Origin of the sequence: Paracidovorax sp. MALMAid1276 (genome assembly GCF_049198005.1) — a bacterium.
GTDB lineage: Bacteria > Pseudomonadota > Gammaproteobacteria > Burkholderiales > Burkholderiaceae_C > Acidovorax.
The window spans coordinates 1-44,891 of record NZ_JBMIRS010000180.1 but is presented as its reverse complement, the minus strand read 5'-3'; the positions used below and the strand labels follow the sequence as shown (position 1 = coordinate 44,891).

At 66.6% G+C, this 44,891-nt stretch carries 35 protein-coding genes and 2 tRNA genes; 19 read left to right on the top strand and 18 right to left on the bottom strand.

The window, feature by feature from the left end; all coding sequences use genetic code 11:
* Positions 1-72: 72 nt before the first annotated feature.
* The 6 genes from ACOQFS_RS12760 to ACOQFS_RS12735 all read right to left on the bottom strand — a co-directional run bounded on the left by ACOQFS_RS12760 (position 73) and on the right by ACOQFS_RS12735 (position 3,747).
* The gene (locus ACOQFS_RS12760) at positions 73-666 is read right to left on the bottom strand and encodes a TIGR00730 family Rossman fold protein (protein WP_421563235.1); all 594 of its coding nucleotides are present in this window, start codon (positions 664-666) and stop codon (positions 73-75) included.
* Positions 659-1,069: a diacylglycerol kinase gene (locus ACOQFS_RS12755; RefSeq protein WP_421563234.1), complete on the bottom strand. Its 411-nt coding sequence runs from the start codon at positions 1,067-1,069 to the stop codon at positions 659-661. The genes ACOQFS_RS12760 and ACOQFS_RS12755 overlap by 8 nt, the downstream gene beginning before the upstream one ends.
* Before the next feature lie 83 nt (positions 1,070-1,152).
* Positions 1,153-1,713: an RDD family protein gene (locus tag ACOQFS_RS12750; RefSeq protein WP_421563233.1), complete on the bottom strand. Its 561-nt coding sequence runs from the start codon at positions 1,711-1,713 to the stop codon at positions 1,153-1,155.
* 52 nt (positions 1,714-1,765) lie between these two features.
* Positions 1,766-2,668 carry a DUF3106 domain-containing protein gene (locus ACOQFS_RS12745; protein ID WP_421563232.1) on the bottom strand — a complete coding sequence of 301 codons (903 nt, stop codon included), beginning with the start codon at positions 2,666-2,668 and terminating at the stop codon, positions 1,766-1,768.
* Positions 2,669-2,728: 60 nt separating this feature from the next.
* The gene (locus tag ACOQFS_RS12740) at positions 2,729-3,181 is read right to left on the bottom strand and encodes a DUF3619 family protein (protein ID WP_421563231.1); all 453 of its coding nucleotides are present in this window, start codon (positions 3,179-3,181) and stop codon (positions 2,729-2,731) included.
* Complete coding sequence (locus ACOQFS_RS12735) at positions 3,178-3,747, bottom strand: RNA polymerase sigma factor (RefSeq protein WP_421563230.1); 570 nt, start codon at positions 3,745-3,747, stop codon at positions 3,178-3,180. Before ACOQFS_RS12735 ends, ACOQFS_RS12740 begins: the two co-directional genes overlap by 4 nt.
* Positions 3,748-4,037: 290 nt before the next feature.
* Here ACOQFS_RS12735 and ACOQFS_RS12730 point away from each other — a divergent pair, with 290 nt between their 5' ends.
* The 6 genes from ACOQFS_RS12730 (at position 4,038) to pbpG (ending at position 11,520) form a co-directional block, all read left to right on the top strand.
* The gene (locus tag ACOQFS_RS12730) at positions 4,038-5,834 is read left to right on the top strand and encodes an acetolactate synthase 3 catalytic subunit (RefSeq protein ID WP_421563229.1); all 1,797 of its coding nucleotides are present in this window, start codon (positions 4,038-4,040) and stop codon (positions 5,832-5,834) included.
* Between the two features lie 144 nt (positions 5,835-5,978).
* On the top strand, positions 5,979-6,470 hold the full coding sequence (ilvN, locus tag ACOQFS_RS12725) for an acetolactate synthase small subunit (protein ID WP_421563228.1): 492 nt from the start codon (positions 5,979-5,981) through the stop codon (positions 6,468-6,470).
* 63 nt (positions 6,471-6,533) lie between these two features.
* Positions 6,534-7,550, top strand: coding sequence for a ketol-acid reductoisomerase (gene ilvC, locus ACOQFS_RS12720; RefSeq protein ID WP_421563227.1), 1,017 nt, complete (start codon positions 6,534-6,536; stop codon positions 7,548-7,550).
* 192 nt (positions 7,551-7,742) lie between these two features.
* Entirely contained in the window at positions 7,743-8,576 is an 834-nt protein-coding gene (gene pssA / locus ACOQFS_RS12715; RefSeq protein WP_421563226.1) for a CDP-diacylglycerol--serine O-phosphatidyltransferase, read from the top strand.
* Positions 8,577-8,788: 212 nt separating this feature from the next.
* Positions 8,789-10,327 carry a 2-isopropylmalate synthase gene (locus ACOQFS_RS12710; protein WP_421563225.1) on the top strand — a complete coding sequence of 513 codons (1,539 nt, stop codon included), beginning with the start codon at positions 8,789-8,791 and terminating at the stop codon, positions 10,325-10,327.
* 116 nt (positions 10,328-10,443) lie between these two features.
* Positions 10,444-11,520: a D-alanyl-D-alanine endopeptidase gene (pbpG, locus tag ACOQFS_RS12705; RefSeq protein WP_421563224.1), complete on the top strand. Its 1,077-nt coding sequence runs from the start codon at positions 10,444-10,446 to the stop codon at positions 11,518-11,520.
* A gap of 126 nt (positions 11,521-11,646) precedes the next feature.
* Here the strand turns inward: pbpG and ACOQFS_RS12700 are convergent, their stop codons facing one another.
* From ACOQFS_RS12700 to ACOQFS_RS12680, 5 genes are all read right to left on the bottom strand, one after another.
* Positions 11,647-12,480 carry an IclR family transcriptional regulator gene (locus ACOQFS_RS12700; RefSeq protein WP_421563223.1) on the bottom strand — a complete coding sequence of 278 codons (834 nt, stop codon included), beginning with the start codon at positions 12,478-12,480 and terminating at the stop codon, positions 11,647-11,649.
* A gap of 56 nt (positions 12,481-12,536) precedes the next feature.
* A complete protein-coding gene (locus ACOQFS_RS12695; protein WP_421563222.1) occupies positions 12,537-13,304 on the bottom strand; it encodes an arginyltransferase in 768 nt (255 codons plus the stop codon).
* Between the two features lie 10 nt (positions 13,305-13,314).
* Positions 13,315-14,055, bottom strand: a complete 741-nt coding sequence (gene aat / locus ACOQFS_RS12690; RefSeq protein ID WP_421563221.1) for a leucyl/phenylalanyl-tRNA--protein transferase — start codon at positions 14,053-14,055, stop codon at positions 13,315-13,317.
* Between the two features lie 99 nt (positions 14,056-14,154).
* Positions 14,155-14,230, bottom strand: a tRNA-Asn gene (locus tag ACOQFS_RS12685).
* A 74-nt stretch (positions 14,231-14,304) separates the two neighbouring features.
* A tRNA-Asn gene (locus ACOQFS_RS12680) sits at positions 14,305-14,380 on the bottom strand.
* 176 nt (positions 14,381-14,556) lie between these two features.
* On the opposite strand from ACOQFS_RS12680, the gene def reads away from it, so the two are divergent.
* A complete protein-coding gene (def, locus tag ACOQFS_RS12675; RefSeq protein ID WP_421563220.1) occupies positions 14,557-15,096 on the top strand; it encodes a peptide deformylase in 540 nt (179 codons plus the stop codon).
* A gap of 134 nt (positions 15,097-15,230) precedes the next feature.
* Here def and ACOQFS_RS12670 read toward each other — a convergent pair whose 3' ends face one another.
* Both ACOQFS_RS12670 and map read right to left on the bottom strand, forming a co-directional pair.
* Entirely contained in the window at positions 15,231-17,822 is a 2,592-nt protein-coding gene (locus tag ACOQFS_RS12670; RefSeq protein ID WP_421563219.1) for a [protein-PII] uridylyltransferase, read from the bottom strand.
* An 82-nt stretch (positions 17,823-17,904) separates the two neighbouring features.
* On the bottom strand, positions 17,905-18,720 hold the full coding sequence (gene map / locus ACOQFS_RS12665) for a type I methionyl aminopeptidase (RefSeq protein WP_421563218.1): 816 nt from the start codon (positions 18,718-18,720) through the stop codon (positions 17,905-17,907).
* Positions 18,721-18,864: 144 nt separating this feature from the next.
* Between map and purL the strand changes: the two genes are divergently transcribed.
* Together purL and ACOQFS_RS12655 are read left to right on the top strand one after the other, a co-directional pair.
* Positions 18,865-22,872 (top strand): phosphoribosylformylglycinamidine synthase, encoded by a 4,008-nt coding sequence (gene purL / locus ACOQFS_RS12660; protein ID WP_421563217.1) that lies wholly within the window; start codon positions 18,865-18,867, stop codon positions 22,870-22,872.
* 313 nt (positions 22,873-23,185) lie between these two features.
* Positions 23,186-24,175, top strand: coding sequence for a DUF808 domain-containing protein (locus ACOQFS_RS12655; RefSeq protein WP_421563216.1), 990 nt, complete (start codon positions 23,186-23,188; stop codon positions 24,173-24,175).
* Positions 24,176-24,255: 80 nt separating this feature from the next.
* On the opposite strand, the gene ACOQFS_RS12650 is transcribed toward ACOQFS_RS12655, so the two are convergent.
* Together ACOQFS_RS12650 and ACOQFS_RS12645 are read right to left on the bottom strand one after the other, a co-directional pair.
* Positions 24,256-25,260, bottom strand: a complete 1,005-nt coding sequence (locus ACOQFS_RS12650; protein WP_421563215.1) for a metal-dependent hydrolase — start codon at positions 25,258-25,260, stop codon at positions 24,256-24,258.
* A 75-nt stretch (positions 25,261-25,335) separates the two neighbouring features.
* The gene (locus ACOQFS_RS12645; protein WP_421563214.1) at positions 25,336-26,019 is read right to left on the bottom strand and encodes an intradiol ring-cleavage dioxygenase; all 684 of its coding nucleotides are present in this window, start codon (positions 26,017-26,019) and stop codon (positions 25,336-25,338) included.
* A 273-nt stretch (positions 26,020-26,292) separates the two neighbouring features.
* Here ACOQFS_RS12645 and egtD point away from each other — a divergent pair, with 273 nt between their 5' ends.
* On the top strand, positions 26,293-27,213 hold the full coding sequence (egtD, locus tag ACOQFS_RS12640) for an L-histidine N(alpha)-methyltransferase (RefSeq protein WP_421563213.1): 921 nt from the start codon (positions 26,293-26,295) through the stop codon (positions 27,211-27,213).
* A 37-nt stretch (positions 27,214-27,250) separates the two neighbouring features.
* On the top strand, positions 27,251-28,486 hold the full coding sequence (egtB, locus tag ACOQFS_RS12635) for an ergothioneine biosynthesis protein EgtB (protein WP_421563212.1): 1,236 nt from the start codon (positions 27,251-27,253) through the stop codon (positions 28,484-28,486).
* Positions 28,487-28,538: 52 nt separating this feature from the next.
* Here the strand turns inward: egtB and ACOQFS_RS12630 are convergent, their stop codons facing one another.
* On the bottom strand, positions 28,539-30,566 hold the full coding sequence (locus ACOQFS_RS12630; protein WP_421563211.1) for a peptidase U32 family protein: 2,028 nt from the start codon (positions 30,564-30,566) through the stop codon (positions 28,539-28,541).
* A gap of 395 nt (positions 30,567-30,961) precedes the next feature.
* Here ACOQFS_RS12630 and ACOQFS_RS12625 point away from each other — a divergent pair, with 395 nt between their 5' ends.
* The 4 genes from ACOQFS_RS12625 to ACOQFS_RS12610 all read left to right on the top strand — a co-directional run bounded on the left by ACOQFS_RS12625 (position 30,962) and on the right by ACOQFS_RS12610 (position 34,989).
* On the top strand, positions 30,962-32,095 hold the full coding sequence (locus tag ACOQFS_RS12625) for a branched-chain amino acid ABC transporter substrate-binding protein (RefSeq protein ID WP_421563236.1): 1,134 nt from the start codon (positions 30,962-30,964) through the stop codon (positions 32,093-32,095).
* Between the two features lie 120 nt (positions 32,096-32,215).
* Positions 32,216-32,464: a hypothetical protein gene (locus tag ACOQFS_RS12620; RefSeq protein ID WP_421563210.1), complete on the top strand. Its 249-nt coding sequence runs from the start codon at positions 32,216-32,218 to the stop codon at positions 32,462-32,464.
* A 60-nt stretch (positions 32,465-32,524) separates the two neighbouring features.
* Positions 32,525-33,946 (top strand): tRNA adenosine(34) deaminase TadA, encoded by a 1,422-nt coding sequence (tadA, locus tag ACOQFS_RS12615; protein WP_421563209.1) that lies wholly within the window; start codon positions 32,525-32,527, stop codon positions 33,944-33,946.
* Between the two features lie 56 nt (positions 33,947-34,002).
* Positions 34,003-34,989, top strand: a complete 987-nt coding sequence (locus ACOQFS_RS12610) for an LD-carboxypeptidase (RefSeq protein WP_421563208.1) — start codon at positions 34,003-34,005, stop codon at positions 34,987-34,989.
* Between the two features lie 57 nt (positions 34,990-35,046).
* Here the strand turns inward: ACOQFS_RS12610 and ACOQFS_RS12605 are convergent, their stop codons facing one another.
* A complete protein-coding gene (locus ACOQFS_RS12605; RefSeq protein WP_421563207.1) occupies positions 35,047-35,397 on the bottom strand; it encodes a hypothetical protein in 351 nt (116 codons plus the stop codon).
* 279 nt (positions 35,398-35,676) lie between these two features.
* Here ACOQFS_RS12605 and ACOQFS_RS12600 point away from each other — a divergent pair, with 279 nt between their 5' ends.
* The 3 genes from ACOQFS_RS12600 (at position 35,677) to ACOQFS_RS12590 (ending at position 40,379) form a co-directional block, all read left to right on the top strand.
* The gene (locus ACOQFS_RS12600; protein WP_421563206.1) at positions 35,677-36,606 is read left to right on the top strand and encodes an FHA domain-containing protein; all 930 of its coding nucleotides are present in this window, start codon (positions 35,677-35,679) and stop codon (positions 36,604-36,606) included.
* Between the two features lie 169 nt (positions 36,607-36,775).
* Complete coding sequence (locus ACOQFS_RS12595; RefSeq protein WP_421563205.1) at positions 36,776-39,310, top strand: penicillin acylase family protein; 2,535 nt, start codon at positions 36,776-36,778, stop codon at positions 39,308-39,310.
* Between the two features lie 55 nt (positions 39,311-39,365).
* A complete protein-coding gene (locus ACOQFS_RS12590; RefSeq protein ID WP_421563204.1) occupies positions 39,366-40,379 on the top strand; it encodes an asparaginase in 1,014 nt (337 codons plus the stop codon).
* A 9-nt stretch (positions 40,380-40,388) separates the two neighbouring features.
* Here ACOQFS_RS12590 and putA read toward each other — a convergent pair whose 3' ends face one another.
* Positions 40,389-44,159, bottom strand: coding sequence for a trifunctional transcriptional regulator/proline dehydrogenase/L-glutamate gamma-semialdehyde dehydrogenase (putA, locus tag ACOQFS_RS12585; RefSeq protein ID WP_421563203.1), 3,771 nt, complete (start codon positions 44,157-44,159; stop codon positions 40,389-40,391).
* 125 nt (positions 44,160-44,284) lie between these two features.
* On the opposite strand from putA, the gene ACOQFS_RS12580 reads away from it, so the two are divergent.
* Positions 44,285-44,758 (top strand): Lrp/AsnC ligand binding domain-containing protein, encoded by a 474-nt coding sequence (locus ACOQFS_RS12580; protein ID WP_421563202.1) that lies wholly within the window; start codon positions 44,285-44,287, stop codon positions 44,756-44,758.
* Positions 44,759-44,891: the final 133 nt, after the last annotated feature.

Sequence of the window (44,891 nt, the reverse complement as noted above, 5' to 3'; positions counted from 1 at the left end):
ACACCGCCAGCGCGGCGGGGCGGCCCTTGCGCGGCGGTTCTGGTTCCGGGCCGCGCCAGTTGTTGAGGCAGGCTAGATCACCGACCGCAGCGGGACAGGGGCTTGGCCCGGCCCGGCGTTCTGCACCAGCGTGCGCAGCAGCGCATCGGCCTCGTTGGAGGCGTGCAGCAATCCCATCTGCCATTCGCCCATGAAGCCGCTGGCGACGCTGTGGTTCAAAAAACCCATCAGCGCATCGTAGTAGCCGGCCACGTTGAGCAGGCCCAGGGGCTTGTCGTGGTAGCCCAGCTGGCGCCAGGTCCACACTTCAAAGAGTTCTTCGAACGTGCCGATGCCGCCGGGCAGAGCGATAAAGGCGTCGCTGCGCTCGGCCATCATGGCCTTGCGTTCGTGCATGGTCTGCACGATGTGCAGTTCGTCGCACAGGCGGTTCGCCAGTTCCTTGTCCACCAGCGCCTGGGGTATCACGCCCACAACCCGGCCGCCGGCCTGGCGCGTAGCCTCTGCCACCGTGCCCATCAGGCCGCTGCGCCCGCCGCCGTAGACCAGTTGGCCGCCATGGCTCCCTATCCAGGTGCCCACCGCCCGCGCTGCGTCGGCAAAGGCCGCGTCGGTGCCGGGGCGCGATCCGCAGTAGACACACAGGGAAAAAGTGGGTTCAGCCATGGGCAATCCTTTGAAAAAGAGCGGCCGCCCAGATACCAGCACACAGCAGCAGGGCCAGCAGCACCGCCGCGCTGCCCATGTCCTTGGCGCGCTTGGACAGGTCGTGCCATTCGGGGCCGATGCGGTCGATGGCGGTCTCGATGCCGGTGTTGAGCAGCTCCACGATCATCACGATCAGCACCGACCCGGCCAGCAGCGCGGTTTCCACCCAGCTGCGCCCCAGCCAGAGGGAGGCGGGCAGCAGCAGCATCGCGGCGATGGCCTCCTGGCGAAAGGCTTTCTCGTGCCAGCCCGCGCGCAGGCCCTCCATCGAATATCCCGCCGCGTGCCAGACGCGATTGAGGCCGGTGCGGGCCTTCTGAGGGTTGGCGGGTGTGGAGGGCTCGGGGCGTAGGGCGGACATGGCAGTGATTGTGTCGCAGCCGCATGACAGGTGCGCGCGTCAGTGCGCTGCGCGCCTGCGCGGGGCGGCGACCATGGGGCGGGCTATTTTTTGGGAAGCTCGTGGTGCACCAGGCGCGTGCCGGCCCAGGCGTCGTGCCAGAACTGGCGGGTGGGGTGAAACCGGCTCAGGATGGCCCAGATGGCCACCCAGCCAAAGGTCAGCACCAGCACGTCCACAGCCGCCACACCGAATGAATACGCCGCCAGCGGCGGCAAGAACCACACCCAGCTCAGCACATACCGCAGCAGCGCACGCGCCTGGCTGATGGGCTGGCCGGCCCGGTCCACCACGCGGATCAGCCAGGTCTTCTGGGCCAGGGTCTGCCCCTTGGCCCAGAACCAGGTGAAGTAGATGCCGAAGATGACGAAGAGAAACGCCTGCAAGGCATGACGGTTGTCCATGGCGTTGCGGGTCTGGCTCAGGGTGCCGAACAGGTAGCCTGCGATGAACACCACACCGAACATCAGCATGCCTTCGTACAGCCAGCAGGCCATGCGCCGCCACAGGTTGGGCGTGGTGCCATTGGGCGAGGAGGAGGAAGAAGGGGGGGCGCCGCCGGGCAGGTCGGTCGAGGGAGCGCGGGCAGGGCTTGGGGTGGACATTCCGGTCGGACAAGGATAGCGGCGGCGCAACGCGGCGGCGCCAGGCTGAAAACTACTGAGGATACAGGCCCGAGGTGTCCGGCGTGACCGGCGCAGGGGTGGTGGGGGCCGGGGAGTTGGCGGCGGAGGCATCGCCCAGCGGGGGGAGTGCCGCCGGAGTCGCCACCGGGACCGACACCGGCGCGGTTTCCACCACCGGGGCATCCGGGCTGGACGTGGGGGGCGCACCCAGTGGCGCTGTGGGTGTGACCGGCGCTGCCACGCGCGGCGAATGGTCGATGACCGGTGGAATCTTGGGCGGATTGGGGCGCTGGGGGTTGGCCTGGCTGGCCGCAGGCACCTGGGCCAGCTTCTGGGGCGGAACCGGCCGCAACGCGGTGGCGGCGCCCTTGGGTTTGGGAACAGCGATGGCAGCGAGCGCGGCCCTTTCTTCGTCCGGCAGCGCGAGATAGGCCTCCCATTGAGCGCGCTTGTCGTCGCGGGCAAGATGGTTGGCCACCGCAAAGTTCAGGCGCGCCTGGCTGCGCTGCTGCACGCTCAGGCTGGCCCAGTCGGTCATGCGGTCATGGAACTTGGCCTGCTCGTCGGCGGGCAGGCTGGCAAAACTGGCAGCCAGCGACAGCCAGCGTCGTTTTTGCGCTTCGCTCAGCAGCGACCAGCGCTCGGCCAGCGGATGCAGGGCCTCCTTCTGCGCCGTGGTCAGCGCTTTCCAGGGCGGGCCAGTCTCGGTGGCGGTCGACTCGGCCCCCGCAGACCGCGCAGACGGTGGTCCGGGGTCACCGGGGCGCTTGGTCGGGCGGACATTGCTCGGGTCGTCAATGGCCGCTTGTGCCCCAGCCGAGAGCAGGGTGCCCGGCGCGTTGCGTGTCTGCACCCAGGCGTATCCGCCGCCCACGGAAAGCACCCCCAGAAGCGCCAAAGCCAGCACGATGGCTGGCAGGTTGGCGGGGGACATGGGGGTAGCGGGGAAGCGTGGGTCCATTCAGTCCGTTCTGTGGCTGATCGGGCTGGCCGTTCAGTTGGCTCGTGCGGAAGTCTTGAGGAATTGTACGAAGCCAGGGTCGGCATAGGCGGCCGGCGGCAGGTCATCCGTCAGCAGGGCGGCATCCACCTCGGCGAGGTCGTTGGCGCTGTTCTCGTCCTGCGCGCTGTTGATCACCACCAGGCCCACCACCAATGCCATCAGGGGTACGGCAGACACCAGGGCATTCGACCAGCCACTGCCCTGGTCGCCACCGCGGCCGAGTGCGGCAGTGTGACCCACACTGACCACCACGGGCGCCGCAACGCGGGCGGGGGCCGCCGCGCGCTTGCGGCGGGCCAGTGCCTGCATGCGCGAGGCGCGAAGCCGTTCGGAGATGTCATAGGGCAAGTCCTCGGTGCCACGCGACAGTCGAGCCGCGACACGCAGGGCATAGCGCTCTGCGGCGGCTTCTGTCGGGGCGTTGGTTGCTCGTACGGTATTCATGGCTCGATTCCTTTGGCTTTCAGTGCCTTGCTCAGGGTCTGAACGGCACGGAAACAATGTGTTTTGACGCTTCCTTCGGAGCAGCCCATGGCCGCTGCGGTTTCCGCAACGTCCATTTCTTCCCAGTAACGCATCAGGAAGGCCTCCCGTTGACGGGGCGGGAGCTCGGCAATCTCGGCTTCGATCTCCTGGAATATCTGCGCCCGGCGGGTCATGTCCTCGGCGCTTTCAGCCCTTTCGCCGGATTCCGGCCCCGAGTACGCTTCCAGCAGATCAAAATCCATGCCATCTTCGCCGGGCCCTTCAAAGTCGCTCATGCTCGAAAACAGTGCATTGCGGGTTTTCTGGCGCCGGAACCAGTCGAGCGTGCAGTTCGACAGGATGCGCTGGTAGATCATGGGCAGTTCGGCCGCAGGCTTGTCGCCGTAGTGTTCGGCCAGCTTGAGCATGCTGTCCTGCACGATGTCCAGGGCCGCTTCCTCGTTGCGAACGTGATAGACCGAGCGCTTGAATGCGCGCTTTTCTACACTTTTCAGGAAGTCGGAGAGTTCTTGTTCGGTTGCCAAGAGGGGTCAGCCCGGGTGGGGGTGGTGCGCATGGCTGGCAAATGTGGCTATCTGGCACTGCCAAGCCATTGATTATCGCATCGCCCCCTGATTTTTTGAGGAGCGGCAGTTTTTGATTGTGTTGCAGTGCGATAATGCCGGTTGCAATTCAAAAGGCAAACGGGTCACGGTCCGGCAAGCAATCATCTTGCCCATGTCCTTGGCCTCAAGTTCCAAGCTGGCTTCACAAGAGCGCGTGCAAGGAGCACCCAAGGTTTTTCGTCAGAGAAATTCACAAAGGTTGATCGATCATGGAAATCTCCAAGGCTGAGCTCGCCTCGGCGTCCGCTGCGTCGCAGGGTACCTCCCAATCCTCCCTCGCTGGCTCCCAGGACCTCATGGGCGCCGAAATCCTCGTCAAGGCGCTGCAAGCCGAGAACGTGCAGTACATCTGGGGCTACCCCGGCGGTGCGGTTCTCTACATCTACGACGCCCTCTACAAGCAAGACACCATCCAGCACGTGCTGGTGCGGCACGAGCAAGCGGCGGTGCATGCCGCCGACGGCTATGCGCGCGCCACCGGCGAAGTGGGCGTGGCGCTGGTCACCTCCGGCCCCGGCCTGACCAACGCGGTCACCGGCATCGCCACGGCCTACATGGATTCGATCCCCATGGTGATCATCTCCGGCCAGGTGCCCACGCCCGCCATCGGGCTGGATGCCTTCCAGGAATGCGATACCGTCGGCATCACGCGCCCCATCGTCAAGCACAACTTCCTCGTCAAGGATGCGCGCGACCTCGCTGCCACGTTGAAAAAGGCCTTCCACATCGCGCGCACCGGCCGCCCCGGCCCGGTGGTGGTGGATGTGCCCAAGGACGTCTCCTTCAAGAAGGTGCCCTACACCGGCTACCCCACGAGCGTGGAAATGCGCTCGTACAACCCTGTGCGCAAGGGCCACGGCGGCCAGATCCGTAAAGCGCTGCAGCTGCTCTTGACCGCCAAGCGCCCGTACATCTACACCGGCGGCGGCGTGCTGCTGGGCAACGCCACCAACGAGCTGCGCACCCTGGTGGACATGCTGGGCTACCCGGTCACCAACACGCTGATGGGCCTCGGGGCCTATCCCGCGTCGGACCGCAAGTTCCTGGGCATGCTGGGCATGCACGGCACCATCGAAGCCAACAATGCCATGCAGAACTGCGACGTGCTGCTGGCTGTGGGCGCGCGCTTTGACGACCGCGTGATCGGCAACCCCAAGCATTTCGCGCAGAACGACCGCAAGATCATCCACGTCGACATCGACCCGTCGAGCATCTCCAAGCGCGTGAAGGTCGACATCCCGATCGTCGGCGATGTGAAGGACGTGCTCACCGAGCTGATCGCGATGATCCGCGAAACCAGCACCCGTCCCGATGCAGGCGCCCTGGCCGCCTGGTGGGACACCATCGAAGGCTGGCGCAAGCGTGACTGCCTGAAGTACGACATGGGCGGCCCCGACGTCATCAAGCCGCAGTATGTGGTTGAGACGCTGTGGAACATGACCAAGGACGCTGACACGTACATCACGTCCGACGTGGGCCAGCACCAGATGTGGGCCGCGCAGTACTACCGCTTCGACGAACCCCGCCGCTGGATCAACTCCGGTGGTCTGGGCACCATGGGCGTGGGCATTCCGTACGCCATGGGCATCAAGCTGGCGAAGCCGCAATCCGAGGTGTTCTGCATCACCGGCGAAGGCTCGGTGCAGATGAACATCCAGGAACTGTCGACCTGCCTGCAGTACAACACGCCGATCAAGATCTGCTCGCTGAACAACCGCTACCTGGGCATGGTGCGCCAGTGGCAGGAGATCGAGTACTCCGGCCGCTACAGCCACAGCTACATGGACGCGCTGCCCAACTTCGTGAAGCTGGCCGAAGCCTACGGCCACGTGGGCATGCTGATCGAGCACCCGAAGGACGTGGAGCCTGCGCTGCGCGAAGCCCGCAAGCTCAAGGACCGCACGGTGTTCATGGACTTCCGCACCGACCCCACCGAGAACGTGTTCCCGATGGTGCAGGCCGGCAAGGGCATCACCGAAATGCTGCTGGGGTCGGAAGACCTTTAAGCATCAAATTGGCCCCCAGCGCTTACCTATCAAGCGCTGACAGCTATCATATTGATAGCTATCACTTTTTGACGAATCTATTGCCTGCCAAGCCCGCGCATTACCGTGCGCGGGGGAGGGCAGCGAAAAGAGGAATCTGACCTTATGAAACACATCATTGCTGTCTTGCTGGAAAACGAGCCTGGTGCTCTTTCCCGCGTCGTGGGCCTGTTCTCGGCCCGGGGCTACAACATCGAATCGCTCACCGTGGCGCCCACCGAGGACCCCTCGCTGTCGCGCATGACCATCCAGACGACGGGCTCGGACGACGTGATCGAGCAGATCACCAAGCACTTGAACCGTCTCATCGAGGTGGTGAAGGTGGTCGACCTGACCGAAGGCGCCTACACCGAGCGCGAGCTCATGATGGTGAAGGTGCGCGCCGTGGGCAAGGAGCGCGAGGAGATGAAGCGCATGGCCGACATCTTCCGCGGCCGCATCATCGACGTGACGGAAAAGAGCTACACGATCGAGCTGACCGGCGACCAGGGCAAGAACGATGCCTTCCTGCAGGCCATCGACCGCACTTCGATTCTGGAGACCGTGCGCACGGGCGCCAGCGGCATCGGCCGGGGCGAGCGCATCCTGCGCGTGTAGTACGACAATCCCCCCGCATTCATTTCATATCAACCCCAACAACGCATTCAACCGGAGCAACCCATGAAAGTTTTCTACGACAAAGATACCGACCTGAGCCTGATCAAGGGCAAGACCGTGGCCATCATCGGCTACGGCAGCCAGGGCCACGCCCACGCACAAAACCTGAACGACAGCGGCGTGAAGGTGGTGGTCGGCCTGCGCAAGGGCGGTGCATCGTGGGACAAGGTCGGCAAGGCTGGCCTGAACGTGCTGGAAGTCAACGACGCCGTGAAGGCCGCTGACGTGGTCATGATCCTGCTGCCCGATGAAGACATCGCAGCCGTGTACAAGAACAATGTCGAGCCCAACATCAAGCAAGGCGCATCGCTGGCGTTCGCCCACGGCTTCAACGTGCACTACAACCAGGTCGTGCCCCGTGCCGACCTGGACGTGTGGATGGTGGCCCCCAAGGCCCCTGGCCACACCGTGCGCAACACCTATACCCAGGGCGGCGGCGTGCCCCACCTGGTGGCCGTGCACCAGGACAAGTCCGGCAAGGCCCGTGACTTGGCGCTGTCGTACGCAGCGGCCAATGGCGGCGGCAAGGCCGGCATCATCGAAACCAACTTCAAGGAAGAAACCGAGACCGACCTGTTCGGCGAACAGGCCGTGCTGTGCGGCGGCGCGGTCGAGCTGATCAAGATGGGTTATGAAACCCTGGTCGAAGCCGGCTACGCGCCTGAAATGGCCTACTTCGAATGCCTGCACGAGCTCAAGCTCATCGTGGACCTGATCTACGAAGGCGGCATTGCCAACATGAACTACTCGATCTCGAACAACGCCGAGTACGGCGAGTACGTGACCGGCCCCGAGGTGATCAACGAACAGTCGCGCGCTGCCATGCGCAATGCGCTCAAGCGCATCCAGAACGGCGAATACGCCAAGATGTTCATCCAGGAAGGCCGCCTGAACTACCCATCGATGACGGCCCGCCGCCGCAACACGGCCGACCACAGCATCGAAAAGGTGGGCGGCCAGCTGCGCGCCATGATGCCCTGGATCGCCAAGAACAAGCTGGTCGACCAGACCCGCAACTGATTCTTCTTCGCGAAGCGTCTGAAGGCCACCTCGGTGGCCTTTTTTCATGGCCGGGCGGGTGGTGGGCAGGCGCTACACTGCGTGCTTTGCCTGGGGCACGCGCAACGCCATGCCTCGCAGGTGGTTGATGGCCAATTACTATAAATTTGATAGCTGCTTGCCCATGATGGGTAAGCGCTGGAGGACTGTTTGATGCATGATGGTGACGATTCCATCCCGGGCGCTGAGGTGATGGTGCGCAAGCGTCGCAAGGGCATCTACATCCTGCCCAACCTGTTCACCCTGGCAGCGCTGTTCGGGGGGTTCTATGCCATCGTGATGGCCATGAACGGCCGCTTCGACATGGCCGCTGTGGGCGTTTTCTGCGCCATGGTGCTGGACAGCCTGGACGGACGCGTGGCCCGCATGACCAACACGCAGAGCGCTTTCGGCGAGCAGATGGACTCGCTCTCCGACATGGTCTCGTTTGGCGCTGCACCGGCGTTGATCGCCTACGAGTGGGCCCTGCGCGGCCTGGGCCGCTGGGGCTGGATCGCGGCGTTTGTCTATTGCGCTTGCGCGGCATTGCGGCTGGCGCGTTTCAACGTGAACACGGGCGTGGTGGACAAGCGCTACTTCCAGGGGCTTCCGTCGCCAGCCGCGGCAGCGCTGGTCGCCGGGTTCATCTGGCTCATGACGGAACTGGACGTGCAACGGGGTGAAGACGCGTGGCTCAGCTGGTCGCAGATCACCTGGACGATGTTCGCCTTCACGCTGTACTCGGGCCTCACCATGGTCACCAATGTGCCGTTCTACAGCTTCAAGGACGTGCAGATGAAAAAGAGCGTGCCGTTTGCGGCCATCGTGCTGATCGCGCTGGGCATCGCCGTCATCAATATCCATCCGCCCATCGTGCTGTTCGGCGTGTTCGTGCTGTATGGCGTAAGCGGCTATGGCGTGTATGCCTGGCGCAAGGCCAAGGGGCAGCACAGCAGCGTGATCAGTACATCCACCGAAGAACCCGACGAGCGCGGCTTGCACAAGTGAGCGCTGCAGCCCGGCGCGCCACATGTGCTACATTGCGCTGCATGAACACGTTTGCACTGGCTCTACTGCTACCTCCCCACGGGCGGAGACGGTAGGCGCACGCGCACACTTTTTCCACAAAGGCCCGTATGCACCCGCAACGGGCCTTTTGTCTTGGCCGCCGGATTTTTGACGTTGCGGGACCCCACCTACCGATACCAGGAGAGAACGACATGGCTGACAAACTCATCATTTTCGACACCACCTTGCGCGATGGCGAGCAGTCGCCCGGCGCCTCCATGACCCGGGATGAAAAGCTGCGCATCGCCCGCCAGCTGGAGCGCCTGAAGGTGGATGTGATCGAGGCGGGTTTTGCGGCCAGCTCCAACGGCGATTTCGAAGCGGTGCAGGCCATTGCCAACGCGATCAAGGATTCGACCATCTGCTCGCTCTCGCGGGCCAATGACCGCGACATTTCACGCGCGGCCGAAGCGCTGGCTGGCGCGAACAGCGCGCGCATCCACACCTTCATCGCCACCAGCCCCCTGCACATGGAGAAAAAGCTGCGCATGACGCCAGAGCAGGTGCTGGAGCAGGCCAAGCAATCGGTGCGCTTCGCCCGCAACCTGGTGGCCGACATCGAGTTCAGCCCCGAAGACGGTTACCGCAGCGAACCGGATTTTCTGTGCCGCGTGCTCGAAGCGGTGATCGCCGAGGGCGCCACCACCATCAACGTGCCCGACACCGTGGGCTATGCGATTCCCGAGCTGTACGGCAACTTCATCAAGACGCTGCGCGAACGCATCCCCAACAGCGACAAGGCCATCTGGTCGGTGCATTGCCACAATGACCTGGGCATGGCGGTGGCCAATTCGCTGGCCGGCGTGAAGATTGGCGGCGCGCGCCAGGTGGAATGCACGATCAACGGCTTGGGCGAGCGTGCCGGAAACTGCTCGCTGGAAGAGGTGGTGATGGCCGTGAAGACCCGCCGTGACTACTTCAACCTGGACCTGGGCATCGACACCCAGCACATCGTGGCGGCCAGCCGCATGGTCAGCCAGACCACCGGGTTCGTGGTGCAGCCCAACAAGGCGGTGGTGGGGGCCAACGCCTTTGCCCATGCCAGCGGGATTCACCAGGACGGCGTGCTGAAGGCGCGCGACACCTACGAAATCATGCGCGCCGAAGACGTGGGCTGGTCGGCCAACAAGATCGTGCTGGGCAAGCTCAGCGGCCGCAATGCCTTCAAGCAGCGCCTGCAGGAGCTGGGCGTGCAGCTCGACAGCGAGACCGAAATCAATGTGGCGTTTGCCAAGTTCAAGGAACTGGCCGACCGCAAGAGCGAAATCTTCGATGAGGACATCCTCGCGCTGGTGAGCGACGAAAGCGTGACAGCCGAGAAGGAGCAGTACGGCTTTGTTTCCCTCTACCAGCAAAGCGAAACCGGCGAACAGCCGCGTGCGCGGGTTGTCTTCACCGTGGACGGCCATGAAGTGCGGGGTGAATCCATCGGCAACGGACCGGTGGATGCGTCGCTCAAGGCCATCGAGTCCCATGTGAAGAGCGGCGCGGAAATGGTGCTGTATTCGGTGAATGCCATCAGTGGCTCGACCGAGAGCCAGGGGGAGGTGACCGTGCGCCTGCAGAACAGTGGCCGGGTGGTGAACGGTGTGGGGGCCGATCCGGACATCGTGGTGGCGTCCGCCAAGGCCTACCTCAGTGCCCTGAACAAGTTACAAAGTAAAGCTGATCGGGTCGCTGCACAAGGCTGATCAATGTTTCTATAATTTCAATCACTTTCTTGGAAAGTCGTGCAAGGCATTGATCTTGCGCGACTTTTTTTGATTCTGTACACTGCACAACACTTTTTACCGTTTGGAGCACTTTGATGCACCATGCCTGTCGCACCGCAGTGAATCGTTTCTGCCAAACCGTGAGCGTGTTTTTCCTCAGCGCGGCGCTGGTGGGGACTGCCGCCCACGCCGGCGAGCGCAAAAGGGCGCCCGCCAAGAAGGAGCAAGTCAGCTCCAGCAGCGCAAAGCGTGCGGTGGCTCCGCGCAAGGCTTCCGCCAGCAACAGGGTGGTTCGCATCACCGCCAAGTCGGCCAAGGCGCCGACACGCGTGGCTTACACGCCGGCACCTCCCCGGCTTTCTTTTGGCCAGATTGCTGGCTTGCACGAAATCACGGACCCCCTGGACCTCAAGTCCAGCGTGGCCCTGGTGATTGACCAGGACACCCAGGAAGTTCTTCTCAGCAAGAACGACCACGCGGTGCTGCCCATTGCGTCGCTCACCAAGCTCATGACCGGCATGATCATTTCCCAGGCCCGTCTGCCGATGGATGAACCCATCACGATCACGCAGGAAGATGTGGACACGGAAAAAGGCAGCCGGTCGCGCCTGATGGTGGGTTCCACCCTCACCCGGGGCGAGATGCTGCACCTGGCACTCATGTCGAGCGAAAACCGCGCCGCCCATGCCCTGGGGCGCACCTATCCTGGCGGGCTCGAAGTCTTCGTGGCGCAGATGAATGCGAAGGCGCGGCTGCTCGGCATGACAGATACCAAGTACGTGGAGCCCACGGGGCTCTCCAGCCGCAACCAGTCGAGTGCACGCGATCTGGCCACGTTGGTGAACGTGGCGCACGGCGACCCCCTGCTGCGTGAACTGTCCACATCCCCCGGCTACGAGGTGGCGGTGGGACACAAGACGCTGCAGTACAACAACACCAATGGCCTGGTCAAGAACCCCACATGGGATATCGGGTTGCAGAAGACGGGCTATATCTCCGAGGCCGGGCGCTGCCTGGTCATGCAGGCGCAGGTTGCCGGGCGCAAGCTCATCATGGTGTTCCTAGACTCTGCGGGCAAATTCAGCCGGCTCGGCGACGCCGAACGGGTGCGCCAGTGGGTCGAGTCCAAGCCCGAGCTGCCGTTGCAGGCCGTGCGCGCGGTGGCAAGATAGTTGTTCCTTTCGCCAGCCGCTCCCCAATACGCCGGACCAGCCCACGCTGCTCCGGCGTTTTCATTGGAGCCTGGGGAGGCCTCCGCGATGGGTGCGGGGGGGGGCGATGGATGCTGATCTCAGGGATCAGCGCATCAGGCTGCGCGAATCCTGGCTGGATGCGGCGTCGCTGGATGGGGCTGTGCTGGCGGCATGTCCGAGAGCCGTGGAAATTTCGCTTGCGGTGGCCTGCAGCTTGGGCAGCCAGCCTTCGTCCAGCCGGTCGGCAGGTGCAGAGATCGACAAGCCCGCCACCAGTTTGCCCTGGTCGTCATACACGCCAGCGGCCATGCAGCGCACGCCCAGTTCCAGCTCTTCGTTGTCGCGCGCTATGCCGTACTGGCGCGCCTTGGCGAGTTCGCGCTCCAGGACAGGGAGCTGGGTGATGCTGTTGCGGGTCTGGCCGGAAAGACCTGTGCGCGTGGCATAGGCGCGCACCCGCTGCGGGTCGTCCAGCGCCAGAAACAGCTTGCCCGTGGATGTGAGGTGCAACGGGGCGCGGCCGCCGATGGCCCGTACCACCTGCATGCCGGATCGCTCGCTGTAGGCGCGCTCGACATAGACGATTTCGTCGCCCTGGCGCATGCTCAGGTTGACCGGCTGCTGGATGAGCTTGTGCAGGTTGCGCATGGGCGCGAGTGCAGCATCACGCACGCTGAGCCGGGCCTTGACCAGATTGCCCAGTTCCAGAAGGCGCATGCCCAGGCGATAGCTGCCTGACTCGGGCCGGTCGACAAAGCGGCCGATGGTCAGGTCGTTCAGGATGCGGTGGGTGGTGGACGGGTGCAGGCCGGTCTTCTCGCTGATCTCCTTGAGGGAGATCGCTTCCTCGCGGGACGCCAGCACATCGATCAGCGTAAACATGCGCTCCAGGACCTGAACGCTGGGTTTGGCGGGGACGCTGGGATCGATTTTTTTCATGGGCGGCGAGAGCTGAAGAGCCGCCGCATCTTACCTTGTGAAATGCTGCTCTGCTTTCAGTCTGCCGCCGCAGCGCCGGCCGCAGGGGCCGTGCCCCGCTCCCACCGGCCGTTCGTGCGCACCTCGTGGGGGTGAAAGCGTGCCTTGTAGTTCATCTTGGGGCTGGCCTCGATCCAATAGCCCAGATAGACATAGGGCAGGCCGAGGGAGCGCGCCTGCTCAATCTGCCATACCACGTTGTAGGTGCCATAGCTGCAGCGGGGTTCAGGCTCGTAGAACGTGTAGACGGCCGACAGGCCATCGTCCAGGACATCCAGGATGGAAACCATCTTCAGTGCCCCGGGCTCGCCGGACGCGTCGGTCTCCCGAAACTCGACCAGCCGGGAGTTGACGCGGCTTTGCAGCAGAAACTGCGTGTACTGGTCGATGCTGTCATGGTCCATGCCACCGCCGGCGTGGCGCCCGGTCTGGTAGCGCAGGTAAAGCTGGTAGTGCTCGGGCACAAAGCACAGGCGCAGCACGCGGGCCTGCAGGTTGCCGTGGCGCGCCACCGCGCGCCGTTGGCTGCGGTCGGGCTCAAACGCATGGGCCAGCACGCGCAGGGGGGTGCAGGCCTGGCAGCCGTCGCAATAGGGGCGGTAGGTGAACATGCCGCTGCGGCGGAAACCGTTGGCCACCAGGTCTGAATAGACATCGTTCTGGATCAGGTGGCTGGGCGTGGCGACCTGCGAGCGGGCCTGCCGGTCCGGCAGATAGCTGCAGGGATACGGGGCGGTCGCGTAGAACTGCAGGGTCTGCAGCGGGAGGTCGTTGAGTTGCGTCATGCTGTCGGAATCAGGAGGGCAGCAGTGCGTTCCAGTATACGGGGTCGAATTCCCAGCGGGGCGCCGGCTCCCGGCGTGCCCCATCGACATGCCGCAGGAAGGCTTCGCGCGAGATCTCACGGGCCCCGAGCGAGGCCAGGTGCGGCGTGTTCTGCTGGCAGTCGATCATCACCACCCCATGGTGCCGGCACAGGCACACCAGCGCCGACAGTGCGATCTTGGACGCATCGGTGGCGTGGGCAAACATGGATTCGCCAAACACGGCCTGGCCCAGCGCAACGCAATACAGCCCACCGACCAGCCGGCCGCCGATCCAGGTTTCCACGCTGTGGGCGTGGCCCGCCTGGTGCAGCGCGGTGTATGCGGCAATCATCTCCGGCACGATCCAGGTGCCAGCCTGGCCGTCGCGCTCCTTGGCGGCGCAGGCGTTGATCACGGCCGCAAAGTCATTGTCAATGCGGATTTCGGCCTGTGCGTTCCGCTGGAAGGCCTGCAGCGTCTTGCGCAGCGACCGGTGCAGCCTGAATTCGGCCACGGGCAGCACCATGCGGGGGTCGGGGGCCCACCACAGAATCGGCTGGCCGGGGCCATACCATGGAAATGTGCCCTGGGCATAGGCTGCGCACAGGGCCGGTGCGCTGAGTGAGCCGCCTGCGGCCAGCAGGCCGGGCGCCGGGTCGGCGGCGCCCCACGCGTGGGTGGGCGAGGGCAGGGGTTCGCCAGGCTGCAGCCAGGGCAATTGCGAGGACATGCCGGAGATTGTCCGGCATGCAATGGTGTGGACGATGCACACGGGGCGGCGGCAACAAAAAAGCCTTGCAACGCGGCTGCGCTGCAAGGCTTTTTGTGTTGGCTCCTCGACCTGGGCTCGAACCAGGGACCTACGGATTAACAGTCCGGCGCTCTACCGACTGAGCTATCGAGGAATGATCGGTATCTGACAGGGATCTAACCAGCTAACTAAAAGGCCCTGCTTAGCTCATGCAGGGCCTGCAATTCTTGGCTCCTCGACCTGGGCTCGAACCAGGGACCTACGGATTAACAGTCCGGCGCTCTACCGACTGAGCTATCGAGGAACAAGACCACGATTATATACACAAAAAGTGAGCGATTTCCACAAAAGCGGTCTGGCGGTGCTGCCGGGTGGGTTCCCCATGCAGGCCGGATGCTGCGCTTGCCACGCGCTATGCTGCGCGGGCTGCTTTGCGTCCCTTTTCGCACGTTTGCTCGTCTGCTCGTCTGCCCGTTTGCCATGACCATCCACACCATTCTCAAGATGGGTGACCCGCGCCTGCTGCGGGTTGCCCAGCCCGTCACCGCGTTTGACACCGATGCACTGCACCTGCTGGTGCGCGACATGTTCGACACCATGCGCGCGGTGAACGGCGCCGGGCTGGCTGCGCCACAGATCGGGGTCGACCTGCAGCTCGTCATCTTTGGCTCCGACGTGCGCAACCCGCGCTATCCCGACCGGCCGCTGGTGCCGCCCACCGTGCTGCTCAATCCGGTGATCACGCCGCTGGGGGACGAGGAAGAGGACGACTGGGAGGGCTGCCTGTCCGTGCCTGGGCTGCGGGGCAAGGTGCCGCGCTGGGCGCGCATCCGCTACACCGGGTTTGATCCGTATGGCGACCCCATCGATCGCACGGTGGACGGGTTTCATGCCCGCGTGGTGCAGCACGAGTGCGACCACCTTGTTGGCAAGCTCTACCCCATGCGGGTGCGCGACTTCACGCAGTTCGGGTTCACCGAGGTGTTGTTTCCGGAGATCGATGCCGCCGAGGACGACTGAGGGCGCTGAGGTGCGGCGGCGATCGCGCGCGCTTCCGTTCAGAAAAATTTGAATAAAAAATGCCGCCAGCGCTTTCTGGTAAAGCGCTGACAGCTATCAAAAATGAAGCAAATCGCCGGCCAATATTCCGAGGCTCAGGCCGACAGCTCGCGCAGCAGCTCCGTCTCGATCTGGATTTGCCGGGCGTTGTTCTGCAGCTCCGGGCCCTGTACCAGGAAGGTGTCCTCCACCCGCTCGCCCAGGGTGCTGACCTTGGCGAGCTGCACGCTCAGGTGGTGTTGCGCCAGCACGCGGGCCACCAGGTAGAGCAGGCCGGCGCGGTCGCTGGCGGAGATGGCCAGCAGCCAGCGCTGGGCCTTTTCGTCGGGGCGCAAGGTGACGCGGGGCGCCACGGGAAAGCTCTTGACCCGGCGCGACACCCGCTTGCGTGCAGGCTCGGGCAGCGGGCCGCCTTCTTCGATCACGCGCACGAGGTCGCTCTCCACCATGTGGGTCAGTTCGCGGTAGTGGCCCGCCTGGTCCGAGGCGACGATCTGGAAGGTGTCCAGCGCGTGCCCGTTGTTGGCCGTGTGAACACGTGCATCCAGGATGCTGAAGCCCGCCCGGTCGAAGTAGCCGCAGATGCGGGCGAACAGGTCTTCCTGGTCGGGCGCGTACACCATCACCTGCAGGCCATCGCCCGCCAGCGACTGGCGCGCCCGCACCACGGCACGCGGGGTGCCCACGTGGCGCGACAGGTGGCGCGTGTGCCAGGCGATGTCGGCGGCCTCGTGGCGCATGAAGTAGCTCACGTCCAGCGTGGCCCACAGGGCCTTGTGCGCCTCGAAGGGCAGCGCGCTCAGCGCCAGCAGCACCAGGGCTTCGCGCTTGCGCGCCTCGATCTCGGCGGCGGCGTCGGGTGCGCGGCCGCCCAAGGTGCGCAGGGTGGCGCGGTACAGGTCTTCCAGCAGCTTGCCCTTCCAGGCGTTCCACACCTTGGGGCTGGTGCCGCGGATGTCGGCCACCGTGAGCAGATACAGCGCCGTCAGGTAACGCTCGTTGCCCACGCGCCGCGCAAAGCTGGCGATCACGTCGGGGTCGGACAAGTCTTCCTTCTGCGCGATGCGGCTCATGGCCAGGTGCTCGCTGACCAGGAACTCGATGAGCCGCGCATCTTCGCGGTCCACGCCGTGCTGGCGGCAAAAGCGCCGCACTTCCACCGCGCCGATTTGCGAGTGGTCGCCGCCCCGGCCCTTGCCGATGTCGTGGAACAGCGCGGCGATGTACAGCAGCCAGGGCTTGTCCCAGCCGCCGGCCAGCTGCGAGCAGAACGGGTATTCGTGCGCATGCTCGGCCATGAAGAAACGCCGCACATTGCGCAGCACCATGAGGATGTGCTGGTCCACCGTGTAGACGTGGAACAGGTCGTGCTGCATCTGCCCCACGATGCCGCGAAACGCCCACAGGTAGCGCCCCAGCACCGAGGTCTGGTTCATGAGCCGCATGGCATGCGTGATGCCCGAGGGCTGCTGCAGGATGCGCATGAAGTTGGCACGGTTCACCGGGTCGCGGCGGAAGGCGCTGTCCATCACGCCGCGCGCGTTGTACAACGCACGCAAGGTGCGGGCCGACAGGTCCTTGAGGCCCACCGTGGTCTGGTAGAGCAAAAAGGTCTCCAGGATGGCGTGGGGGTCGCGCTGGTACAGGTCGTCGCTGGCCACCTCGATGAGGCCGGCCTTCTCGAAGAAGCGCTCGTTGATGGGGCGCGGCTCGTGCGTGGACGGGTTCAGCCGCTCCTCGATGTTGAGCAGCAGGATCTGGCTGAGCTGCGACACCGCCTTGGCCGCCCAGTAGTAGCGGCGCATCAGGCATTCGCTGGCGCGCATCGGCAGGCGCGCGCCGTCCGGGGACACCGAGCGGTAGCCGAACGATTCGGCCACGGCGGTCTGCAGGTCGAACACCAGGCGGTCTTCATGCCGCCCGGCGGCCGCATGCAGACGCGCGCGGATCAGGCACAGCAAGGCCTCGTTGCGCTCGATCTGGCGCACCTCGAAGGCCGTGGCCATTCCGCTGGCGGCCAGTTCCGCCCAGTTGGATCCGAGGCCGGCCGCCTGCGACACCCAAAGGATCATCTGCAGGTCGCGCAGCCCGCCGGGCGATTCCTTGCAGTTGGGTTCCAGCGAGTAGGGCGTGTTGTCGTATTTGTTGTGGCGCTGGCGCATCTCCAGCGTCTTGGCGACCAGAAAGGCCTGCGGATTTATCCGCGCACGGAACTTCCGCTGGAACCGGGCGTACAGCGCCGCGTCGCCGCACACCAGGCGCGACTCCAGCAGCGAGGTCTGCACCGTCACGTCGCCCGCGCTCTCGGCCAGGCACTCGGCCACGGTGCGCACGCTCGATCCGATCTCCAGCCCCGCGTCCCAGCAACTGCCGATGAAGCCCTCCAGCCGCGTGCGCAGCGAGCTGCTCGCTTCCGGCTCGGCGCCGTCCGGCATCAGCAGCAGCACGTCGACGTCCGAATACGGAAACAGCTGGTTCCGTCCGAACCCGCCCACCGCCACCAGCGCCATGTCGGCCGGCAGCTCGGCGCGCAGCCACAGCGTCTGCAGCAGGTCGCCGGCCAGGGTGGAGAGCTTGCGCAGCAACACGCGGATGCCGCGCGTGGAAGCACCCGTGGCCTGCAGGGCGGTCAGCAGCGCGGCCTTGTCTTGGCGGTAGGCATCGCGCAGGGCATGGATTTCGGTCATGGGGGTCTGGTATCGCGATGGATGGGGCTGCAGAACCGGCGATGCAAGCGTTGAGCCCGCAGGCCGCGCGGGGCTCGGGTGCTCAGGTCCGGGTGGCCGTCACAAAGGCCGGCAAAGGCGGCGAGCCGGCCGACAGCGTCATCACCTCGTAACCCGTGGGCGTGACCAGCACGGTGTGCTCCCACTGCGCCGACAGGCTGTGGTCCTTGGTCACGATGGTCCAGCCGTCGTTGCCGAATTCCTTCACCTCGCGGCGGCCGGCGTTGATCATGGGCTCGATGGTGAACACCATGCCGGGCACCAGTTCTTCGAGCGTGCCGGGCTTGCCATAGTGCAGCACTTGCGGCTCTTCGTGGAATTTCTGGCCGATGCCGTGGCCGCAGAATTCGCGCACCACTGAAAAGCCGTGGCCTTCGGCGAACTTCTGGATGGCGTGGCCGACGTCGCCCAGCCGTGCGCCGGGCTTGACCTGCACGATGCCGTGCCACATGGCCTCGAAGGTCAGTGCCGACAAGCGCTTGGCGGCGATGGAGCACTCGCCGATCAGGAACATGCGGCTGTTGTCGCCATACCAGCCGTCTTTGGTGATCACGGTCACGTCCACGTTGACGATATCGCCCTTCTTGAGCGGCTTGTCGTTGGGGATGCCATGGCAGACCACGTGGTTGACCGAGGTGCACAGCGATGCGGGGTAGGGCGGGTAGCCCGGCGGCTGGTAGCCCACCGTGGCCGAGATGGTGCCCTGGTGGGCCATGCATTCGGCGCCCAGGCGGTCGATCTCTTTGGTGGTGATGCCGGGTTTGATGTGCGGTGTGATGTAGTCCAGCACTTCGGAGGCCAGGCGGCAGGCCAGGCGCATGCCCTCGATGTCCTCGGCGCTTTTGATGGTGATGCTCATGCGCCGGATTATCCCATCGCACCCCGCGCCGCGCGGTTCGCGAGGCCATGCCCGGTAAAATGGCGGGCTTCGCACTGGCCGCATGCAGGGCATGCCGCCGGGCCGAAGCACTCCCACCCCCTCAGACCCCAACAGGCCGCTACCGTGACCTTGCACATGACCACGCTGGCGGGCGGCAACGCCCTCAGCTCCTTCCGCGCCCAGCAACTCCAACCCGCCCTGGAGGCGATCCACCCCAAGATCAGCGGCATTGCAGCGCGTTTCGTGCACCTGGTTGCCACCGATGCAGCCCCCACGCCCGCTGAGCAAGAGCGCTTGGCCGCGCTGCTGACCTATGGCGACCCGTACGCAGGCCCCGAAGACGGTGCTGTCCTTATCGTCACCCCCCGCCTGGGCACGCTGTCGCCCTGGGCTTCCAAGGCCACCGACATCGCGCGCAACTGCGGCATCGCCATCCGCCGCGTGGAGCGCATCACCGAATACCGCATCAGCCTGAAGGCGGGCCTGCTGGGCAAGGCGCCCGAGCTGACCGCCGAGCAATGGGGCCAGGTCGCCGCCTTGCTGCATGACCGCATGACCGAGTCGGTGGTGGCAGACCGCAGCGCCGCCGCAGCCCTGTTCACCGAACTGCAGCCCGCACCCATGGAGCATGTGGACGTGCTGGCCGGTGGCCGCGCGGCACTCGAAGCGGCCAACACCCGCTTCGGTCTGGCGCTGGCCGACGACGAAATCGACTACCTCGTCAACGCGTTCAATGGCCTCAAGCGCAACCCCACCGACGTGGAGCTGATGATGTTCGCCCAGGCCAACAGCGAGCACTGCCGCCACAAGATCTTCAACGCCCAGTTCACCATCGACGGCGTGGCGCAAGACAAGAGCCTGTTCGGCATGATCCGCAACACCCACCAGCTGGCGCCCCAGCACACGGTGATCGCGTATTCGGACAACGCCTCGGTGATGGAAGGCCACCAGGTCGAAAGGTTTGTGGCCAAAATGGCCCCTAGCGCTTATCCATCAAGCGCTAACAGCTATCAAAAGAGTAGCGTCACCCAGCATGTGCTGATGAAGGTGGAAACGCACAACCACCCCACGGCCATTTCGCCGTTCCCGGGTGCCTCCACCGGCGCCGGCGGCGAGATCCGCGACGAAGGCGCTACCGGGCGCGGTTCCAAGCCCAAGGCAGGCCTCACGGGCTTCACCGTGTCCAAGCTCTGGGGCAGCAGCGTCGGCAAGCCCGAGCACATTGCCAGCCCGCTGCAGATCATGGTCGAAGGGCCTCTCGGCGGTGCAGCGTTCAACAACGAATTCGGCCGCCCCAACCTGAACGGCTACTTCCGCGAGTACGAGCAGGAAGTGGGCGGCGTGCAGCGCGGCTACCACAAGCCCATCATGATCGCGGGCGGTGTGGGCGTGATCGACGCCGAGCTGACGAAGAAGATCGAGTTCCCCGCCGGTTCACTGCTGATCCAGCTGGGCGGCCCCGGCATGCGCATCGGCATGGGCGGCAGCGCGGCCAGTTCCATGGCCACCGGCACCAACGCGGCCGAACTGGACTTTGACTCGGTACAGCGCGGCAACCCCGAGATCGAGCGCCGTGCGCAAGAGGTCATCAACCATTGCTGGGCGCAGGGCAGCAACAACCCCATCCTGGCCATCCACGACGTGGGCGCGGGCGGTTTGTCCAACGCCTTCCCTGAGCTGACCAACGACGCAGGCCGCGGCGCGCGTTTCGACCTGCGCGCCGTGCAGCTCGAAGAGTCCGGCATGAGCCCGAAGGAAATCTGGAGCAACGAATCGCAAGAGCGTTACGTGCTGGCGATTGCGCCCGAGTCGCTGGAACAGTTCAAAGCCTTCTGCGAACGCGAGCGTTGCCCGTTCGCCGTGATCGGCACGGCGACCGAAGAGCGCCAGCTGGTGCTGCACGACCCTGCTGCCACGGCGGACGACCAGAAGCTGCCCGTGGACATGCCCATGAATGTGCTGCTGGGCAAGCCGCCCAAGATGCACCGCGACGTGAAAACCGTGGCGCGTGAGTTCGTGCCCATGGACTTGACCGGCGTGCCGCTGCAAAAAGCCGTGATCGATGTGCTGGCCCACCCCACGGTCGCCTCCAAGCGATTCCTCATCACCATCGGCGACCGTACCGTGGGCGGCCTGAGCCACCGCGACCAGATGGTCGGCCCCTGGCAAGTGCCGGTGGCCGATTGCGCCGTAACCTTGGCCGATTACAAGGGCTTTGCGGGCGAAGCGATGAGCATGGGCGAGCGCACGCCGCTGGCCGCCATCAACGCACCTGCGTCCGGCCGCATGGCCGTGGCCGAAGCCATTACCAACCTGCTGGCGGCTCCCATCGAGCTGCCGCGCGTCAAGCTGTCGGCCAACTGGATGGCCGCCTGCGGCGAGCCCGGAGAAGATGCCGCGCTGTACGAGACCGTGAAGGCCGTGGGCATGGAGCTGTGCCCTGCGCTGGGCGTCTCCATCCCCGTGGGCAAGGACAGCCTGTCCATGCGCACCCAGTGGAGCGAAGGTTCCGACAAGAAAAAGGTCACCTCGCCGGTCAGCCTGATCGTGAGCGCCTTCGCCTCGCTGTCTGACGTGCGCGGCACGCTCACACCGCAGCTCGATGCCACCGAGGCCGACACCACCCTGGTGCTGATCGATCTGGGCAAGGGCCAGAACCGCATGGGCGGCAGCATCCTGGGCCAGACGCTGGAGCAAAGCGGCGACGTGGTGCCCGATGTGGATGACCCCCAGGACCTGGTCAACCTCGTCAACGCCGTGAATGCGCTGCGCGCCAAGGGCCAGGTCCTGGCCTACCACGACCGCAGCGATGGCGGCCTGCTGGCTGCGGCCGCCGAAATGGCCTTTGCGGGCCATGTGGGCGTCGCTCTGAATGTGGACCTGCTGGTCACCGAAGGCGACGGCATCAGCGACAGCCGCATGGAAACCGGCGACGCCAAGAACTGGGCGCAGCAGGTGAGCGCACGCCGCGAGGAGCTCACGCTCAAGGCGCTGTTCAACGAAGAGCTGGGCGTACTGCTGCAGGTGCGCACCGCCGAGCGCAACGAGGTCATGCAGACCCTGCGCGAGCACGGCCTGTCCAAGTTCAGCCACTTCGTCGGCAAGACGCGCCCGGCGTCGTCCGAGATCGACGCTGGCAAGGGCGAGCTGCAGGTCTGGCGCGATGCCAAGGCGGTGTTCAGCGCCAAGCTGGCCGACCTGCACCAGGTGTGGGATGCGGTGAGCTGGAAGATCTGCCAGCAGCGCGACAACCCCGCCAATGCCGATGCCGAGCACGCTGCTGCGGGCGAGCCCACCGACCCCGGCCTGCACGTGCACCTCACGTTCGACGCGGCCGACAACGTGGCTGCGCCGTACCTCAACCTCGCCAAGCCCAAGGTGGCCATCCTGCGCGAGCAGGGCGTGAACTCGCACATCGAAATGGCCTACGCCTTCACCGAAGCAGGCTTCGAGGCGTATGACGTGCACATGACCGACCTGCAGACCGGCCGGGTCAAGCTCGAAGACTTCAAGGGCGTGGTCGCCTGCGGTGGCTTCAGCTATGGCGATACGCTGGGCGCGGGCATCGGCTGGGCGCGCTCCATCACCTTCAACCCGGTGCTGGCCGCGCAGTTCCAGGGCTTCTTCGGCCGCGCGGACACGTTCGGCCTGGGCGTGTGCAACGGTTGCCAGATGTTTGCCGAGCTGGCCGACATCATCCCCGGCGCACAAGACTGGCCGCGCTTCACCACCAACCAGAGCGAGCGCTTCGAGGCCCGCCTTTCGCTGGTGGAAGTGCTGGAGTCGCCCAGCCTGTTCCTGCAAGGCATGGCGGGCAGCCGCCTGCCGATTGCGGTGGCGCATGGCGAGGGTTATGCCAACTTCAAGTACCGGGGCAACGCCGACAAGGCCATTGCCGCCATGCGCTACGTGGACAACCACGGCCGCGCGACGGAGCAATACCCCTTCAACCCCAATGGCAGCATGGGTGGCCTCACGGCTGTGACCACGCAGGATGGCCGCTTCACGGCCATGATGCCGCACCCCGAGCGCGTGTTCCGCAACGTGCAGATGAGCTGGACCAGCGAAGACCCGGCGCAGTACAGCGGCTGGATGCGCATCTGGCGCAATGCGCGCAAGTGGGTGGATTGAGCAGGGACTACCCCCTGAGCGGCTGCGCCGCTTCCCCCTTCTCTCGAATCGCTGCGCGTTTCGGGAAGGGGGACGCAGGCCTCGCTGCGGGGCGGCCCTTGCTCGGCTGCCCGGGCGTGGGGCTGTGCGCTCTCGACGGATGGGGTAGGGCGCTTGCGCGCCTTGGACGGGCCGCAACAGGCCGCGGGGCGGTGCGTAGAGGACGATGTTCAACGGGGCTTTGGCCCCGTTTTTCATGGGGCGCAGAAGAGCCGCAGCATCGTCTTGGCGCGTTGCTATAGTCGGCGCTTTTCATCCCCTTCAAGGACTTTTCATGGCTTCTGGCAGCTTGCTGGCCCTGCTCGACGATATCGCCACCATCCTCGACGACGTGGCCGTCATGACCAAGGTGGCCGCGAAGAAGGGCGTCACCATGGCCGACGATGTGTCCGTATTGACCAAAGTGGCTGCCAAGAAGACGGCAGGCGTGCTGGGCGACGACCTGGCCCTGAATGCCCAGCAGGTGACGGGCGTGCAGGCCGAGCGGGAGATTCCCGTGGTGTGGGCCGTGTGCAAGGGCTCGTTCGTGAACAAGCTCATCCTGGTGCCCGCTGCGTTGCTCATCGGCAGCTTTGCGCCCTGGGCTGTCACGCCGCTGCTGATGCTGGGCGGCGCCTTCCTGTGCTTCGAGGGCTTTGAAAAGCTGGCGCACAAGTTTCTGCACTCGCCGCACGAAGATGCGGCCGAACACGCGAGCCGCGCCCATGCCAATGCCAATCCCGACATCGACCTTGTCGCGTTCGAAAAGGACAAGATCAAGGGCGCCGTGCGCACCGATTTCATCTTGTCGGCCGAAATCATTGCCATCACCCTGGGCACGGTGGCCACAGCACCGTTTGGGACGCAGGTGGCGGTGCTGTCGGGCATTGCGGTGCTCATGACGGTCGGCGTCTACGGGCTCGTGGCGGGCATCGTCAAGCTGGACGACCTGGGCCTGTGGCTCAGCGCCAAGACGGGCGGCGCGGCGCGCGCCCTGGGCGCAGGCATCCTGCGCGCAGCGCCCTGGCTGATGAAGGGCCTGTCCGTGGCGGGCACGGCGGCGATGTTCCTAGTGGGCGGCGGCATTCTGGTGCACGGCGTGCCAGCGCTGCACCACGCGATCGAGGGCGCTGCGGCTGCCGCCGGCCAGTGGCCCGCCGGCGGCGTGTGGCAAGTGGTGGCCGAAAATCTGCTCAACGCTGTGGTCGGCATCGTGGCCGGCGGCCTGGTGCTGGCCGGCGTGACGCTGGTGCAGCGCCTGCGCGGCCGCCGCGTAGGAGTCTGAGCGGTAGAAGGCATTGAAGCGTTGCAGCCGATGCTCCTTCTGCCGCGCGGACTCCTAGCCTAGGAGTCTCGCCTGAACGCTCAGTTCAGGCTGACATCGCGCCCCCACATGCGCTGCCAGAGCCAGGGCAGGGCGGTGGCCAGGTCGGGGCGCTGCCATTGCTGCGTGCTGGCACGCCCGCCCTCGGCCAGCTGCGGCCCCGGGCCCAGGTTGAAGTGGAAGGTGTAGGTGGGCTCACTGCCCATGCGCAGGTCGGTGATGAACACGTCGCCTCCCGCCTCGCTCATCTTGAAGAACCCATGGCTGAACTGCGCCACCCGCGCGACCAGCGGTGCCTGCCGGTGCTGCGCATACAGGTCGGCGCCGCGTGCGTGGCGGCTCCAGCGCACGGGGCGGCCGCCATCGAGCAGCGAGGCATAGCCCTCGTAGTAATGCGTGGGCGTGACCACCACGGCGCGCCAGAGCAGGGTATTGAACGGCGCGGGGGTGACGAGAATCTGGTGCGGCGCCAGCTCCCGCTCGGGCGGCGAAGCCATGATCTGCTGCAGGGCCTGGTGCTGGGCGGCCACGCTCCAGGCCAGATACGCCGTGCTCACCGCCAGACCGCCCCGCGCCCAGGCCAGCCCCCGGTCCTGGCGCATGGCCAGGGCTGCCACCACGCCCGCCAGCAGCGGCAGGGTGTAGAGCGGGTCGATGATGAACATGCTGCCGACGGCATACGGAAAGTGCGTGAACGGCAGCAGCAGCTGGGTGCCATACACCGTGAACCAGTCGAGCAAGGGGTGGGTGACCAGGGCCAGCCACAGCGCCAGCCACCAGCGCCGCAGCAGCGCGGGCTCGCCGTGCAGGCGCGACACGGCCCAGGCCAGCGGCAGCGACAGGGCCGACAGGTAGAGCAGCGAATGGCTCTGCGCGCGGTGCAGCACCATGTTGAGGATGGCGTCGCCGTGGTCGATGAATGCGTCCAGGTCGGGCAGCGTGCCTGCGATGCCGCCCCACACGGCGGCCTTCCAGACGGCGGTGCGCCGCCCCATGGTGGAGAGGGCGACCGAGGCGCCCAGAACGAATTGGCTGACGGAATCCATGCGACAGGCGGGAGATGAACAGGCGAGAGAAGCAATGGCAAAGCGCGCACTGTACCGGCTCCGGCGCGCCCTGCCTCAGGTTTGCACCACCAGTGCAAACTCGGCGCGCGGCCCGTCGCTGGAGGCGGTGAAAGGCACGGTGAGCGCGGCGCGATCGGCTTCGCTCAGGCGGCTCCACAAAAAGTCGCGCGCATTGCCGGGGTCGCCGGTCACATACATCTGCGTGGTCAGCAGCTCGCGCTGCGCAAGGCGCACCTTGAAATGGATGTGGGGCGTGCGGCCAGAGTACGGCGCGGGGCGGATGGTGCGGAAGCGGTAGCGCCCATCGTGCCCCAGCGTGACGCGCCCGAAACCCTGGAAGGCCTCGGCCGCCCGACCGCCGTCGCCCGGGTGGTGGTAGTGGCCGGCGGCGTCGCACTGCCAGATCTCCACCACCCCGCCCGCCAGCGGCGCGCCCTGCGTGTCGGTCACGCGGCCCTCCACCCACACGGGCTGGCCTTCGGCGTAGTGCCTCAGCGAGCCGTTGCGCAGCAGGTCGGCATCGCTGTCGGCGGGCAGGGCGACGGGGTAGAAGGGGCCTTCCGTCTGCCGGGGTGTGGGCTGCAGGCGCTGCGCACCCTGCGCCCAGGAGGCCTGCACCAGCGCGGGAACCGCCACAGCGGCCGCGCTCCAAGCCGCGCGCTGCAGCGTCCTGCGCCGGGCAGGGTCTGCGGGTGAGTGCCAGGGCTGCGAGGGCGCGAACGTAGGGGAGATAGGCATGGGGCCTCCGTCAATCAGCGGCTTGGAGCATGGCTTGGGGCAAAAGTGCCAAAAAATCCAGGAAAGCTCCGCGGGGATGGCAGGTGCCAAGGGGCGAGCCCGAGTGAGGCCGCGACCGCCACGCAGGGCCGAGCCGGACCGCCGAAGGGTCTTGGCCTACATACACGCCGATGCAATGTGCGCAGAATGGGCGGCTTCGAGGCGGCGAGGGGTCGGTGGACAACCGCCCCTGCCGTGCCCCGCGCCTGCGGCGCCCCACCTAGCACCCCCGCCATGCCACGGACCCGAGACGCCGACGACATCACCCACGGGCTCAGCCAGCGGCCCGCCAGCATTTCGCCCAAATACTTCTACGACCAGCAGGGTTCGCGCCTGTTCGAGGCCATCACGCGGCTGCCCGAGTACTACCCCACCCGCACCGAGCATGCGCTGATGCAGCAGCATGCGGGCGACATTGCGCGGTCGGTGGGCGCGGGGCGCACGTTGATCGAACTGGGCGCCGGCAACTGCCAGAAGGCGCGCACCCTGTGCCAACTGGTGCGGCCTGCGTGTTTTGTGGGGGTGGACATCTCTGCGGACTACCTGCGCGAGGCCGTGGCCGGCCTGCAGACCGACCTGCCCTGGCTGGACGCCCGCGCGGTCGGTGGCGACATGACGCACGGCGTGCAGCTGCCCGCCGACATCCCAAGGGCGGGGCGGCTGGTGTTCTACCCCGGCTCGTCCATCGGCAACTTCGACCCGCCGCACGCGATGGAACTGCTGGCCCACATGCGCGAGCTGGTGGACGACGACGGCGGGCTGTTGATCGGCATCGACCTGCCCAAGGACGTGCAGGTGCTGGAAGCCGCCTACGACGACGCTGCGGGCGTGACGGCCGAGTTCAACCGCAACGTGCTGCGCCATGTGAACCGCCTGATCGGCAGCGATTTCGACCTGGACCAATGGCAGCACCGGGCCTTTTTCAACCCGCAGGAGTCGCGCATCGAGATGCACCTGGAGGCGCGTGCCGACTCACGCGTGCGCTGGCCGGGCGGCGGGCGGGTGTTCGAGCAGGGCGAGCGCATCCACACCGAGAACAGCTACAAATACCCCTTGCCCGTGTTCACCGCCATGCTGGAGCGCGCGGGCTTCAGCGAGGCCCAGGCCTGGACGGACGAGCGGGGCTGGTTTGCCGTGGTGCACGCCCGGCCCTGATGCTCCCCACGCCCCACGCCCATCGCATACGACAGCCATGACCACCAACCCGAACGACCTGCATGCGCGCTACACGGTAGTGCGCAAGCGCTCGCGCGCCTTGGCAGCCCCGTTGTCGGCCGAGGACTGCGCGGCCCAGTCCATGCCCGACGCCAGCCCCGTGAAGTGGCACCTGGCCCACACCACCTGGTTCTTCGAGACCTTTGTGCTGGAGCCGAACGAGCCCGGCTTTGCGCCCTTCCACCCTGCGTTCCGCGTGCTGTTCAATTCGTACTACAACGGCGTGGGCGCCAAGCACCCGCGCCCCGAGCGCGGCCTGCTGACCCGGCCCGCGCTCAGCGAGGTGCTGGACTACCGCGCCAACGTGGACGCCCGCATGGCGCGGCTGCTGCCCGGCGTGCTGCACGATGCGGCCGTGTGTGCGCTGGTCGAGCTGGGCCTGCAGCACGAGCAGCAGCACCAGGAGCTGATGCTCACCGACATCCTGCACCTGCTGTCGCGCAACCCGCTCTGGCCGGCCTACGGGGCGCTGCCGGAAGGTGGCGCGCCCGTGCATGGCCGCGATGACGACCCGGCCCGGCCGGCGTGGCACCCCCTGAACGGCGGCCTGGCCGACCTGGGCCATGGCGGCGCGGGCTTCGCGTTCGACAACGAATCGCCGCGCCACCGCGTGTTCCTGCAGCCGTTCGAGATCGCATCGCGCCTGGTCACGCAGGCCGAATACGCGGCGTTTGTGGACGCCGGCGGCTACGCCGACCCCGCCCTGTGGCTGGCCGAGGGCTGGGACTGGCGCTGCGCACAGGACCTGGCGCACCCGCTGTACTGGCAGCGCGCAGCCGACGGCGAATGGCTGCACTTCACGCTGACGGGCCTGCAGCCGCTGCAGGGCAGCCAGCCCGTGCTGCATCTGTCGTACTTCGAGGCCGATGCCTTCGCTCGCTGGGCGGGTGCCCGGCTGCCGACCGAGGCCGAATGGGAGCACGCGGCGCAAAACCATTCGCAGGTAGCGACTGAGTGGTTTGGCGCGGCCTGGCAGTGGACGCAATCGAGCTACTCGCCCTACCCCGGCTTCCGAGTGGCCGATGGCGCGGTGGGCGAATACAACGGCAAGTTCATGGTCAACCAGTACGTGCTGCGCGGCAGCTCGCTCGCCACCCCTCCGGGGCACGAGCGGCTGACCTACCGCAACTTCTTCCCGGCCACGGCGCGCTGGCAGTTCACCGGGCTGCGGCTGGCGCGGGATGCGGCGCCGCGCGGCACGCACCCTGCGTAAAAATATGAATGAAAATAGCCTTCAGCGCTTACTGGGTAAGCGCTGAAGGCTATCATTTTGTGAGTGATTTGGCAGCGGGCCGGGTGCGGTAGAACTGCAGCGGCACGGCCTGCATGTCCTTGTCGTGCTGGTTCAGCACCGACTTCTTCATCTTGCCGACCACGTGCATCTCGCAGGGCTTGCAGTCAAAGCGCAGGGTGAGCTTTTCCTTGCCGTTGATCAGCATCAGCGGCTCGGCCTTGATGGTGCCCTGCACGCCCGTCACGCCCTTGGCCTGCTTGGGGCACAGGCTCATGCTGAATCGCACGCAGTGCTTGGTGATCATCAGGCTGACCTCGCCTTCCTCCTCGTGCGCCTCATAGGCCGCAGCTATCACCTTCACGCCGTGGCGCACATAAAAATCGTGCGCCTTCTGGTTGAACACGTTGCCCAGGAACGAGAGCGTGTCTTCCGGGTAGGGCACGGGCGGCTCCACCGGCACCGCGCGCTGCAGGCGGGCAAAGTTGCGCGCGCGGCAGGCTTCCAGGTCGGCCAGCGCATCGCGGCGCAGCGCGTTGAGCACCGAGGCGGGCACGAACCACGGCTGCGAGAGCGAGAGCGCAATGGCGTGCACCGCAAAAATGGTGGCGCCAAAGCGGCCGAGCTGCTCGCGCAGGCTGGCCTCGGCCTTGCCGGCATCGGTTGCGGCCTGGTGGGGCTGCTGCACCTCGGCCGCGCCCACGTTGCCGTCCTCGTCGGTCAGCAGCAGGCTGAAGCCCGTGGGCGTTTCGCTCAGCTGCGCCCACAGGCCGATGCGGCGGTCGCTGGACTTTTTCTCCAGCGTGCGCACCCAGTCCATGTCGCGGTTGCGGTTGACCTCCGTGCCCTTGCGCAGGTCCTTGAAGCCGTCCATCGGGTCCTTGGGGTACACGCGCCATTGCCCCACGCTGCGTGCGGAAACCGGCTCCGCCACGTTGATGGCCATGCCCACCAGCTCCTTGTGCAGGTCGTAGTAGCACAGGCCGTCGCCGTTGTGCAGCACGGTGGCGGGGTCGCTCACTTCCAGCTCCACAAAATCGGGGCCCACCTTGGTCACCCAGCCGATGGCCTGGCCCGGGTTCTTGGGGGTGTCGAACGCGCCGATGTCTTCCTTGCGGCCGGTCACGAAGTAGTCGGTGAACTCGCGGTTGAAGTTCTGCAGCGGGTCGGGCGTGAAGGTGAAGGTGGTGGCGCCGCTGGACGAGCGCGACAGCGGGCGGCCCGCGCTCTCGCGCTCTTCCAGGATCTCGTCGATGAGCGTGCGGTAGTGGGCGGTGATGTTCTTCACATAGCCCATGTCTTTGTAGCGCCCTTCGATCTTGAAGCTGCGCACACCCGCGTCAATCAGGGCGCGCAGGTTGTCGCTCTGGTTGTTGTCCTTCATGCTCAGCACGTGCTTGTCGTGCGCGATGAAGCGGCCCTGCGCGTCGGTCACCTGGTAGGGCAGGCGGCAGGCCTGGCTGCAGTCGCCCCGGTTGGCGCTGCGGCCCGTTTGCGCATGGCTGATATTGCACTGGCCGCTGTAGGCCACGCACAGCGCGCCGTGGATGAAAAACTCGATGTTGGCGCGGCCGGGCGCGTCCACCGGCCCCAGCGCCTTGTGCACGGCGGCGATCTGCTGCACCGTCAGCTCGCGCGCCAGCACGATCTGTGACAGGCCTGCGTCCTGCAGAAAGCGCGCCTTCTCGGGCGTGCGGATATCCGTCTGGGTGCTGGCATGCAGCTGGATGGGCGGCATGTCGGAAAGGGCCAGGAGGCCCATGTCCTGGATGATGAGTGCGTCGGCGCCCGCCTCGTACACCTGCCAGGCCATCTGGCGCGCGGCCTCCAGTTCGTCGTCGCGCAGGATGGTGTTCAGCGTGATGAAGATGCGGCTGTTGAAGCGGTGCGCGTGTTTCACCAGCCGCTCGATGTCGCGGATGTCGTTGCCCGCGCTGGCCCGCGCGCCAAAGGCGGGCCCCCCGATGTAGACGGCGTCGGCGCCGTGGTTGACGGCTTCGATGCCGATGTCGGCGTCGCGCGCGGGGGAGAGCAGTTCGAGCTGGTGGGGCAGGAGGGACATGGGGCGTGATTATCCTAGGGATGCCCCGCATCACTCCCAGCGGTCCGTGATAGCGCTGCTCGGGCGGTCCGCCGCGTTGCTTTTCTTGCCAATAGCTCGGCCATTGGCTGCAAAAAGACGCCTTGCGGCCCATCCCGATCCGCACTGTCACGCACTCGCGAAGGTGATGCGGGACATTCCAGCGCCCCTCCACCAACGTGCTGGCCCCCGACGCCCATTAGCGGGGTTAATGCCGGCGCAATTTACTAAGTTTGCATAGCAACTGCCCGGAATCTGCCTGATGCGTGGCTAGGATGCGGGCCACGTTGTGTACAAGATTGGTGCACAACGCAGCTATTCACTGACCGATTCCGGAGACATTTCCCGTGCCCAGCCTCTCTTTTGCCCCCTCGTCCTTGCCCAGCCTTTCCCGCCTTTCCGTTCTGTGCGCGCTCAGCGCAGCAGCCGCTGCCGCGTCTGCCCAGGACGTGCAGACCGTCAGGATCGCCCACGCCGGGCCGCTGTCGGGCGGCATTGCCCACATCGGCAAGGACACGGAAAACGGCGTGCGCCTGGCGATCGATGACCTGAACGCCCAGAACCTGGTGATCGGCGGCAAGAAGATCAAGTTCGAGATCGCCGCCGAAGACGACGCGGGTGACCCGCGCCAGGCCACCGCCGTGGCGCAAAAGCTGTGCGACCAGAAGGTGGCCGGCGTGGTGGGGCACCTGCAGTCGGGCACGTCCATTCCCGCATCCGCCATCTATGCCCGGTGCGAGGTGCCGCACATCACCGCATCGGCCTCCAACCCCGACCTGACCAAGCCCGGCCACAAGACCACCTTCCGCCTGATCGCCAACGACAACGCGCTGGGCGCAGCGCTGGCGCTGTTTGGCGCCGACCACCAGAAGCTCAAGAGCGTGGCCATCATCGACGACCGTACGGCCTATGGCCAGGGCGTGGCCTCGGTGTTCAAGGCCACGGCGCTGCAAAAGGGCCTGAAGGTGGTGGCCGAGGAATTCACCAACGACAAGGCCACCGACTTCATGGCCATCCTCACGGCCATCAAGAACAAGAAGCCCGATGCGATCTTCTACGGCGGCCTGGACGCGCAGGCCGGCCCCATGCTGCGCCAGATGGAACAGCTGGGCCTGGGCCATGTGAAGTATTTCGGCGGCGACGCGCTGTGCACCGAGAAGCTGCCCGAGCTGTCGGGCAAGACCCCGGCCCTGAAGAACGTGACCTGCGCCACAGGCGGCGCATCGGTGGACAAAATGCAGGGCGGCGCCGACTGGAAGAAGCGCTACGACGCGAAGTTTCCCGGCCAGTTCCAGATCTACAGCCCCTATGCCTACGATGCCGCCATGGTTCTGGGTGACGCCATGAAGCGTGCGGGCTCGGTCGACCCCAAGGTGTTCACCCCGTTCCTGGCCAAGACGGAATACAAGGGCGTGACGGCCAACATCGCCTTCACGCCCAAGGGCGAGCTGACCACGCCGGCCGTGACGCTCTACACCTTCAAGGACGGCAGCCGCGTTGCGCTGAACTGACCGGGCCCCCGCCCCCTTGACACGGCCGCTTCGCGCGGCCGTTTTTGTGCGTGCTGCGCGGATGCAGATACAGTCGGCGGCTGGGCAAACGGGGCAGGGCGCCCCACAAGGAGAAGCGGCATGCGCGGGATGTTTGGCATGGTGGGACTGGTGGTGGTGCTCGCCTTGGTGGGCGTGCTGGTCAAGAAGCAGATGACTGCCACGCGCGCGCCGGTGCAAGCCGTGCCCGCGCTGGCGCCAGCGTCGGCCCAGGCCCCGGCGCAGGCGGCCACGGTGCGCGACCAGAGCCAGCAGATCCAGCAGCAGGTTCGCCAGCAGATGGACACGCTGATGCAGCAGACCCGGCCCATGCCGGACGAAGAAAAATAAGCATCAAATTCGCCTTCAGCGCTTATCTGTAAATACTTTGTAGCTATATAAATAATAGCAATGGCATCCGAGAACGCAACCGACACCCACTGGATGCGTCTGGCCGTGGCCGAGGCGCAGGCCGCCGCGCAGGCGGGCGAGGTGCCGGTGGGCGCCGTCGTGGTGAAGGACGGCCAGGTGATTGCCACCGGCCGCAACGCCCCGGTGCAGGGCCACGACCCCACGGCCCACGCCGAGATCGTGGCGCTGCGCGCCGCAGCGCAGCGGCTGGCCAATTACCGGCTGGACGGCTGCAGCCTGTACGTGACGCTGGAGCCCTGCGCCATGTGCAGCGGCGCCATGCTGCATGCGCGCCTGGCCCGCGTGGTGTATGGCGCGGCAGAGCCCAAGACGGGCGCGGCCGGCTCGGTGCTCAACCTGTTCGGCCATGCCGAGATCAACCACCAGACCGAGGTGGTGGGCGGTGTACTGGCACAGGAATGCGGCAGCCTGCTCAGCCAGTTCTTTGCAGGGCGCCGCAGCGCGCAGCGTGCCGACGCCCGCGCCCGCCACCCGCTGCGCGACGACGCCCTGCGCACGCCCGATGCGGCATTTGCCGATCTGCCGGGCTACCCCTGGGCGCCGCAGTACGTCAGCGATCTGCCGAGCCTGGCGGGTTTGCGTTTGCACTACCTCGATGAGGGGCCGTCGGATGCGCCCCGCACCTGGCTGTGCCTGCACGGCAACCCGGCCTGGAGCTACCTGTATCGCCGCATGATCCCGGTCTTGCTGGCCGCTGGCGACCGCGTGGTGGCGCCCGACCTGATCGGCTTTGGCAAGAGCGACAAGCCCAAGAAGGATGCATTCCACCAGTTCGACGCGCACCGCCAGGTGCTGCTGGAGCTGATCGAGCGCCTCGACTTGCGCAACGTGGTGCTGGTGGTGCAAGACTGGGGCGGCATCCTGGGCCTGACCCTGCCCATGGCCATGCCCGAGCGCTTCGGCGGCCTGCTGGCGATGAACACGGTGCTGGCGACCGGCGACACGCCCCTGCCCCAGGGATTTGTGGACTGGCGCGCCATGTGCCGCGACAAGCCGCTGTACGGGGTGGGGCGCCTGCTGGCGCGCGGCAACCCGCACCTGAGTCCTGCTGAATGCGCGGCCTATGACGCGCCGTTTCCTGACAAGGGCTACCGCGCAGCGCTGCGCGCATTCCCCGAACGGGTGCCCGCCGCAGCCGATGATCCGGGCGCAGCCCTGTCGCGCGCGGCCCGCGATTTCTGGCGACACCAGTGGCAGGGCCAGAGCCTGGTGGTGGTGGGCGCGCAGGACCCGGTGCTGGGGCTGCCCACCATGCGCGCGCTGCAGAACGCCCTGCGCGGCTGCCCCGAGCCCTTGGTGCTGCCGCATGCGGGGCACTTTGTGCAGGAGCACGGCGAGGCAGTGGCCGCGCGGGCTGTGGAATACTTCTCGTTTCCCGGTGTCCGCCGCAGCGGTGCTTGACGCGGCGCCGGATCCCCTTTGTTGACGGAGCAGGCCCCACGGCGGGCCTGAACGCTTTGCACGACCACCTTCACGACCACGACCATTCGCAGTGCGACCACGACCATGGTCCCCGGCACATCTACATCTACTCGCCCGCCAGCGCCGTGCGCGACAAGGCGGCGTTCAGGCGCGGCATTGCACGCCTCAAGGCCCTGGGCCACGAGGTGGAGGTGGACGCCGATGCGCTGGCCACGCACACGCGCTTTGCGGGCGATGACGCCACGCGCCTGGCGGCCATTCACCGCGCGGCCGCCAGCGGTGCCGACCTGGCGCTGATCTCGCGCGCGGCCTACGGCTTCACGCGCATCCTGCCCGGCATTCAGTACAAGAAGGTGGCCAAGGCCATCGAGCGGGGCACGCGGTTCGTGGGCATGAGCGACTTCACGGCCTTTCAATCTGCCGTGCTGGCCCGCACCGGTGCCACGACCTGGGCGGGGCCGTCGCTCGAAGTGGACTGGGGTGTGGCGGGCGAGCCGGACGACATCATGGCCGCATGCTTCGACGACCTGCTCACCGGCCACGGTGAAGGCACGGGCTGGCGCATGAACCATGAAAAGCCCCACGCCGTCACCGGCAAGCCGGCGGTGCCCGATGTGTACGTGAAAAGCGCCACGTTGTGGGGCGGCAACCTGGCGGTGCTTACGTCGCTGGTCGGAACGCCTTACTTTCCGCAGGTGAAGGGCGGCATCCTCTTCCTGGAAGACATCAGCGAGCACCCCTACCGGGTCGAGCGCATGCTGACGCAATTGCTGCACGCTGGCGTGCTGGCGCAGCAAAAGGCGGTGGTGCTGGGGCAGTTCACGCAGTACAAGCTGGCCCCGCACGACAAGGGCTTCAAACTGCAGACCGTGGTGGACTGGCTGCGTTCGCAGATCAAGGCGCCGGTGCTCACCAACCTGCCGTTCGGGCATGTGGAGACCAAGGTGCTGCTGCCCGTGGGGGCCACGGTGTCGCTGTCGGTGGAGGCGCGGGACGCGCTGATCTACTGGGGCCACCAGTAGCCGGGCCGGGCCGAGGCAGACCCGAGGGCGGACGAGGGTGGGGATTGCGTGCCCGCCTCAAAGGCGCGCGTGCTGCAACAGCGGCGCACGCAGCGAGCGCGGCAGCTGGCCCTGGAAGAGGGGGGTGATGCGGTCCAGCGCATCCTGGGCGTGGGCCTTGCCGCGCAAGGGCAGCAGGGTGGTGAACAGGTCGCCGCGCAGGTACCACAGCGCCTCGATGTCGCCCGCATAGCGCAACCGCATGTTCATGCGGGCCACCTCGCAGCCCGAAGCACCCGCAAGGCAGAGCAGCATGGCGCGGCGGATGTCTTCCAGCCCCTGGTCACGCACCCACGCGGTCGAAGACGGCTTGTCACGGCCCAGAAGGTCGTGCAGGCTGTTTCGGAGGTTGGGCTTGTTCCAGCGCATGGGGCGGCGGTCAGGGAATTTGTAACAGGTCGGCCAAGTTAAGCGGGACCCGGGCGGTACACAAGAGGTGGCGTCCTGTTTTTGCGAAAAGACAACACGCTGGCGCCGATTTTTGTGGGTTTTTGGGCGCTGGCAAGCATTTTTTGGCAGGCAGCGCCGCATGTATTGCATTGCTGGTCAGCGGGCAACCCCAGCCCCACCATGGCGCACTTCGTCCGTGCGCGGGCGCGCCGCTTCCACTAAACTGGTTCACATGATGTTACTCAGAGGCGGGCGTTCATGAGTGTGTTGTCGACCGTGGTTTTCGCGGACATTTCGGGCAGCACGTCGTTGTACGAAACCCTGGGCAACGAGCGTGCCACCGAGGCTGTGACGCAGGTCACGCAATGGATCGCCAGCTCCATCGAAGAGTGCGGCGGGCGCGTGGTGAAGAAGCTGGGCGATGGCGTGCTGTGCGTGTTCGGCGACGCATCAAGTGCCATGCTGGCCATCAGCACGCTGCTGCGCCACCACGAATCGCGCCTGCACCGTTGGCCGCAGCCTCTGCGCATGGACATTCGCATGGGCGTGGCGACCGGCGAAGTCGTGGAGGTGGATGGCGATTGTTATGGCGACGCCGTGAATGTGGCGTCGCGCCTGTGCGAGCGCGCAGGCCCGGCAGAGATATGGGCCACCGAAACCTCCGTTCTGCTAGCGGGTACGGCGCCCGATGTGTGGCACCGCAAGCTGGGGATGATGGAGATCCGCGGCAAGTCGGAGCCGCTCATGCTCTATTCCGTCGAGTGGCGCGAGAACGAAGAGCCCGAGTCGCTCACGATGCAGGACGGGCTGGTCAGCAACTTTGCGCCGGCCGACTCCATCCTGGGGCAGATCCAGTTCTCCTGGCACGGGGTGGACCGCACCTTTTCGTCGGTGGATGCACCGGTGCATGTGGGGCGCGCCACGGACGCCGAGCTGTGCATCAACGACCCGCGCGTGTCCCGCCTGCACGCACGCATCGACTGGCGCAACAGCGGATTCGTGCTGACCGACATGAGCAGTTTTGGCACCTGGGTACGGTTTGAGGGCAGCGATTCGCCGGTGCGGCTGCGGCGCGATGCCTGCATCCTGCACGGTACGGGCCAGATTGCGCTGGGCGTGTCGTTCAACGAGCCCAGCGCGCCGGTCATGATGTTCCAGGTGGCCGGCGCGACGGTGCATCTGCGCTGACCCGGCTGGCACGGCCATGCGGTGCATGGTTGAAGGCGCCAGGGCCTTGCCGGGTTGATCGCGTTCTGCCGTGGCGTGGCGGGTTTCTGCCCCTGCCGCAGGCATCACAATCCGGCACCGATTCATCGGGGCGAACCCCGAACAACACCCATTACAGGAGACATAGGACATGGCGTGGATCAAGCGGACAGCCGTTGGGCTGGTGGTGGCCGTGCTGCTGGCGGGCACCGGTGCGGCGGTGTATGTGCAGCGCAGCTTTGCGGTGGTGGATGGCAAGCTTGGCGTGGCGGGCCTTGCCAGCGTCGTGCAGGTGCGACGCGATGCCGCAGATGTGACGCACATCCGTGCGCAGAGCCCGCAGGACGCCTGGTTCGCCATGGGCTTCGTGCATGCGCAGGAGCGCACCTGGCAGCTCGAGTTCAACCGCCGGGTGATGCACGGCAGCCTGTCGGAGGTGTTTGGCGAGGCCACGCTCGAGACCGACAAACTCATGCGCGCACTGGACATCATGGGCGCAGCCCGGCGGCAGTACGAGGGGCTGCCGCTCGCTGCCCGCGAAGCCCTGCAGGCCTACAGCCGGGGCATCCACGCCTTCCACAAGAACCGTCCGCAGGCCTTGCCGCCCGAGTTCCATGTGCTGGGCGTCAAGCCGGGGGGCGACATTGCCGCCGTATGGGAGCCCGAAGACAGCGTGGGCTGGGCGCTGATGATGGCGCTGGATCTGGGGGGCAACTGGGGCAACGAATTTGCGCGCCTGTCGGTGGCGCGCACGCTCGACACCGAGCGCCTGTGGCAGTTGATGCCGCCCTACCCGGGCGAGCGGCCGGCGGCCTCGGCCGATTTGTCGGCGCTGTACCGCGAACTGGGTGTGTACAAGGCGCCGGCGGCGGGCACGGCAGCGTCCACGCCGCAGGCGCCGGGGGCGCAGGCGCGGACCGAGGGCGGCGGGATTCTGTCGCGCCAGGTCAGTGCGGGCATGCTGGCCTGGGCCGACGAGCTGACCCAGAACGCAGGCACGAACGAAGGCAAGGGCAGCAACAACTGGGTGCTCTCAGGCACCCGCACGGTCAGCGGCAAGCCGCTGCTCGCCAACGACCCGCACCTGGGCCTGTCTGCGCCTGCGATCTGGTACTTCGCAGGCGTGCAGGCACCCGCAGGCAAGGCGTCGGACGGCAGCCCCATCGCCGCCATCGACGCTGTGGGCGCCACGCTGCCAGGCCTGCCCTTCGTGGTGCTGGGCCGCACCGACCGTGTGGCCTGGGGCTTCACCAACACCGGTCCCGACGTGCAGGATTTGTATGTCGAGCAGATCAACCCCGCTGATGCGTCGCAGTACCGCACGCCCGACGGCTGGGCTGCCTTTGGCGTGCGCAATGAAACCATTCGCGTGAAGGGCCGGGCCGATGTGGTGGTGCCGCTGCGCAGCACGCGCCACGGCCCGGTGCTCAGCGACGCGCAGGCGGTGCACGCCGAGGTGCTGGACCTGAGCCGTTATGTGCTGGCGCTGCGATGGAGCGCCCTGGATGCCGACAACCAGACCGTGCTGGCCGGCCTGCTGACGAACCAGGCCAAGAATGTGGACGAGTTGTTCCAGGCACTGTCGCACTACCACTCGCCCATGCAGAGCGTGGTGGCCGCCGACGACCAGGGCAACATCCGCTTCAAGGCCGTGGGCCGCGTGCCGCTGCGCGATGCTGCCAACGACATCCGTGGCGTGGCGCCGTCCCCGGGCTGGGACGCGCGCTATGACTGGAAGGGCTGGCTGGCGTACGCGCAAACGCCGCAGGACGACGGTGCCCGCACGGGCTGGGTGGCCACGGCCAACCAGCGCATCACGGCGCCAGACTACGCCCACTACCTTGCGCAGGACTGGGCCTTGCCCTACCGCTACGAACGCATCGCCGAGCTGATCGAGGCCACCGACAAGCACGATGCACAGAGCATGCAGGCCATCCACGGCGATGTGACCTCGCTGGCCACGCGGCGCCTGCTGCCGCACCTGCGCGGCGCGCAGTCATCGCATCCGCTGGCGGCAGCCGCTCAGGAAGAGCTGAAGGGCTTCGACGGCGTGATGGACGCCGACAAGGCGGCCCCGCTGATCTTTGCCGCCTGGACGGACGAACTGGCCCGGGGCCTGATTGTTCCGCGCATTGGCGCAGACCGCTTCAAGGCCACCTACGGCAAGCGCGACTACCGCGCCGGGCTGGAGGGCATGCTGGAGCGCGATGACCGCTGGTGGTGCCAGCCGGGCACCTGCGCGGAGCAGTCCGCCGCGGCGCTGGGCCGGGCACTGGACCGTCTGCAGGCCGCCTATGGCAGCGACCCCGCGCGCTGGCAATGGGGGGCCGCGCATGCAGCCGTCAGCGCGCACCGCCCGTTTGGCAATGTGGCGGCGCTGGCGCGCTTTTTTGATGTGGCCGTGCCGTCGCACGGCGACTCGTACACCGTCAACGTGGGCCAGTACAACGCGGGTGATGCCAAGGGCCCGTTCGTGAACCGCCACGCCGCCTCGCTGCGCGCGGTGTATGACCTGGCGGACCTGGAGCAGTCGCGCTTCATCTACCAGACGGGCCAGAGCGGCCTGGTGTTCTCGCCCCGCTACCGGGACATGAGCACCACCTGGGCTCAGACGGGTTACCGCGCCCTGCAGCGCCAGCCCGCACGCTGGGTGCACGAGCTCACGCTGGCACCGGTGGCGAACTGAGCCTCGTGCTTGTCCTTGTCCTTGTCCTTGCCATTCACGCTCTTCACCACATCCCATGCCCTTTGTTCCCCTGATTGAATCCACCCGTGGCGATCTGGCCGAGTGCCAGCATTGGGGCGCCGTGGCCGTGACGAACCGGGACGGCCGGGTGCTGGCCCGGGCCGGAGACCCCTACGCGATGGCGTTCACGCGGTCCACCATCAAGGCGTTTCAGGCACTGCCGTTCATGATGGCGGGCGGCGCCCGCGCGCTGGGCTGGGGTGCGGCAGAGCTGGCCATGCTGTGTGCCAGCCACAGCGGCGAGCCCATGCACGTGCAGCAGGTCGAGCGCATGCTCGCCAGCGTGGACCAGGACTACCGCGTGCTGCAATGCGGCTGCCACACGCCCATGTTTGCGGCGCTGGGGCTGCCGGGTCTTGAGCTGCCCCGCGGCTTTGTGGCCGACGAGCGGCACCACAACTGCAGCGGCAAGCATGCGGGGTTTGTGGCGCACTGCGCGCTGCAGGGGCTGCCGCTGGCGGACCACCTTGCGCCCGATCACCCTCTGCAGCAGGCCGTTCGCAGCCGGGTGGCGCAGGCCGTGGGCCTGGAGCCCCGGCAGCTGGCGGTGGGCACCGATGGGTGTTCTGCGCCCAACTACGCGATGCCGCTGGCGCATCTGGCGCAAGGGTATGCCCGTCTGGCGGGCGGCGCGCCCGACAGCGAGCTGGACGAGAGCCTCACAGCGCTTGCGGATGCCATGGTGTCGCGCCCTGATCTGGTGTCCGGCACGGGGCGGCACGACCAGGACTTCATGGTCGCGGGGCGCGGGGACTGGGTGTCCAAGACCGGCGCAGACGGTGTGCAGGTGGTGGGCAGCCGCAGCCGGGGCGAGGCATTGGCCCTCAAGATCATGGACGGCAACATGGTGGCCCAGGTGGCTGCGGCGGTCGAGGTGATGGACCAGCTGGGCTGGCTCGACAACGCGCAGCGCAATGCCCTGCAGCCCCGCCGCGCTGCGGACATCCTGAGCGTGCGTGGCGCTCGGGTGGGCAGGCGACAGCCGGTGTTCACGCTGCAGCGCGTCTGAGCCGCCCGTTCAGCCAATCGTCATCAGGCTGGCATTGCCGCCGGCAGCGGCGGTGTTCACGCTGAGCGCGCGTTCGATCACCAGCCGTTCCAGCGGGATGTCGACCGCGCCGGGCGGCAGCGCCGTCACGCCCACGATGGGGCCAGGGCGCTGCGCCAGCGCGGTGCACACCGCCTGCAAGGCAGCGCTGTCACCATGGTGCAGCACGGCGTCCAGCGCCACCGTGCCGTCCCCGAGTGCGTTGTCCTGCAGCGCAACCTGCGCCTGCACCAGCGTGGGCAGCTGCGCGCGCAGCGCGGCCTGGGCGCTGGGCCACAGGGCGGTTCCGCCACTGGCGAGCACGGCGGCTGTCTGCGTGAGCAGGTCGTCCGCATCGTGTGCCAGGCACAGCACGCGCTCGCGCGGTGCCAGGGTGTAGACATTGCGCTCGCCGGTGGGGCCGGGCAGGGTGCGGGCGGTGCCGCTTTGCGCCTGCCGGGCGAACTGCTGGCACACAGTGTCCAGGGTCGCGCGGCCTTGTTGGCGAGCCCATTGCTGCAAGGTGGCCAAGGGTGCCAGCTGGCGCTCGCGGCGCTCTGCGTCGGGGGAGCTGGCCCGGTCTGCCTGTGCGAAGGTGCGTGCCAGTGCGTCCGCCGGGCGCTGCGACAGCAGGCGCAGCAGGTACAGCGGCCCGCCGGCCTTGGGGCCGGTGCCCGACAGACCTTCGCCGCCGAAAGGCTGCACGCCCACCACGGCGCCCACCATGTTGCGGTTCACGTACACGTTGCCCGCATGGGCGCGGTTCACCACGCGGGCGATGGTCTCGTCGATGCGGGTGTGCACGCCCTGCGTCAGTCCGTAGCCGGTGGCATTGATCTGGTCGAGCAGCTTGTCGAGGTCGTTGCGGGCGTAGCGCACCAGGTGCAGCACGGGCCCGAAGACTTCGCGCTGCAGCTCTCCGATGTGTTTCAGCTCGATCAGCGTGGGCGGCACGAAGGTGCCCTGCGCGGCCGATGCGGTTGACGTTGCCGGGGCGTGGTTCGGGTGCTGGAAGACACGGTGGCCTTTGGCCTTGAAGGTCTCGATGTGCCTGGCGATGCCTGCCTGGGCCTCGGCGTCGATCACGGGGCCCACGTCCACGCGCAGCTCGGCGGGGTTGCCCACGCGCAGCTCGCCCATGGCGCCCTGCAGCATCTCGATCACGCGGTCTGCCGCCTCATGCTGCACACACAGCACGCGCAGGGCCGAGCAGCGCTGGCCTGCGCTGTCAAACGCGGACGCCACGGCATCGCCGACCACCTGTTCCACCAGGGCCGAAGAGTCCACGATCATGGCGTTCTGCCCTCCCGTTTCGGCGATCAGCGGGATGGGGCGGCCGGCCGCATCGAGGCGTCCGGCCACCGTGCGCTGCAGGATGCGGGCCACCTCGGTGGAGCCCGTGAACATCACGCCCATCACGCGGTCGTCGCCCACCAGGCGCGCGCCCACGGTCTCGCCCCGGCCGGGCAGCAGCTGCACGGCAGCGCGGGGCACACCGGCGCGCCACAGCAGCCGCACGGCCTCGGCGGCGACGAGCGGGGTTTGCTCTGCGGGTTTGGCCAGCACCGGATTGCCGGCTGCCAGCGCGGCGGCCGCCTGGCCCATGAAGATGGCCAGCGGGAAGTTCCAGGGGCTGATACAGGCCACGGGCCCCAGCGGGAGGTGGGTGGTGTTGTCGAACGTGGCCTGCACCTGGGCCGCGTAGTAGCGCAGAAAGTCCACGGCCTCGCGCACTTCGGCCACGGCGTTGCTGGCGCTTTTGCCCGCTTCGCGCATCAGCAGGCCCAGCAGCGGCAGCGTGCGCTCTTCCATCAGGTCAGCGGTGTGCAGCAGCAGCGCTGCACGCTCTGTGGGCGGCGTGGCAGCCCATGGCGCGGCGGCCGCCTGCGCGTGGGCCAGGGCCTGGTCCACGTCGGCCGCCGAGGCTTCCTGCACCTGGCCCACCACGTCGCCGTGGTCTGACGGGTTGCGAACGGCCTGCGTGGCGCCAGCGGGCACTTCGCTGCCGAGCAGGGGGCCTGCGGTCCACGCATGGCTGGCGGTGGCTTGCAGCGAGGCGGCAAACGCCGTCAGCGTCAGCTCGTTGGACAGGTCGACCCCGCGCGAGTTGGCGCGCTGCGCTCCATACAGCGCGCCGGGCAGCGGGATGCGGGGGTGGGGCAGGCCCGGCGTGCCTTCGGCGGCGGCCTGCTGGTCCACCACCTGCACGGGGCTTCTCACCAGGTCTTCCAGCGCAATCGTTTCGTCGGCGATGCGGTTGACGAACGAGGTATTGGCCCCGTTCTCCAGCAGGCGGCGCACCAGGTAGGCCAGCAAGGTTTCGTGTGTGCCCACGGGCGCGTAGATGCGGCAGGGCCGGCCCAGCTTGCCCGCGCTGATGGCGCCCACCACCTGTTCATACAGGGGCTCGCCCATGCCGTGCAGGCACTGGAATTCGTATTGCCCGGCGTAGTAGTTGCCGCCCGCGAGCTGGCAGATGGTGGCGACGGTTTCGGCGTTGTGTGTGGCGAACTGGGGGTAGATGGCCTCGGGCGCGGCCAGCAGCTTGCGTGCGCAGGCGATGTAAGAGATGTCGGTGTGCACCTTGCGGGTGTAGACCGGGTAGTCCGCCAGACCATCCACCTGGGCGCGCTTGATCTCGCTGTCCCAGTACGCGCCCTTGACCAGGCGCACCATCAGGCGGCGCCGGGTGCGGCGGGCCAGGTCTACTACGTAGTCGATGACAAACGGGCAGCGCTTCTGGTAGGCCTGGATGACGAAACCAATGCCGTTCCAGCCCGCCAGCGTAGGCTCGTGGCACAGCCTCTCCAGCAGGTCCAGCGACAGCTCCAGGCGGTCGGCCTCCTCGGCATCGATGTTCAGGCCGATGTCGTATTGCCGGGCCAGGGCCGTGAGGCGCAGAACCTGCGGATACAGCTCGTCCATCACCCGACCGAACTGCGCGCGGCTGTAGCGCGGGTGCAGCGCCGAGAGCTTGATGGAGATGCCCGGGCCTTCATAGATGCCACGTCCGGCCGATGCCTTGCCAATGGCGTGGATGGCTTGCTCGTACGACGCGTAGTAGCGCTGCGCGTCTTCGGTGGTCAGCGCAGCCTCGCCCAGCATGTCGTACGAATAGCGAAAACCCTCGGCTTCCATCTTGCGCGCGTTGCGCAGGGCTTCGTGGATGGTCTCGCCGGTCACGAACTGCTCGCCCATCATGCGCATCGCCATGTCCACGCCCTTGCGGATCAAAGGCTCGCCGCCCTTGGCCGTGAGGCGGCTGAGCGAGTTGCCCAGGCTGGCCTCGCTGTGCGTGGCCACCAGCTTGCCGGTGATGAGCAGACCCCAGGTGGCCGCGTTGACGAAGAGGGACGGGCTCTTGCCCAGGTGGGCATCCCACTGGCCGTGGCTGATCTTGTCGCGGATGAGCGCATCGCGCGTGGCTTTGTCGGGGATGCGCAGCAGGGCCTCGGCCAGGCACATCAGGGCCACGCCCTCTTGCGACGACAGCGAGAACTCCTGCAGCAGGCCTTGCACCAGGCCCGCACGCCCGGCGCTGGCCTTGCGTTCGCGCAGGCCCTTGGCAATGCGCAGCGCTAGTTGCTGGGCGGTGGCGGCCTGGTCTGCGGGCAGGCGGGCCTGGGCCAGGAGCGGCGCCAGGGCCTCGGGCTCAGGGCGGCGGTAGGCCGCCGTGATCGCGGCGCGCAGAGGGTTGTTCAGCGGAGTGCGGGGAGCGAATTCGGCAAAGGGAGCGCTCTGCGGGTGGGAAGGCTGCGTCATGGCGGCGTCTTTCGGTGGATTCAGGACAAAAAGCAGGTTTTTCAGGCTGATGTCGATGATCTCTGGCTTCTTGATGAATAAATATTCGAAAATTGGAGTATCAACTGAATAAATCGCTATACACGGTGCAAAACGAAAATGATCTAGACCGCATAGACCGCAAGATCTTGTCAATCCTGCAGGAGGACGGCCGCATCGCCAACCTCAAACTGGCCGAGTCCGTGGCGCTGTCGCCCACGGCCGTGCTGGCACGCGTGCAGCGCCTCACGCGCGACGGCTTCATCCTGGGCTACGAGGCGCGGCTGAACCCCCTGAAGCTGGGCGCGGGCATGCTGGTGTTTGTGGAAGTGTTGCTGGACCGCACCACGCCCAATGTGTTCGACCAGTTCAAGGCCGCCGTGCAGGTGCATCCGGAGATCATGGAGTGCCACATGGTGGCCGGCGGCTTCGACTACCTGCTCAAGACCCGTTCGGCCGACATGAATGCCTACCGCGTGTTTGCGGGCAACGTGTTGTGGCAGTTGCCGGGCGTGCGCGAAACGCGCACCTATGCGGTGATGGAAGAGGTCAAGCACAGCACGCACCTGAACCTGCGGTGAGGGCGCATGGCTGCATTGGCTGGTGCGCCCTGAGGAGGTCCTGCATAACTCCCTGCGGTCCGTGATAGCGCGTCTCGGGCGGTCCGCTACGTTGCTTTTCTTGCCAATAGCCGGGCTATTGGCTGCAAAAAGA

Bases quoted from the DNA above. Each gene is read 5' to 3' on its own strand.
- ACOQFS_RS12760 (WP_421563235.1), bottom strand. From the start codon at position 666: ATGGCTGAACCCACTTTTTCCCTGTGTGTCTACTGCGGATCGCGCCCC.
- ACOQFS_RS12755 (WP_421563234.1), bottom strand. From the start codon at position 1,069: ATGTCCGCCCTACGCCCCGAGCCCTCCACACCCGCCAACCCTCAGAAG.
- ACOQFS_RS12750 (WP_421563233.1), bottom strand. From the start codon at position 1,713: ATGTCCACCCCAAGCCCTGCCCGCGCTCCCTCGACCGACCTGCCCGGC.
- ACOQFS_RS12745 (WP_421563232.1), bottom strand. From the start codon at position 2,668: ATGTCCCCCGCCAACCTGCCAGCCATCGTGCTGGCTTTGGCGCTTCTG.
- ACOQFS_RS12740 (WP_421563231.1), bottom strand. From the start codon at position 3,181: ATGAATACCGTACGAGCAACCAACGCCCCGACAGAAGCCGCCGCAGAG.
- ACOQFS_RS12730 (WP_421563229.1), top strand. From the start codon at position 4,038: ATGGAAATCTCCAAGGCTGAGCTCGCCTCGGCGTCCGCTGCGTCGCAG.
- ilvN (WP_421563228.1), top strand. From the start codon at position 5,979: ATGAAACACATCATTGCTGTCTTGCTGGAAAACGAGCCTGGTGCTCTT.
- ilvC (WP_421563227.1), top strand. From the start codon at position 6,534: ATGAAAGTTTTCTACGACAAAGATACCGACCTGAGCCTGATCAAGGGC.
- pssA (WP_421563226.1), top strand. From the start codon at position 7,743: ATGCATGATGGTGACGATTCCATCCCGGGCGCTGAGGTGATGGTGCGC.
- ACOQFS_RS12710 (WP_421563225.1), top strand. From the start codon at position 8,789: ATGGCTGACAAACTCATCATTTTCGACACCACCTTGCGCGATGGCGAG.
- pbpG (WP_421563224.1), top strand. From the start codon at position 10,444: ATGCACCATGCCTGTCGCACCGCAGTGAATCGTTTCTGCCAAACCGTG.
- ACOQFS_RS12700 (WP_421563223.1), bottom strand. From the start codon at position 12,480: ATGAAAAAAATCGATCCCAGCGTCCCCGCCAAACCCAGCGTTCAGGTC.
- ACOQFS_RS12695 (WP_421563222.1), bottom strand. From the start codon at position 13,304: ATGACGCAACTCAACGACCTCCCGCTGCAGACCCTGCAGTTCTACGCG.
- aat (WP_421563221.1), bottom strand. From the start codon at position 14,055: ATGTCCTCGCAATTGCCCTGGCTGCAGCCTGGCGAACCCCTGCCCTCG.
- def (WP_421563220.1), top strand. From the start codon at position 14,557: ATGACCATCCACACCATTCTCAAGATGGGTGACCCGCGCCTGCTGCGG.
- ACOQFS_RS12670 (WP_421563219.1), bottom strand. From the start codon at position 17,822: ATGACCGAAATCCATGCCCTGCGCGATGCCTACCGCCAAGACAAGGCC.
- map (WP_421563218.1), bottom strand. From the start codon at position 18,720: ATGAGCATCACCATCAAAAGCGCCGAGGACATCGAGGGCATGCGCCTG.
- ACOQFS_RS12655 (WP_421563216.1), top strand. From the start codon at position 23,186: ATGGCTTCTGGCAGCTTGCTGGCCCTGCTCGACGATATCGCCACCATC.
- ACOQFS_RS12650 (WP_421563215.1), bottom strand. From the start codon at position 25,260: ATGGATTCCGTCAGCCAATTCGTTCTGGGCGCCTCGGTCGCCCTCTCC.
- ACOQFS_RS12645 (WP_421563214.1), bottom strand. From the start codon at position 26,019: ATGCCTATCTCCCCTACGTTCGCGCCCTCGCAGCCCTGGCACTCACCC.
- egtD (WP_421563213.1), top strand. From the start codon at position 26,293: ATGCCACGGACCCGAGACGCCGACGACATCACCCACGGGCTCAGCCAG.
- egtB (WP_421563212.1), top strand. From the start codon at position 27,251: ATGACCACCAACCCGAACGACCTGCATGCGCGCTACACGGTAGTGCGC.
- ACOQFS_RS12630 (WP_421563211.1), bottom strand. From the start codon at position 30,566: ATGTCCCTCCTGCCCCACCAGCTCGAACTGCTCTCCCCCGCGCGCGAC.
- ACOQFS_RS12620 (WP_421563210.1), top strand. From the start codon at position 32,216: ATGCGCGGGATGTTTGGCATGGTGGGACTGGTGGTGGTGCTCGCCTTG.
- tadA (WP_421563209.1), top strand. From the start codon at position 32,525: ATGGCATCCGAGAACGCAACCGACACCCACTGGATGCGTCTGGCCGTG.
- ACOQFS_RS12605 (WP_421563207.1), bottom strand. From the start codon at position 35,397: ATGCGCTGGAACAAGCCCAACCTCCGAAACAGCCTGCACGACCTTCTG.
- ACOQFS_RS12600 (WP_421563206.1), top strand. From the start codon at position 35,677: ATGAGTGTGTTGTCGACCGTGGTTTTCGCGGACATTTCGGGCAGCACG.
- ACOQFS_RS12595 (WP_421563205.1), top strand. From the start codon at position 36,776: ATGGCGTGGATCAAGCGGACAGCCGTTGGGCTGGTGGTGGCCGTGCTG.
- ACOQFS_RS12590 (WP_421563204.1), top strand. From the start codon at position 39,366: ATGCCCTTTGTTCCCCTGATTGAATCCACCCGTGGCGATCTGGCCGAG.
- putA (WP_421563203.1), bottom strand. From the start codon at position 44,159: ATGACGCAGCCTTCCCACCCGCAGAGCGCTCCCTTTGCCGAATTCGCT.